At 66.6% G+C, this 57,088-nt stretch carries 51 protein-coding genes and 1 tRNA gene (1 of these 52 cut by a window edge); 8 read left to right on the forward strand and 44 right to left on the reverse strand.

What is annotated here, in order from left to right; translation table 11 throughout:
• Positions 1 to 82: 82 nt before the first annotated feature.
• Both D3654_RS07665 and D3654_RS07670 read right to left on the reverse strand, forming a co-directional pair.
• Entirely contained in the window at positions 83 to 2,638 is a 2,556-nt protein-coding gene (locus tag D3654_RS07665) for a hypothetical protein (protein WP_162943675.1), read from the reverse strand.
• A gap of 177 nt (positions 2,639 to 2,815) precedes the next feature.
• Positions 2,816 to 2,898 (reverse strand) — tRNA-Leu (locus tag D3654_RS07670).
• Between the two features lie 299 nt (positions 2,899 to 3,197).
• Here D3654_RS07670 and D3654_RS07675 point away from each other — a divergent pair.
• Complete coding sequence (locus tag D3654_RS07675; protein WP_120520920.1) at positions 3,198 to 3,821, forward strand: DUF1345 domain-containing protein; 624 nt, start codon at positions 3,198 to 3,200, stop codon at positions 3,819 to 3,821.
• On the opposite strand, the gene D3654_RS07680 is transcribed toward D3654_RS07675, so the two are convergent.
• The 13 genes from D3654_RS07680 to D3654_RS07740 all read right to left on the reverse strand — a co-directional run bounded on the left by D3654_RS07680 (position 3,822) and on the right by D3654_RS07740 (position 17,954).
• Positions 3,822 to 5,900, reverse strand: coding sequence for a CBM96 family carbohydrate-binding protein (locus tag D3654_RS07680; protein ID WP_245413137.1), 2,079 nt, complete (start codon positions 5,898 to 5,900; stop codon positions 3,822 to 3,824).
• A gap of 253 nt (positions 5,901 to 6,153) precedes the next feature.
• Positions 6,154 to 7,203 (reverse strand): metallophosphoesterase family protein, encoded by a 1,050-nt coding sequence (locus D3654_RS07685; protein WP_120520922.1) that lies wholly within the window; start codon positions 7,201 to 7,203, stop codon positions 6,154 to 6,156.
• Positions 7,200 to 7,406 carry a hypothetical protein gene (locus D3654_RS07690; protein ID WP_120520923.1) on the reverse strand — a complete coding sequence of 69 codons (207 nt, stop codon included), beginning with the start codon at positions 7,404 to 7,406 and terminating at the stop codon, positions 7,200 to 7,202. Before D3654_RS07690 ends, D3654_RS07685 begins: the two co-directional genes overlap by 4 nt.
• Complete coding sequence (locus tag D3654_RS07695; RefSeq protein WP_120520924.1) at positions 7,403 to 7,738, reverse strand: hypothetical protein; 336 nt, start codon at positions 7,736 to 7,738, stop codon at positions 7,403 to 7,405. The genes D3654_RS07690 and D3654_RS07695 overlap by 4 nt, the downstream gene beginning before the upstream one ends.
• A complete protein-coding gene (locus D3654_RS07700) occupies positions 7,735 to 9,579 on the reverse strand; it encodes a glycosyltransferase (protein WP_120520925.1) in 1,845 nt (614 codons plus the stop codon). Before D3654_RS07700 ends, D3654_RS07695 begins: the two co-directional genes overlap by 4 nt.
• Complete coding sequence (locus tag D3654_RS07705; protein WP_120520926.1) at positions 9,576 to 10,859, reverse strand: lipopolysaccharide biosynthesis protein; 1,284 nt, start codon at positions 10,857 to 10,859, stop codon at positions 9,576 to 9,578. Before D3654_RS07705 ends, D3654_RS07700 begins: the two co-directional genes overlap by 4 nt.
• Positions 10,856 to 11,668, reverse strand: a complete 813-nt coding sequence (locus D3654_RS07710) for a glycosyltransferase (protein ID WP_120520973.1) — start codon at positions 11,666 to 11,668, stop codon at positions 10,856 to 10,858. Before D3654_RS07710 ends, D3654_RS07705 begins: the two co-directional genes overlap by 4 nt.
• Positions 11,669 to 11,681: 13 nt before the next feature.
• Entirely contained in the window at positions 11,682 to 12,764 is a 1,083-nt protein-coding gene (locus D3654_RS07715; protein ID WP_120520927.1) for a hypothetical protein, read from the reverse strand.
• Between the two features lie 54 nt (positions 12,765 to 12,818).
• A complete protein-coding gene (locus D3654_RS07720) occupies positions 12,819 to 13,817 on the reverse strand; it encodes a glycosyltransferase family 2 protein (RefSeq protein ID WP_120520928.1) in 999 nt (332 codons plus the stop codon).
• Position 13,818: 1 nt separating this feature from the next.
• Positions 13,819 to 14,604 (reverse strand): glycosyltransferase family 2 protein, encoded by a 786-nt coding sequence (locus D3654_RS07725; RefSeq protein WP_245413138.1) that lies wholly within the window; start codon positions 14,602 to 14,604, stop codon positions 13,819 to 13,821.
• Between the two features lie 322 nt (positions 14,605 to 14,926).
• Positions 14,927 to 16,231 (reverse strand): M18 family aminopeptidase, encoded by a 1,305-nt coding sequence (locus D3654_RS07730; RefSeq protein ID WP_120520930.1) that lies wholly within the window; start codon positions 16,229 to 16,231, stop codon positions 14,927 to 14,929.
• 10 nt (positions 16,232 to 16,241) lie between these two features.
• Complete coding sequence (locus D3654_RS07735; protein ID WP_120520931.1) at positions 16,242 to 17,159, reverse strand: intradiol ring-cleavage dioxygenase; 918 nt, start codon at positions 17,157 to 17,159, stop codon at positions 16,242 to 16,244.
• Between the two features lie 96 nt (positions 17,160 to 17,255).
• Entirely contained in the window at positions 17,256 to 17,954 is a 699-nt protein-coding gene (locus tag D3654_RS07740) for a TetR/AcrR family transcriptional regulator C-terminal domain-containing protein (RefSeq protein WP_120520932.1), read from the reverse strand.
• Between the two features lie 291 nt (positions 17,955 to 18,245).
• Here D3654_RS07740 and D3654_RS07745 point away from each other — a divergent pair, with 291 nt between their 5' ends.
• Together D3654_RS07745 and D3654_RS07750 are read left to right on the forward strand one after the other, a co-directional pair.
• Positions 18,246 to 18,503 (forward strand): hypothetical protein, encoded by a 258-nt coding sequence (locus tag D3654_RS07745; protein WP_120520933.1) that lies wholly within the window; start codon positions 18,246 to 18,248, stop codon positions 18,501 to 18,503.
• Between the two features lie 42 nt (positions 18,504 to 18,545).
• Positions 18,546 to 18,761: a hypothetical protein gene (locus D3654_RS07750; protein WP_120520934.1), complete on the forward strand. Its 216-nt coding sequence runs from the start codon at positions 18,546 to 18,548 to the stop codon at positions 18,759 to 18,761.
• A gap of 62 nt (positions 18,762 to 18,823) precedes the next feature.
• Here the strand turns inward: D3654_RS07750 and D3654_RS07755 are convergent, their stop codons facing one another.
• The 22 genes from D3654_RS07755 to D3654_RS07855 form a co-directional block, all read right to left on the reverse strand.
• Positions 18,824 to 19,522 carry a response regulator gene (locus D3654_RS07755; protein ID WP_120520935.1) on the reverse strand — a complete coding sequence of 233 codons (699 nt, stop codon included), beginning with the start codon at positions 19,520 to 19,522 and terminating at the stop codon, positions 18,824 to 18,826.
• Positions 19,519 to 20,859: a sensor histidine kinase gene (locus D3654_RS07760; RefSeq protein ID WP_120520936.1), complete on the reverse strand. Its 1,341-nt coding sequence runs from the start codon at positions 20,857 to 20,859 to the stop codon at positions 19,519 to 19,521. The genes D3654_RS07755 and D3654_RS07760 overlap by 4 nt, the downstream gene beginning before the upstream one ends.
• 141 nt (positions 20,860 to 21,000) lie before the next feature.
• A complete protein-coding gene (locus D3654_RS07765; RefSeq protein ID WP_120520937.1) occupies positions 21,001 to 21,894 on the reverse strand; it encodes an ABC transporter permease in 894 nt (297 codons plus the stop codon).
• Positions 21,891 to 22,901: an ABC transporter ATP-binding protein gene (locus D3654_RS07770; protein ID WP_120520938.1), complete on the reverse strand. Its 1,011-nt coding sequence runs from the start codon at positions 22,899 to 22,901 to the stop codon at positions 21,891 to 21,893. The genes D3654_RS07765 and D3654_RS07770 overlap by 4 nt, the downstream gene beginning before the upstream one ends.
• Positions 22,902 to 23,037: 136 nt before the next feature.
• Positions 23,038 to 24,555, reverse strand: a complete 1,518-nt coding sequence (locus D3654_RS07775) for a bifunctional phosphatase PAP2/diacylglycerol kinase family protein (RefSeq protein WP_120520939.1) — start codon at positions 24,553 to 24,555, stop codon at positions 23,038 to 23,040.
• A gap of 133 nt (positions 24,556 to 24,688) precedes the next feature.
• Positions 24,689 to 25,732 (reverse strand): esterase/lipase family protein, encoded by a 1,044-nt coding sequence (locus D3654_RS07780; protein ID WP_205571756.1) that lies wholly within the window; start codon positions 25,730 to 25,732, stop codon positions 24,689 to 24,691.
• A 10-nt stretch (positions 25,733 to 25,742) separates the two neighbouring features.
• A complete protein-coding gene (locus tag D3654_RS20440; protein ID WP_162943676.1) occupies positions 25,743 to 26,015 on the reverse strand; it encodes a hypothetical protein in 273 nt (90 codons plus the stop codon).
• A gap of 51 nt (positions 26,016 to 26,066) precedes the next feature.
• Positions 26,067 to 28,769, reverse strand: coding sequence for an aminotransferase class I/II-fold pyridoxal phosphate-dependent enzyme (locus D3654_RS07785; RefSeq protein ID WP_120520940.1), 2,703 nt, complete (start codon positions 28,767 to 28,769; stop codon positions 26,067 to 26,069).
• A 64-nt stretch (positions 28,770 to 28,833) separates the two neighbouring features.
• Positions 28,834 to 29,922 carry a serine hydrolase domain-containing protein gene (locus tag D3654_RS07790; protein ID WP_245413139.1) on the reverse strand — a complete coding sequence of 363 codons (1,089 nt, stop codon included), beginning with the start codon at positions 29,920 to 29,922 and terminating at the stop codon, positions 28,834 to 28,836.
• A gap of 179 nt (positions 29,923 to 30,101) precedes the next feature.
• A complete protein-coding gene (locus D3654_RS07795) occupies positions 30,102 to 31,739 on the reverse strand; it encodes a biotin carboxylase (protein ID WP_205571757.1) in 1,638 nt (545 codons plus the stop codon).
• A gap of 69 nt (positions 31,740 to 31,808) precedes the next feature.
• A complete protein-coding gene (locus tag D3654_RS07800; RefSeq protein WP_120520941.1) occupies positions 31,809 to 33,323 on the reverse strand; it encodes an amino acid permease in 1,515 nt (504 codons plus the stop codon).
• A gap of 66 nt (positions 33,324 to 33,389) precedes the next feature.
• Positions 33,390 to 34,334, reverse strand: a complete 945-nt coding sequence (locus D3654_RS07805; protein WP_120520942.1) for a glutaminase — start codon at positions 34,332 to 34,334, stop codon at positions 33,390 to 33,392.
• A complete protein-coding gene (locus D3654_RS07810; RefSeq protein ID WP_120520943.1) occupies positions 34,331 to 35,929 on the reverse strand; it encodes a PucR family transcriptional regulator in 1,599 nt (532 codons plus the stop codon). Before D3654_RS07810 ends, D3654_RS07805 begins: the two co-directional genes overlap by 4 nt.
• Before the next feature lie 499 nt (positions 35,930 to 36,428).
• Positions 36,429 to 37,181, reverse strand: a complete 753-nt coding sequence (locus tag D3654_RS07815) for an SDR family oxidoreductase (RefSeq protein ID WP_120520944.1) — start codon at positions 37,179 to 37,181, stop codon at positions 36,429 to 36,431.
• Between the two features lie 72 nt (positions 37,182 to 37,253).
• A complete protein-coding gene (locus D3654_RS07820) occupies positions 37,254 to 38,594 on the reverse strand; it encodes an MFS transporter (protein WP_120520945.1) in 1,341 nt (446 codons plus the stop codon).
• 56 nt (positions 38,595 to 38,650) lie between these two features.
• Positions 38,651 to 39,664 (reverse strand): 5-oxoprolinase subunit C family protein, encoded by a 1,014-nt coding sequence (locus D3654_RS07825; protein WP_120520946.1) that lies wholly within the window; start codon positions 39,662 to 39,664, stop codon positions 38,651 to 38,653.
• On the reverse strand, positions 39,661 to 40,428 hold the full coding sequence (locus tag D3654_RS07830) for a 5-oxoprolinase subunit B family protein (RefSeq protein ID WP_120520947.1): 768 nt from the start codon (positions 40,426 to 40,428) through the stop codon (positions 39,661 to 39,663). Before D3654_RS07830 ends, D3654_RS07825 begins: the two co-directional genes overlap by 4 nt.
• Position 40,429: 1 nt before the next feature.
• On the reverse strand, positions 40,430 to 41,233 hold the full coding sequence (locus D3654_RS07835) for a LamB/YcsF family protein (protein WP_120520948.1): 804 nt from the start codon (positions 41,231 to 41,233) through the stop codon (positions 40,430 to 40,432).
• Between the two features lie 199 nt (positions 41,234 to 41,432).
• The gene (locus D3654_RS07840; protein WP_120520949.1) at positions 41,433 to 42,287 is read right to left on the reverse strand and encodes an ABC transporter permease; all 855 of its coding nucleotides are present in this window, start codon (positions 42,285 to 42,287) and stop codon (positions 41,433 to 41,435) included.
• Position 42,288: 1 nt separating this feature from the next.
• Positions 42,289 to 43,209: an ABC transporter permease gene (locus tag D3654_RS07845; protein ID WP_120520950.1), complete on the reverse strand. Its 921-nt coding sequence runs from the start codon at positions 43,207 to 43,209 to the stop codon at positions 42,289 to 42,291.
• Entirely contained in the window at positions 43,209 to 44,369 is a 1,161-nt protein-coding gene (locus tag D3654_RS07850) for an ABC transporter ATP-binding protein (RefSeq protein ID WP_245413140.1), read from the reverse strand. The genes D3654_RS07845 and D3654_RS07850 overlap by 1 nt, the downstream gene beginning before the upstream one ends.
• Before the next feature lie 41 nt (positions 44,370 to 44,410).
• Entirely contained in the window at positions 44,411 to 45,493 is a 1,083-nt protein-coding gene (locus D3654_RS07855; protein ID WP_120520952.1) for an ABC transporter substrate-binding protein, read from the reverse strand.
• A 225-nt stretch (positions 45,494 to 45,718) separates the two neighbouring features.
• Here D3654_RS07855 and nac point away from each other — a divergent pair, with 225 nt between their 5' ends.
• Both nac and D3654_RS07865 read left to right on the forward strand, forming a co-directional pair.
• On the forward strand, positions 45,719 to 46,660 hold the full coding sequence (gene nac / locus D3654_RS07860; protein ID WP_120520953.1) for a nitrogen assimilation transcriptional regulator NAC: 942 nt from the start codon (positions 45,719 to 45,721) through the stop codon (positions 46,658 to 46,660).
• Positions 46,661 to 46,786: 126 nt separating this feature from the next.
• Entirely contained in the window at positions 46,787 to 46,990 is a 204-nt protein-coding gene (locus D3654_RS07865) for a hypothetical protein (RefSeq protein ID WP_120520954.1), read from the forward strand.
• A gap of 451 nt (positions 46,991 to 47,441) precedes the next feature.
• Here the strand turns inward: D3654_RS07865 and D3654_RS07870 are convergent, their stop codons facing one another.
• Both D3654_RS07870 and D3654_RS07875 read right to left on the reverse strand, forming a co-directional pair.
• Positions 47,442 to 48,116 (reverse strand): 4-carboxy-4-hydroxy-2-oxoadipate aldolase/oxaloacetate decarboxylase, encoded by a 675-nt coding sequence (locus D3654_RS07870; RefSeq protein ID WP_074588473.1) that lies wholly within the window; start codon positions 48,114 to 48,116, stop codon positions 47,442 to 47,444.
• Positions 48,117 to 48,164: 48 nt separating this feature from the next.
• The gene (locus D3654_RS07875; RefSeq protein WP_120520955.1) at positions 48,165 to 49,388 is read right to left on the reverse strand and encodes an aspartate transaminase; all 1,224 of its coding nucleotides are present in this window, start codon (positions 49,386 to 49,388) and stop codon (positions 48,165 to 48,167) included.
• A gap of 195 nt (positions 49,389 to 49,583) precedes the next feature.
• Here D3654_RS07875 and D3654_RS07880 point away from each other — a divergent pair, with 195 nt between their 5' ends.
• Positions 49,584 to 50,168 carry a hypothetical protein gene (locus D3654_RS07880; RefSeq protein WP_120520956.1) on the forward strand — a complete coding sequence of 195 codons (585 nt, stop codon included), beginning with the start codon at positions 49,584 to 49,586 and terminating at the stop codon, positions 50,166 to 50,168.
• Positions 50,168 to 50,881 carry a phosphatase PAP2 family protein gene (locus D3654_RS07885; RefSeq protein ID WP_120520957.1) on the forward strand — a complete coding sequence of 238 codons (714 nt, stop codon included), beginning with the start codon at positions 50,168 to 50,170 and terminating at the stop codon, positions 50,879 to 50,881. The genes D3654_RS07880 and D3654_RS07885 overlap by 1 nt, the downstream gene beginning before the upstream one ends.
• Here the strand turns inward: D3654_RS07885 and D3654_RS07890 are convergent.
• From D3654_RS07890 to D3654_RS07905, 4 genes are read right to left on the reverse strand one after another with little or no spacing between them, the layout of a single operon-like run.
• Entirely contained in the window at positions 50,814 to 51,998 is a 1,185-nt protein-coding gene (locus D3654_RS07890) for an MFS transporter (protein ID WP_120520958.1), read from the reverse strand. The genes D3654_RS07885 and D3654_RS07890 overlap by 68 nt on opposite strands.
• A complete protein-coding gene (locus D3654_RS07895) occupies positions 51,995 to 52,633 on the reverse strand; it encodes a TetR/AcrR family transcriptional regulator (RefSeq protein ID WP_120520959.1) in 639 nt (212 codons plus the stop codon). The genes D3654_RS07890 and D3654_RS07895 overlap by 4 nt, the downstream gene beginning before the upstream one ends.
• A gap of 2 nt (positions 52,634 to 52,635) precedes the next feature.
• Positions 52,636 to 53,214, reverse strand: coding sequence for a sugar O-acetyltransferase (locus D3654_RS07900; RefSeq protein ID WP_120520960.1), 579 nt, complete (start codon positions 53,212 to 53,214; stop codon positions 52,636 to 52,638).
• 50 nt (positions 53,215 to 53,264) lie between these two features.
• Positions 53,265 to 54,158, reverse strand: a complete 894-nt coding sequence (locus D3654_RS07905) for an AraC family transcriptional regulator (protein WP_162943677.1) — start codon at positions 54,156 to 54,158, stop codon at positions 53,265 to 53,267.
• 197 nt (positions 54,159 to 54,355) lie between these two features.
• Between D3654_RS07905 and D3654_RS07910 the strand changes: the two genes are divergently transcribed.
• The gene (locus D3654_RS07910; protein ID WP_120520962.1) at positions 54,356 to 55,375 is read left to right on the forward strand and encodes an NAD(P)-dependent alcohol dehydrogenase; all 1,020 of its coding nucleotides are present in this window, start codon (positions 54,356 to 54,358) and stop codon (positions 55,373 to 55,375) included.
• 219 nt (positions 55,376 to 55,594) lie between these two features.
• Here the strand turns inward: D3654_RS07910 and D3654_RS07915 are convergent, their stop codons facing one another.
• A protein-coding gene (locus tag D3654_RS07915; RefSeq protein ID WP_120520963.1) for an ATP-binding cassette domain-containing protein crosses the window boundary here: on the reverse strand, positions 55,595 to 57,088 show its 3' portion. Its footprint extends 189 nt past the window's final position; the window shows 1,494 of its 1,683 coding nt (coding positions 190-1,683); its start codon lies off the right edge, out of view; the stop codon is at positions 55,595 to 55,597.

Genomic DNA, 57,088 nt, shown 5'->3' on the forward strand with positions numbered 1-57,088 from the left:
ACGACAAACTCGCCCAAACCTACCGGGCCGGCGTCGCACTCTACGCAGTCCTGATCTGGCTACGCCAATAAAGAGACACGCCCTAGTACCGGGACAGCTCGACGGCGGGCTCGCCGGATTCGAAGGTCACCTTGCCGTAGATACGGAAGGACATGGTGTCCGTCTCCGCTTTCCAGTCGGGATCGCTGCTGTAGAACGAGGCGTTCCGCTCATACTTGGCCGTAGCGCTCCCCTCGGATTCCGTGTTGATCCGCCACGTGCCGTCATAACTCGGGCTCAGGGAGACTTTCGGGTTCGCCGTAACACTCCATTTCACCTTCCGAACGTCGCCGAACTCGTAGCTGTAGAACGGGCAGCCTTCGACCTGGAGTTTCGCCGATGACGCGCACTTGCTTGTCAGGGCTGCCACTTCGCGGTTGACCTGCGCCAGGAGTTCCTCGCCCGCCCTCACCTTGAGCCTGGTATCTCCGGAAGCCCGGAGGCTCGTGCCGATGGCCACCGTGACGCGTTCCTCGTCGGCGGTGAGGTACTTCTCGCTCGACGGGACCGCGAGGGTGTATTCGCCCGGGAACGCCGGAAGCTCGACGGCCGTGCCGTAGCCGCCGTACGCGGCGCCGGTCGCGACGCTGACCCCGTTCACGGAGAAGGTCTCCAGGTCCAGGTCTGATGAAAACCGGACAATGTTGGTGCCGTTCGACTTCAACTTCCAGTGGTCGTCGAGCAGTTCGGGACGAACTTTGTTGAGGGCGAAAGGCACTTCCGAGCGGCGACCGTCCTGGCGCACTTCCACCAGCACGGTGGCTGTGTCCCCGGAAGTTTCGGTGGAAAGGACCGTGTAGCCGTCAATCCGCTTGGTGGCTGCGCCGTAGACAGCGTTGCTCAGCAGGGCGCGCTGATCGTTCGCGACACCCACGTCGGAGATCCGGAGCGCCTTCTCGGCGTCCCCGTCCATGAGGGCCTGGAGGTACTCCCCCACCAGTTTGTCCGGGCCGTTGGTGCCCTTGATGACGTTTGTGGTCACCAGGCTCCCCGCGACCAGCACAGCCAGGACACCCACGACCGAGGCGGCCAGGAGTGCTTTCTTCCTTCCTGCCGGGGACAGGCGTTTCCCTGCGGGCATGGCCTGCGGCCCGGTTGCCGGGCCTTCCACAGGGCCTGCGACAGGGCCGTCAGCAGAACGGGGCATGGCAGGCGCCGCGGGCTGGGTTTCCGGCTGGGGTTCCGCGACGCCGGATCCTTGGACGGGCCGCCGCTCCGCGATGCCTGCTCTGACCAACTTCTTGAGCCTGTCCGGAATGAACGGAAGGAGGTAGGGCGCTGCATAACGGGCGATGACTTCAGCCAGGATGCCCCAGAGCAGGAACACCACGGGTGACCACCAGGCCGGGAACAGGCTGTAACTCCCCTGGCCTAGCCCTGCCAAGCTGAAACCCGCCGTCATTCCGACCAGCGGGAAGAGCCCCAGGCCAAGCAGGAAGTACGCAAGCGGAACCGCGCACCACGAAGAGATGCGGCTGTTGTCGGTGTATCCGCGGCGAAGGAGTACCAGCACACCGACCGCGACGGTGCAGAGGACCGCCAAAAGGACAGCCACCAGCATGACGGCGAGGTTGGCACCCGCGGCATTGCCGGCGTCGAACCCGTAGGACAGCCGGTCCATGTTTCCTGCCGTGGAAGCGCCGGGCAAACTCGTCCCTGCGTGAAACCACAACCCGCCGAAGTGGCCCACGACGAACAGGAGGCCGGCCGCGTTGAGTGCCACAAGCGGCGCCGAGAAGGTTCCCGCCCAGCCGTTGCTCACGCCGGTGATGACCCAAAACACCGGCGTGGCGATGCACAGGAAGGCCAGGAAATGGCTCGACACCGCCACCAGGGGCAGTCCTGCAGACCTGGACCACGCCGCGGAGAAACCCAGCCGCGGGGTGGTCGGGGAGGTACGGCTCCTGGCGACTACCGAAACGGCCACACCGAGGAACAGCGCGAAGACCGTGGACCAGAAGCCCGCCGCGGTGATCGGCCGGGCCGTAAAGCCAACGCCCTCCGGAAGGCGCACGGCAGCCAGGGCTGCCACGGCGTTGACCAGGAGGGTGAAGACGACCCCCGACACCAGGGACTGTGCAAGAAGCTGCCCGCGCGAGGCTGAGGGAAGCTTCCGTTCGGCGATCCGGCTGGCGGAATAGAGGCTGAGGATGCTGACGGCAAGAACGCCGATCGGCACGAAATAGCCGTTGAAATCTCCCCGGATGGCTCCGAGGAAGGGAATGACGCCCTCAATGCTCGTTGACAGTGCACCAAGATGCGCCATCGCCACAAGTTGGGCTGCGAGCTGCCCGACAACCTCGGCAAGGTTCAGGGAACCGGGATCCGGGAGCCCGGGCGTCGTGACAGGCGCCGGCGTCAGGCGGCCGTTCGACATCCCGACGCCCACAAGGGCAACGACCAGCAGGACCGCTGACATGAGGAAGACGGCCGCGTAGCTCGCGGCCGCTGCCGCGGCCCCGGTCCACAGCGCCTTCGGCTCGATCAGGGCGGACCATTGCGGTGACCGCGGCCCGGCCTGTTGAGGATGGGCGGGCTGGGCCGGAACAAGAGGTGGTTCGGGCGCGTCGGACCTGGGCGTAGAAGGCAGCTGTGACATTTCCCCAATTTTTCTGTCGAGTGGCTACGTACGCGATGAATCTATGCGACGCCTATGTGGCTTTCCAGTGGTGCGCCGTCGGTTGTGGATAAGTGCCGCCGGGGCCTGGCTGGTGTGGCAATCGCGCACCGCGTTAAACAAAGAACACCCCGGTCCGAAGACCGGGGTGTTCCGTTGTGCGCGGAGGGGGACTTGAACCCCCACCCCCTTTCGAGGACTAGCACCTCAAGCTAGCGCGTCTGCCATTCCGCCACCCGCGCAGGTGAACCGGAGAAGCGTTTTTCTCCGAAGCAGCAGCAATGACCGTAGCACGGNAACCGGAGAAGCGTTTTTCTCCGAAGCAGCAGCAATGACCGTAGCACGGGAACCCCGCCGCCGCCGATTCGGACGCGCGCCGGGTGACACGTTTTCGTCCGAGGGCCTCGGTAGGGTGGCCCCATGGATGCTTCCCTGCTGAGCGCGATCATCGTTCCCGAAGCCAAGGACGAGCACGTTGCCGGCGCCTAGCAGGCGTCCCCCCACCCGACGCGCCCGGCGGAAGCGGCTCCGCCTCGCCGCCATGTTCGCCGCCGGCGCCGCGGCCGCGGTGGCCACCGGCACCTCCGGGAACTGGCTGGCCGCCCCGGTGGTGGGCTGGGTGGTCGCGTCCTTCACCTACGTGCTGTGGGTGTGGCTCGTCGTCGGACGGCTCGACCCGGACGCCACCCGCCGGCACGCAACGGAAGAGGACCCTTCACGCGGGGCGAGCGAACTGCTCATCCTCGGCGCGAACGTGGCGAGCCTGGCGGCGGTGGCCGCCGTCGTCGTCGGATCGCACCAGAACGACGGCGGCGGGCTGGCCGGGCGGCTCGCTGCGGGAGCGCTGGCGCTGCTGAGCGTCGCGCTGTCCTGGACGCTGGTCCAGACCCTGTTCACCCTCCGCTATGCCGAGCTGTACTACGGGACCGGCGAGGACACCGGCGGCGAGGTGGGCGGCATCAGCTTCAACCAGGACAGGCCGCCGCAGTACACGGACTTCGCCTACCTGGCCACGAGCCTGGGCATGACCTACCAGGTGTCGGACACCAGCCTCGAAAACCACCGGATCCGGGCCGAAGCCCTCAAGCACAGCCTGCTCTCCTACCTGTTCGGCACCGTGATCCTGGCGGCGACCATCAACCTGGTGATCGGCCTGGCCGGGTAACTACTGCAGCGTGAGCACCAGCTTGGGGGCCAGTGTGCTGCCCGCCTCCTTCGAGTTGAGGTCCACGGCGTCGGTGCTGCCGGAGTTCACAGCCAGCGAGAGCTGTTGGCCGAGTTCACCGGTCAGGCCGCTGACCGTCAGGGGGATGCTGTAGCCGGTGTTGATCGTTGTGGGGCCGAGCGTGCCGATGACGGTCCCCGGCGCCGGACGGTTGTTGTACGTGATCCCGGATTCAGTCCAACTGTCATCAGCGACCGGCCTGACGTTCTGCTTGCCCGTAGACGCATTCGCGGCGACGCTCAGGTACAAGGTCGCACTCTCCAGCGTCCTGCCCGCATATGGGGACAGGTCGAACTTCAGGTACGTGACTTCCACCGGACTGTTGTCGACACCAAGAACGGCGCTCGTGCCATAGTTCGTTCCCGCCTTCGTGTTCGCCACGTAGCTGTCAGCGGTGGGCGCGAGCGTCACGGTCTCCGGTGGCCCTCCGCCGGCGGAAGCCGTGGTGAAGGTCCAGGTCTTGTCCGTCGCCAGCGCGTTACCGGCAACATCTTCGACCCCACCGGGCCCGCCCCTGATCGTCGCCTCGTAGGTCGTGCCCGCAGCCAGGTCCGCACCCGGCGTCAACGTCGCAACGGTCCCGTTGTACGTCACGGCGGCCGGCACTGTCGTGGTTCCCGCGGTCAGGGTGAACGTGTTCGTGGTGACCGTCGAGGCATCCATCGCCTCCGAGAACGACCCCGTCACACCCGCCGTCACCGCTATACCGGTGGCACCGTCAGCCGGAGACGTACCCGTCACTGTCGGAGCCGTCGTATCACCACCGCCACCGCCACCGCTGGGGTCGTAATAGTGCCAGTACCGGCTTGTGGCGTTCACATCGGCGAGCACCAGCAGCCCGCTGTTGGCCGTGCCCCGCGCCGCGCTGTTGAGGTTCTGCTTCGTTGACGTGACGTTGTGGACATACTGGTCGGCGTCGACGATACGGGCCGTTTTCTCGGTGGTGAAGGCGATGTTGTCCAGCGGCGAGGACTTCTCGTAGATCGCACCTCCCGAGGCGGTGCAGTTGCCGGCGTTCGTCGTCCCGCCCGGCTTCGGATAGGTAGCGAAGGTACGCAGCATCTGCGTGCTCTCATCAATCAGCACCATGACCCGGTTGGGGCACTCCGACACAGTCGCGATCGTATGTGCCGACCACGTAGTGCCACTCAATGCCAACAGCTGGATCAACGGTTGAGAGTCGGAATTGAATGACGTCTTGGTAGCTGCGAAAACCCTGCCACCCGAGGAGTCCAGCCACTTCAGGTTCATGTGGTCATCACTGCTTTCCCGTCCCGACACCGCCGCGACAGGCGTGCTCCAGTCGGTGTTCGACGCTCCATCGACGTGGTAGCTCCAGTACATGCCGTCCGTGGAGTCAGTGGCCTCGCGGCTCCACATCAGACCCATCTTGCCGGGTCCAAATGCGATCACGGCCGACGTGTCGTCTACGGTCACGTTGCTCAGGGCCGAGGGATGCTGGAACGGGGCTCCCCACGTCTGGCCATCCTCGGCGGTGACGTTCAGGTAGATCTTGTTCCCCTGCTGCCATGTGGCCCACACCCGGCCCTTCGAGTCCTTATCGATGGTCAGGGTCTCGACTTTGTAGTTATTGATGTCTGTGGCACTCAGGAACGAGTACGTCTTGGCGATCGGGTCGTAACTGTAACGCCGCATCGTCGACGGGAAGTTCGGCTCGGCAGGGAGGGTATCGGCGACGAAGCGATAGCTCGCCACATACAACGTTGTCCCGTCCCACAAAACATCATGATGGGTGCTTGGCCGCGGCTCCGTCGCCACGCCCGTGTCCGTCCAGGAGCTCGTTGCGGCATTGAACCGGAAGATATGGAAGTCCGCGCTGGCCGTGTCCCAGAGGTTCCCCCACCAGAAGCCGTCATTGAACCACAACGAACTCGTCGCCCGCTTCGAACCCGTCGGCGTCCCCGTTCCCGAATGCGACGGACCTTCCACCCCGACATCACCTGCAGCAGCTGACGCCGGAACAGGCGCCACCAGGGCACCCAGGGCGAGCAGCAGCACTGATAGAAGTGCATTGAGCCCCGGGTTCCGCGACCGGCGTCGACGAGTAGCAGGCGGGCGGGCACGTCCCCGGCTCACGCCGGGCCGGAAAGCGCTGCGACCGCTTCTATGAGTATCTGCTTGGCTTTTCAATGTTGCTCCTCGGTGAACATGATCCCCAAGCTCTTTCAGTGTCAATGGTTGAAGCATCAATTTCAACCCCTCGTATCGACTTGTTGAACAGGCGTTTAGACAGGCACTGGACCGGCACGGCTCAACCACCGCCCGGACGCCAGTACCGCAGCCCGCCGCTGGCCGCGCCGTCGCCGGAGACGTCGATTACGGCGTAAGGAAAGGCTTGACGGTCCGACTGGTCAGGCCCGCGACCGCGGACGTCTGAACTCCACGTGCCGGTATTGATGTACCGGGTGGAGCACGCCTCGAGCGCCGACTCGAGGGCCCGGTGGGTGTGGCCGGACACGTACCAAGCCACCGCGGAACCGTGCGCCTCCAGGGTCCGTGCAAACCGGCCCGCTGCAGCAGCCTCGTGGCCGGCGACGCTGCGCCCGGCGGCCGCGAGCACCATGCGTGTTGCAGCGACCGGGATTGCCGATACCGTGCGGAACCGGGACAGGCCCGCCAACTCCCTCACGGTCATCCCGTCGAGCGCGAGCCGCAGCGACTCACTCTGCAGCAGCTGGCCGTACTCGGGTTCCCTGACGCGGCGTTCCCCCCGCTCCGACGCCAGGCAGGCCCGGGCAACAGCCCCGGCACGGCTGAGGCGGGACCTCGCCGGATGGGCGTGCCACGCGGCGAGCGGCGGCAGGTCCAGCTCGTCGGTCCCGTTGACCGCCGCGCGGAGCACCTCGGGGATCCGGTGCAGCGCGTGGTGCTGATGTCCATGCTCGGCCACGAGCACGTGGGGCACGTGCAGGAACCACGGGTGCACCCGGACCTGCGCAGGCTCGGAGGGGGACAGCAGCTCAGACAGGCGGGCCGCGACCGAGGGCCTGGCCAGCTCCACATCGTGGTTGCCGCAGACGAAGTGCAGTTGCACCCCGTGCGCCGCACACTGCTCCAGGACCCGGAACGTGCCGGAGTGGCGGGCGAGGATGGACTCGAGCCGGGCCAGGCTCTCTTCCTCGGCGGAACGGGGCAGTTCGAACGTGTCTCCGACGAAAACGACGTGCTGCTGGGGGCCCGGGGCCGGGAGCACCTCGTGCTGCAGGAACCCGGACAACACCTTGCCGGGCCCCCGGGGGTCGTCGTCCGTCACACCCAGATGGAGGTCACTGAGGAACCACCACCGCGCAGCCCGGTTCATGCGAGCAGTCCCAGCACGCGTGGAAGGAAGAGCAGGAGGTACACGATCCATATGGCGGCGACGGCGCTGCGGCTCACGGTCCGGCCGAGGAACTTCGGTCGTGTGGGCTGCGCGGTGTCTGAGCCGGCGCGCCGGACTTCGAATGCGATGAGGGTAACGAGCAGGACGGCGGCCGCGAGCAGTCCCGCGATGTCGATTATCATGCCGCCTCCTGCCGTCCGCGTGCGATGCAGGCAAGGACGGTGACGACGCCCATCGTCACGACGCACGCCTGCCACGACCACACAGCGAAGTAGAACATCGCCGTGGAAACCGCCGTGAGCGCGGCGAGACCGAGTGCCAGGACGAGCAATGCGTGAAGCGCGACGTCGTCCACGTGCAGGAGCCGGGTCATCGCCTCCCCCGGGAGGAGAACGAGAACGGATGCCGCGGCGGCCGCCTGCAGCGGTGTCGGCAGCCCGACAAGCGTTACCAACGACAGCCCGACGGCCGCGAGACCCAATGCCAGGGTGGGCCTGCTGATACGGCGGCTCATGGCGTCACCCGGTACACTCGCGCGTCAGCGTTGCTGAAGACAAGAGCCACGTTGTCCTGGGCGCTCAGCCATTCCTCCAGCTTTTCGAAGTCGCCCGGCCTGGTGGAGCCTTGGAGAAGGAGACTCGCCTCGGACGAGCGCGTGAGCAGCACGATGGCACCTGCGGGGTTGTGCCGGGCGTAGCCGTAAACGAATGGGCCGCACGCCGGCGTTGACAAGGACCCGCATAGGTCCTCGATGGTCCGGTAGCGGTGCTCAAGGTAGGCCTCGCTGCGCCACGGGGTCGGGTGCGTAGCCGAGATGATGGCAGAGCCGGGGGGTGCCAGGCGCTGCACGGCGGCGACGGCGGCGATCTCACCGTCTGTGAAGACGTCAAACCTGGCGTTCCCGAACCGCCCAGTCACGTTCAGCACGGCCAGCAGGAAACAGAGGAGGGCAATGCCCCCCGCCCTGCGGGGGCTGGGACGGGCAATGCCCCCCGCCCTGCGGGGGCTGGGACGGGTGCTGCCATCCGCCCTGCGGGGGCTGCGACGGGTGCTGCCGTCCGAGGGAAGCAGGACCGAACAAGCCAACATGGCGATGAAGGGCAGTGCGAAGAGCGAGACGCGGATGAGCATCTCCCCTCCATACGACTGCGCGGGGAAAAGCAGCAACGGAGTGACAGCGAGAAGGAGCACCCTGATGTCGAGGCGCCCTCGGCGCCAGTCGCGCAACGCCCCTGCCGCTGCCAACGCCCACAGCACGAAGGTGAGAACGATCCGGAGCTGTACTACGAGCACGTGCCCGGGGGTCCCGCTTGTGCGGTCGACGACGTTCGCCCCGATCACGCCCTCCAGTCCCCCGCCGCCCGCCAGGGGTGGGTGCCCGGTCAGGTAGGCACTAGCGGGGTAGACGAGCCATAGCGCCAGCACGACCGCAGTGATCAGGGGAAGTCGGCTGGGCCAGACCCGTCCGCTCAGAGTGAGGGCGGTAATGGCGATGAGCACCATGAACGGCGTCAGCTGATGGCTCGCGCAGATGACTGTGACCAGCAAGAGGGTCACCGCGAGGGCGCTCACCCGGCGCCCGGGGCGGAGCTCCTCGGGCGCCCGCCCCCGCCACCAGGCCGCCAGGTCGGCCGGTCTGATCCCGCGGATCTTCGGGGCCCGTGCGGCCAATGGGCCGATGACCAGCGCGAGCACGACAAGGTACAGGAAGAAGCCGAAGGCCTGGGGAGAGAGGTAGTCCTGATCCTGCCAGTTGCCGAGGCAGAAGACCCAAAGCACGAGCCAGCGCCGTCGCGGATCGCGCGTCAGGTAGCCCGTCAACACACCCAAGGCAGCAAGCCACAAACCCATGTTGAATACCGGCGCCCAGAGGGCAACAGCGATTGGATCGAGACCGGTCGCCCGGACCATCGTGGCCAGCAGGGCGAAGAAACCCGGCCAGTTGAAGTACGCGTCGATGTCCGGGTTGATCCCCTGGGTGCGCGAAAGGGCGTCAGCGATGCCGAGATGACGGAACGCGACCTCACCCCGCGGTACGTCCGTGACGAACGCCGCGGTCCCGAAGAGCACAAGAACGAGCACCACGACGAGCCACATCATGACCGCGCGGCGGGCCGGACCCGTGGCATCCCCCCGCAGCGCCACGACGAAGGCGACGTTCAAAAGCAGGACCCCCACCCAGAACGGGTATGGCAGGACGGCGACCAGCCCCAGGTCATCGTTGACGGGCACGGCCACCGTGGAGGCGGCCCCCACGGCAAGCGCCAGCGACACCGCGCCGGCCAGGGCGCAGGCCACGTCACGGGTCTTCCAGTGTCCCCGGGTGCGGTTGGTCGCTTCGAGCGTCCTGGTCATCGTGCCTCCCGCGTGACGCGCCTGAGCACGGCGATGAGCCTGAGGCCGACAGCGGCGGCCCCGATGGAGAGCACCACCAGCCACGCAACAGCCATGGCACCGGCGCCTCTTTCGGCGGCCGACAGCGCTGACGCACAGAGTGCGGTTCCCAGCACCATTCCGACCACGATCGCCTCCGCGTAGCGACCCCGGGCCCGGCACACGGCGTTGTAGGCCTGCAGCACGGCATACGCCACCAGGCCGGCCGCCAACCACCGCAAAGCGTCACTGGACGAATCGGCGTACTGCTCGCCCATCAGGCCGAGCAGCGGGCGGGCAAGGAGGATGAGGACGGCGGCAGCCAGACCTCCCACGGCGAGCGACCAGCGCAGACTCGCCCAGGTGGTCGACGCCAAGCGGTCCGGGTCGCGGACACCCTCGGAGAACTGGACGATGCCCATCAGCACCGGGGCGGTGTAGGCCGCCCAAGCCATCATCCATGCGGGATACCAGTAGGCAGCGGCCTCCGGCGACACCGTATGCGCGAGCAGGAGCGGCAGGACAAGCCCCGGGGCGCGCTCGGTGAGGGTGAGGAGCTGGTGCGGAAGGCCCATGGCCAGCAGTGGACGGCCTCGTGCCGTGCGCAGGGACGGCCGCGGCCAGTAGCCGACCAGTCTTCGCAGCTGGACCGCGCCGACGACGCACGCCACGGCGGTCCCGAGGGCCCAGCAGGCCATCAGCACGTCCGCGGAGGCGCCGTGCGCCTGCCAGGCCACGAGCGCTGCAGCCCCGAGTGAAACTCCGCCGCCCAGCGCGTACCTCAAGGTCGCGCTGGCACCGCGTCCCAACGCCACGAGGGCCTGGTCCAGCACGATGACCATGGTGCCGGTGACGGCCCCCACCAGGAACGTGAGCCAGAAGAGCACTGATGTTGAGGCCGTGTCCGGCGCCACGGCCGACTGCAGCACAAGGTAGCCGAGGGCCAGGACGGTGCCGGCGACCCCCACGATGGCGAACGCCGTATCCAGCACCCGCCGGGGCGGCTCCCCTCGCCCCACCGCGACGATCACGGCCGACCCGGTGCCCAGCACGGCGAGCTGTGTGCAGAGCATCACCGCCGAGACCGCAGCCGAGGTGAGGCCGACTTCACGCTCGGACGTGGCACGCGCGGCCACGATCCAGAAGGCAAAGCCCGCGCCCGTCTGGGCGGCCTTGGCCAGGACGAGGCCGAGGGAGCTGCGCAGGGGTGAGTGCCGGACGGCCGAGGCGCCCGGGACAGCAGCCCCCCGCACAGCCCTCACGGCGCCAGGCCCCTGACCAGGCCCACGTAGTTGTACCAGCAGAAGGCCAGGTAGTAGCGCAACCACCGGGGCTGGCCCGCAGCGAGGCTCAAGGCGCTGCCACGGACTGCCGCGGCGGCCGGCAGCAGGGCCAACCTCGCACCGTGCCAGCCGTTCTTGCGGATCATCCGTCCCAGGCCCGTTCCGTCCATGAGGAACTGGTCGAGTGCAAAACCGAAGTCGTCCGCGGCGAAGCGATGTTCGACGACGACCCGGCGTGACACCGCAGTACGCAGCCCCAACTCCCGCATCCGCCAACGCAGCTCAATGTCCTCCCCCGACCTGAACGAGTCGTCGAAACCCACGTCCAGCATCAGCTTGCGGTCGATGACCGTCGAAACGAGGCCGAACCAGTTGCGGCTTCGGCCGGTGCGATGGTGATGTGCCAGCGCCTGCCCCCAGTAGCCAGGTCCGGCGACACTTTCCAGGCCGGCCTGCAGGGCGTCATAACCGCCCTCCACAAGCTCCTCAAGCAGGTCGGCAACCCCCGTGGGCCCGAATACGACGTCGGCGTCGACGAGCAGGACCCAACGCGTCCTGCTGTTCCGCACACCGAGCGTCCGAGCCCATGGCAGGCCGCGGCCCTCGTCACTGAGGACCCGGGCTCCGGCCGCGAGGGAGAGCTCGACGGTGCGGTCGGTGGATAATCCGTCCACCACGATGATCTCGGCGACACCGGACTGGCGCAGGGCCTCGAGGCAGCGCGGCAGCAGGGCCTCCGCGTTCCGGGCCGGAACGACGGCGGTGACCTCGGCAGGGCTGTGACCCACCGCGTCCACCCCCTCAGGCGCGCTCGTCGAGGATGGACGGCAACAACTGTTCAAGGTGCCCGACGATGTCATCGGACGCCTCGTCCGCCGAATACGCAGAGGGCACCTGCAGCAGGTGGCAGGGACGTCCGTCAAGCGCTTTGCTCAGCACGACCCCCTTGGCCGCGAAGTGCTCGCGCCACGGGACGACGGACGTGGCCGCCAGGCCCGTCACGACCCGCTGCGAGAAGCCCGCCATCTCGATGTGGAAGTTGCCGATCATGCGGTCCACCATCCAATCACGCGTCCGCTCGACGAGCCGGGACTGTGTGCCCTCGAAGCGCTCGATGTAAATGGCGGCCGCGAGCGGGGCCGAGGTGGTCACTTCCCGACCCGGGAACGCGGTCCCCGGATCGACCATGCGGTGCTCCGGCGACCAGCGCCGGGAGAAGTCCGCAAGGCGCGGATAACGGATGACGTACGGATGGACCAAGGTGGTGAGACGGCCGACGCTCCCCGAGAGCCGTGAGGGGACCAGGGGCTTCCGGACACCTTCGAACAGGTGCGGGTAGATGGACCGGTGGTGCGGCTTGATGAACATCGGCTTCGCGTAGCCCAATAGCGTGGCGTCCTCGGCAAGGAAGGCCCAGTCGTCACCCATGAACGACCACCCCTCACGCCGCATGAGCTTGGCCGCGGTGCTCGTCTTACCCGTCCCGCCAGCGGCGGGAAGCGCGATCGCGTGCCCCCGGTATGCCATCGTAGCCGCGTGGATCATGCCCGCTCCCCGACTGACCATGGCAGCATCGAGGACAGGGACCACAGAGGTCAACAGTTCGCCCGGCCCGTGGATGCGCCACTGGTCTTCGTCCCTCACGATCTGGACCCGCTCGGCCTGGAAACGTACGCTGTTCCCCGTGTACGCGAGCTCGTGCTCGACCAGGCCGGCATCCGGCATCGGCTCCGGCCTGTCATCGACGACGATGGTGGCCGGCCGTTCGGTGTCGGTGGCGTAACACGCCAACATGCTCCGGAGCTGGGCTGCCGCCGGCGCCTCTGCGTCGACGCGGATCGTGACGCGCCCGTGGATGTCGAAGTGCAGTGCCTTGGTGTGCATGGTGGCCCCCTGTCCAGTGGTGTTACGCGGATGGTGTTGCTGGTGCGGACGATCTCATTGGACGTGCGTCCACGGTGCGCCTACAAGGCCAGCCTTGTCCGACGAGCGCCTCGCTGCGTACGCGATCCCGCGCCCGCGGATGTAACCCGCGGCGGAGCAGGCGAGAACCGCAACAACGGCTCCGGCGCGCCCGAGTCCTTGCGGATTGTTCCCGCGCCCCCAATCGCGTACGCCGGCGAAAACAGCCCGCGGCAAGACACTGCGCACGTATCTCCGTTCCGGGGTGAGCGTCCGGTTGTGGCCCACGAGCTCGCTGACCTGGGCCTTCGATAGACCTTCCGACCATGAACGCGACAAGATGTAGCGGACCTTCCCGCGCTCGGCCGGCACATGGTGGCGCACCAGGGCTGCCGGTTCATAGACGATCCGCCCGCCAGGGGAACCCATCCTGGACCGGATGCAGATTTCGGTCTCCTCGCACCCCAGGGGCAACGTCCCCTTGCGGCCCAAGGAAAGGTTGAAGCCGCCGACCCGCCTGAGAACGGAGCGCCGGAAGGACATGTTTGCACCAATGACATTCCGGACCTCGGAAGCGACCCTGGGCATTCCGGTGTAACTGCACCCCACGATCCAGTCGAGTTCCTCGCCGAAGTAGCCAGGGCGGGCGGCGTCCCACAATGGCTCAACGCGTCCGCCCACCGCAAGCACGTCAGGATCGTCGTAGTAGGCCAGCAGCCGTTCAAGCCAGTCCGGGGCAGCTTTGGCGTCGTCGTCCAGGAAGGCAATGACCTCCGAAGCCGCCAAATCCACCCCTGTATTGCGGGCCCCGGAAAGCCCGCGGGGGCCACGGCTCCTCACCACGGTGACATCATCGACAATTTCGACGAGCCTCCTGTACAGGTCCTCGTTGTGGTCTGTCACCACCAGGACTTCCTCGGCTGGAACCGTCTGGGTACGGACGGACTCAATGACATCCAGAAGTTGGTCCCAGCGCCTCGTGGTGTAGGTGCAGATGACCACCGAAACCGTCGGAGGGGCAACATAGCGCGGCATGCTAGGCGCTCCGGACCACGGACAGGACGGTCTGGGGGTCGGTGGGAGTGTGCGGGACCCGCACGTTCGCGTACGCATACGCCACGCGGCGGAGAGCTTCAGGCCGTGCCCCGGCGGTCGGCGCCTCCCAGAGCAGGCATTCCCGCGCGAGCGTCGTCAGGACCCGCCACCCATCATGGAAAGTCTGCAGATGCGAGGCCCCCGAGATCCGGCCCAGCTCGTTGCTGGGCACCTCTGCGATCCGCAGGCCGCCCCTGGCTGCCCGCACAATCAATTCGGTCTCGATCTCGAAACCGTCCGATTCAGGCTCGAGGATGCCCAGGCACTCCCTCCGGAATGCCAGGTAGCCGTAGCAAAGGTCGGAATAGTTGCTGTGAAGGACGGCGTTGGCCAGGCCGGTCAAGGCCCGGTTGCCGGCGCTCCGCAGATGGGTCAGGTCCTCGGACCCGCCCCCGGTGACGTAGCGGGAGCCCTTGACGAAGTCGTAGTCGTGCTGGAGCGGGGAGACGAACCAGCCTATTTCCTGGGGGTCCATGCTTCCGTCCGCATCCAGCATCACGATGATGTCACCGGAGGATGCGGCGAATCCAGCCCGCACCGCGACACCTTTACCTCTTCTCTGTTCGTCCACGACGACCACGTCGGGACGCAGTGCCCGGGCAACCTCCACGGTATTGTCCCGGGAGTGCCCGTCGACGATTACCACCTCGTCCACATACGACGGCATGCGGCGAAGGACCCACGGAAGGTTCATTGCTTCGTTCAGCGTGGGAATGATGACGCTCACTGATGCGTTCGAGGACTCCACGGCAGGCCTCGTGAACGAAATTGGGGGCTGGGTGGAAATAGACATGGGGCCTCACCACTTCACGACATTGCGGACGGAACCGCTGCGCCTAGCCGGGGAGTTGAGCGCAGCCGTATCTTCTTATCCGGTCATGTCAAGTCTCTGGCCTCCAGCTTTCAATGCCTGTGACGCTGGCCGTGACGCCTAGTTTAGGGTTGACCGTAACCGCTCGCACGAGTAGCGGGTACTCGTTTTTTGCCGTGAAGTTCCGTTCCCTTCCAAGTAAGGGGTAAGTACTTGGTTTGCCCCGAAACCGGCCGCCCTATGCGGCCGTCCGGAAGAACAGCTCCGAGACGGCGGCGAGCGAGTGCGGGTCCTCGGTGCCGCACAGCTCGCGGGCCGAGTGCATGGACAGCAGGGGGATGCCGACGTCGACCGTCCGGATGCCAAGGCGGGTCGCCGTGAGGGGGCCGATGGTTGAGCCGCAGGGGATGTCGTTGTTGGAGACGAATTCCTGGTACGGCACGCCGGCCTCGCCGCAGAGCCGCGCCCAGAACGCGGCGCCTGTGGCGTCCGTGGCGTAGCGCTGGTTGGCGTTGATCTTCAGCAGCGGCCCGCCGTTGAGGACCGGACGGTTGGCGGGGTCGTGCCGTTCCGGGTAGTTCGGGTGCACCGCGTGGCCGGCGTCCGCGGAAACACAGAACGACGCCGCGAAGGCCTGCCGCCGTTCGCTCACCGAGGCGCCCAGGCCGTCGGAGATCCGGGTCAGGATGTCCTCCAGGATCGGCCCGCATGCGCCGGAGCGCGAAGCGGAGCCGATTTCCTCGTGGTCGAAGGCGGCCAGCACCGCGATGGGGCCGCCCGCCTGGACGCCCGCGGAAGCGTGCACAATCAAAGCCGCCAGGCCTGCGTGCGTGGAGGAGAGGTTGTCCAGGCGGCCGGAGGCGAAGAATTCGCCCTTCGCGCCGAACACAGCCGGCTCCTGGGTGTCGGCGACCACGATGTCGTAGCCGCCGATCCGTGCCGGATCCACGTCCGCGTCTGCGGCGAGCAGCGCCAGCAGGTCTTCCGAACCCGGATCGCCCAGCCCGAAGACCGGGTTCATGTGCTGCTGCTTGCCCAGGGCCAGGCCGTCGTTGACGGCGCGGTCCAGGTGGATGGCCAGCTGCGGGAAGCGCAGCAGCGGGCCGGTGGCGGTGAGGTGCTCGGTGCCGTCGAGCATCACGAGGCGGCCGGCCAGGCGCAGTTCGCGGTCCAGCCAGGAGTTCAGCAGCGGGCCGCCGTAGACCTCCACGCCGGCCTGCAGCCAGCCGAACTTGCCCGTGGTGGGCTTGGGCTTGAGCTTGAAGGACGGTGAATCCGTGTGGGTGCCCAGGATGTTGAAGGGCGTGGCGGAGCCGGCGCCGCCGGGAACCACCCAGGCGATGAGGGCGCCGTCGCGGACCACGTAGAACGCACCGCCGCCCTTAAGCGGGACCGGCCAGGCCTGCGCCTCATCCAGCCGGGTGAACCCGGCGGTGTTGAGCCGGCGGGCTGCTTCGTGGACGGCGTGGAAGCTCGACGGCGACGCGGTGACGTACGCGCCGAGGTCCTGGATGTGCTCTTGTGCGGTGGCAGTTGACGGCATGGCTCCGAGTCTAGATGGTCACATTCAGTGCCGCCGTGTAGCCCGCCTTCGCCGAGCCGGTCATGGTGGCCAGCTGGTAGACGCCGCCGTCGTCGCCGAAGACGTTGTCCGATTTCAAGGTGGTGTTGGGGAAGTTCGCGGCGCTGGTTTCGTAGCCGCTGGTGGCGTAGACATCCCGGCAGGCCGCGTCCGTCAGGGCGATCTGCGAGACCGCCAGGAGCTGGCCCGCGCTGTTGGCGTTGCCCAGCGATTCGAAGACCTCGAAGTGGATGTGCGGCCAGCGGCCGTTGTACGCGCCGGGGAAGATCGTGGTGAAGCTCAGCTGGCCGTTCGCGTCCGCTTCCTGGACGCCGCGCAGGTAGTTCTCCTTCTCCAGGCCGGAATCGTACAGCGAGTACTTCCCGTCGCGGTCGCAGTGCCAGGCGTAGACGGCTGCCCCGGCGAGCGGAACACAGCCGTTCGCGTTGTCGAGGAGGGTCAGGGTGACAGTCAGCGGGACGCCGTCGACCTTGGTGCCGGAGGTGCCGAAGCTGGTGGTGATGTCCTTGCGGACCACGCCGGAGGCTTCCAGGACGTTCGGCCCGTTGGAGCCGTCGCCCGGGTAGGGCCCGGCGGTTTCCTGCGGGATCTCCACGCCGCATTCAGCGAAGGCGCGGGTCACCGTGGAGGACGCGGACGCCGACGGCGAGGCGGCCGCCGTCGTGCCGCTGCTTGCGGTGCTGCCCGCGCTGCCCGACGCCGCGGCGCTGCTGGCGCTGTCCGTTGCAGTTCCGCTGCCGGTTCCGTTAGTCGGGGTGCAGGCGGCCAAAGCCGCGGTGGCGGCACCGCCGAACAGCACGCCGAGCGTGCGCCGGCGGCTCAGGAGGGTGGAGAGGTCGAACTCGAGTCCGCGGTCGTGGTCAGGATGGGGGCCGTTGGAAGGTGTCATGGGTCCATGGAAGCCCGGCGGCCTGTGCCTTGTACATGGGGTTTCTGTGCCGCGGCTGTGAGTGGACTTGACGCCGCAGGAGTGCCCACCCCGGCTTCAGTTTGCCGCGCTGGAGGCGAATTGCTGGCCGAAACCTGACAGGAGGATGTTCATTCCTCGGTCCAGTTCCTGCTCCCCGTCGTACTCCAGGAGCTCGGGGGCCATGCGTCGAAGGTGGGGGAAATCCCGCAGCGGGAGGCGCAGGAGCCCCAGCCTGAGGAGTGCTTCGTTTTCGTCCGGATCGGCGATGAGTTCCTGCAGTTCGTTCAGGAGGTGCCCGTAGAGGAAACCGTAGAACGCGCGGTAGACGTGCAGCGCGTCCCCCGGGGTGAAACCCGCATCGATCAGGAGCCTCAAAACCTGCTCCAGGGGCTTCAGCGCTCCCGCGGGACGCAGGCCCAGCGGCGTCGACAACGGCCCGCTCACGATCACCGGCACGACGTTCGGGTGCAGCATGCACACGCGGCGCAGTTCGTGCGCCATGCGGCGCAACTGCTTCTCCCACGATGTGTCGTCGTCCGGGAAGACCTCCACTTCCTCCAGAACCAGCTCGACGACGCCGGCCAGCAGTTCCTTCCGGCCGGCCGCATGCCTGTACAGGGCCATCGGGTCGCGGCCAAGTGCCTGCCCGAGCCGCCGCATGCTTAGGGCCTCAAGACCGTCCGCATCCACCAGGTCCAGGGCCGCGCGCAGGACGATCCTGCGGTTGAGCCGGCCAGGCCGCGGGTCATTCCCGGGAGCTGCACTACTATCCATCGCCGTCTCCGCCCCTCCTTGCCTGGACACCCGGGAACATTCCCGGAAACCTGCCTTGCAAATGCTTGCTTTAAAAGAGGCGTAGATCTACAGTGTAGACAATGAGTTACGTGTACGCCTTATGCCTACAGTGTAGGCGCCGTTCGCGGTAAAAACCATGGCCGTGCCGCCATCCTCCGGCACGAAAAACACCGAAAGCACCCCGCCGTCGCACCATCCCCGCGGCGTCCCGGTGCCGCTGTCCCGGCCACCGTGGCTGGCAGCCGCAGTAACCAGACCGAAAGGCCTCCGATGGCCGTTTCACACTTTGACCGATTCCTCGCCGAGGCCACCGTTCCCGACCCTGACCCCACACGCTGCGTTGACATCGACCAACTCTTCGGCCTCTACATCAGCTGGTGCAACGTGCAGCAGCAGATCCCCGATTCGGAGCACGTTTTCCGGGCAGCCATGAAACGGCACGGCATCAACACATCGGCCCCGGGTCTGCGGAAAACCGGCCCCGCAGCGATGGACTACATCCTGGCGAGCTACCCGGCCCTGCCCTGACCCGTCCCGCGCCAAGGCATACACGAAGGCAAGGAGAACATCATGACCAGACCAGCCGACGTCTCGCCGTCCTACGGACCGGACGGCACCGCGTATCTCGTCCAGTGCGGGGCCTCGTCAAGGGGCCGCCTCTTCTACGAACTCAAGTCCGCACTGCGCTACGCCCAGAAACACAACACCAAGCACCACCGCGGCGCCGTTGCGCATGTCCGCGAACGGGGCGATCAACAGACCGAATTCGGCGAGAAGGACAATTGATCCTGCCCACCCGATGAGCAGCGTCAGCCCGCATGCGCAACCCGTCCGCGGACTCGGGTTCCTCAGTAGTCCGGGTTGTTGCTGGGGACCACCAGTCCGCTTTCGTACGCGTACACCACCACCTGGACCCTGTCCCGCAGGTGCAGCTTGGTGAGGATCCGGCGCACGTGGGTTTTCACCGTGGCTTCGGACAGGAAGAACTTATGCGCGATCTCCGCGTTGGACAGGCCCTCGGCGATGGCCTGGAGCATCTCGGTCTCGCGCGGGGTGAGCTCGTCCAGCAGCGGGTCCCGGGGCTGGGGAGCGGATTGCCCGTGCGGGCGGGCGCCCCGCACGTACGTTTCGAGCAGCCGCTGCGTGACCCGCGGCGCCACCACGGCATCCCCGCTGGCCACGAGCCGCACGGCGTGCACCAGTTCCTCCGGGGCCACGTCCTTGAGCAGGAACGCCGAGGCACCGGCCTGCAGTCCCGCGAAGGCGTACTCGTCCAGGTCGAAGGTGGTGAGGATGATGACCCGGGCGGCGGAGTCCAGGGCGCTGAGCCGGCGGGTGGCCTCGATGCCGTCCATGCCGGGCATGCGGACGTCCATCAGGATGACATCCGGGTGCAGGGCCGCGGCCTTGGTCAGGGCTTCGTTGCCGTCGGACGCCTCGCCCACCACTTCCAGGTCCGTTTCGCCCTCCAGGATGAGCCGGAAGCCCATGCGCAGCAACGGCTGGTCGTCCGCCAGCAGCACCTTGATCGTTCCGTCTCCGGTCATGACTTCCCCTTGTCGCCGTTCCAGTTCAATTCCGCGTGGACCTGCCAGCCGCCGCCAGGCCCCGGGCCGGCTTCCACGGTGCCGGCGTAGATCCGTGCCCGCTCCCGCATGCCGTTGATGCCCTGGCCGGTCCCGATTCCGGGGACGCCGGCTCCGGGTCCGCCCGCTCCGGTGCCGTCTTCGCGGGTGCTGCGGCCGTCGTCGTGCACGTCAATGGCCACCCGGTCCCCGTCCCGCTGCACGCGGACCTCCACCAGGCCCAGCGAGCGGCCGTACCGCAGCACGTTGGTGAGGGACTCCTGCACGATCCGGAACACGGTGAGCCGGAAGGCGGGGTCGTCCGGCAGTGCCGGCCCGGTGTGCGAAAAATGCAGGGGAAGGCCCGCTGTGCGGAAGCCCTCCAGCAGGGTGGCGAGGTCCGCCGAGTCCGCGGGTGCGAGCGGGGCGGGGCGGCCTGAATCGTCCCGCAGCACCCCCAGCACGCGGCGCATGTCCGCGAGTGCGGTGCGGCCGGTGCGCGACAGTTCGCCGAGGACTTCCGCGGCGCGTTCGGGATCCTTCCGGACCACGACGGCGGCCCCGTCCGAGAGGCTGACCATCACCGTGAGCGAGTGCGCGACGACGTCGTGCATCTCCCGGGCGATCCGGTTCCGTTCCGTCACGGACCCCAGGCGGGCGGTGCGGGCGGCCCAGGCGCGGATCTCGGACTCGTGTTCGCGGCGCTGCCGCACCGAGATGCCGATCCCGGTGGCGATCAGGTTGGACAGCAGGATGCTGACGGCCGCGGTGATGTTGCTGATGAGGTGGTAGTTCTCGGGCAGGTCCGGGTCCGCGGCTCCGCCCGGCCCGCCGGGGCTGGTCCACATGAACAGGTAGAGCAGGGTGAGCGGCAGGCTCGCCGCGGCGAACACTGCGAGGGCGCTGCGCCGCGGCCGCACCACGGCCACGGCGTACAGCGCGAACCATAGGCCCGCGGACACATTCGTCCCCCACGGCTGCAGCAACGTCACCGCTAGTTCCAGGAGCGCGACGACGGCCGTCACCGCCAGCGGGAAGGCCCGGCGCAGGAAGAGCGCCGCGGCGATGGCCACAAGCAGCAGCCCGGCCGGCCACTTGCCGTCGCCCACGCTGCTGATCATGGTGGACAGCGCCAGCAGCAGGTAGCAGAGCACCACCACGGCATCCATGGCGCGCGGATGTTCGTAGAAGTACCGGCGCACCCTGCCGCGGCGGCGCGCCGTGATCTCGGCGAAGGACGCGTCGGCCGCCGGAGCCGCGGCCACGGGTCCGTCCTTTGCCGGCGGAACCGCGTCCCTTGCCGGCGCTTCGTCACTCATGGAACGAGCCTAGACCGGTGCTGATGCTCCCGGCCTTCATGCCGATTTCGCGGGAGAGCTGCGGGGTCGCCGGGACGTCGTTCCAGCGACCCCGCAGCGTTCCCGCGACCCCGAAGGGCGACGGAGCGGTTACGGTGCGGATCAGACGTCGCGCTTCTTGAGGGCGAACATCGCCGGAACCAGGAAGAGGATGACGTAGCCAAGGAAAATCAGGCCGCCCTGCCACGGGTCCAGGATGCCGTCCGCGTGCCCGATCGAGAGGAAACGGCCGCCGGCTTCGCTGGGCAGGTACTGGGGAACGTACTTCCAGAAGTCGCCCGGAACGAAGGCCAGGAAACTCCCGGCGAACGGCAGGACGAACATGATCGCAACCAGGATGGTGATTCCGCCCGCGGAGTTCTTGAGCAAGGTGCCCAGGGACAAGCCGATCAGGGCGACCCCGGAAACGTAAAGCCCGCCGGTCAGCAGGCTGTAGAGGACCCCGTCCGTGCCCCAGTCCAGGTCCAGGCCCATTCCGGTGAACATCGGCGCGGCCAGCAGGAAGCTGAGCGCACCGCCGGCGATGGAGAGGACGTAGGAAACCACCACCAACACCACGGCCTTCGCGGCGAAGGTGGACAGGCGGTCCGGGGCGGCGTTGAACGTGGAGCGGATCATGCCGGTGGCGAACTCCGAGGCAATGAAGAGCACAGCCAGGGAGCCGAGGACCAGGATGCCGATGTTCAGGCCGGCGTTGGGCAGGTTGTAGAGCTCGAAGGCCTGGCCGGCCGGGATGGATTCGGCGGCCTGCTGCGGGGTCATTTTCTGTCCCCCGGGCCCTTCCGTGCTCGTCATCTGGTTGATGATGCTCCACCGGGCGAGGGCTGCCAGCATGGCGACGCCGACGATCGCCACGAAGGTGCCCAGCACCAGGATCTTGGTGCTGAGGAGGGTCCGGAACTTGATGAATTCCGAGTCGAGGACCCGGAAGAAGTTCACTCCGTGGCCGGCGGTTGCCGGAGGCGTGGATTTGGCGGAGACGGTGGCGGTGCTCATCGCTGGGATCCTTCCATGGCGGCGGCTTCGGCGTCGGACATCCGGTAGGCCCCGGTTCCGGAGCCTCCGTTCAGGGGGCCGGGCGCCTGTCCCGCGTGTGACTCGAGGTGCGAGTGGTACTCCACCTCGTCCCGGGTCAGCTGGAAGTACGCCTCTTCCAGGGATGACGTGAGCGGCGTCAGTTCATAGACGAGCACGCGGTTTTCGAGCGCCAGTTCGGCGATCCTACGCGGGTCGATGCCCGAGACTTCGAGGGTTTCCGGCTCGTTCTGGTCCACGCGGACGCCCTCGCCTGCCAGCAGCACGCCCAGGCGCGACGTGTCCGGGGTCCGGACCAGGGTGCGCTTGCGGGTCTGGCTTTCGATCAGCGCCTCCACCGTGGTGTCGGCGATGATCCGGCCGCGGCCGATAACGATCAACTGGTCCGCGGTCTGCGCCATCTCGGACATCAGGTGGCTGGAGATGAAGACCGTCTTGCCTTCGCGGGCAAGGTACCGTGCGAGGTTGCGGACCCACAGCACGCCTTCGGGGTCCAGGCCGTTGACCGGTTCGTCGAGGATCAGGGTCTGGGGATCGCCGAGGAGCGCGTTGGCGATGCCCAGCCGCTGGCCCATGCCGAGGGAGAACCCGCCGGCCTTCTTCTTCGCGACGGCGCTGAGGCCGGTCATGTCGATGACCTCGTCGATGCGCTTTTTCGGGATGCCGTGGGTGGCTGCCATGGCCCGGAGGTGGTTGTAGGCGCTGCGGCTGGTGTGCACTGCCTTGGCGTCGAGCAGGGCGCCCACCTGGTGAAGCGGTGCCTTGTGCCTGGCATACGGCAGGCCGTTCACGGTGACGCTGCCGGCGGTGGGTCGGTCCAGGCCCATGATCATGCGCATAGTGGTGGATTTGCCGGCGCCGTTGGGGCCCAGGAAGCCCGTGACCTTTCCGGGTTGGACGGTGAAGCTGACCCCGTCGACGGCGGTCTTCTCGCCGTAGACCTTTCGCAGCCCGTGTGCCTCAATCATGGAGTGCCCCGATCATGGAAGTGTCCCTTCCCTTTCGCTGAAGCTGAGTGTTGTTGACGGTATTAACAACGCTAGCCACGAAGATCCCGGGTTTCGCCTGTCCCAGGGATGATTCAGGGTCGGATCAGGGTAGTCCTCATGGATGATCCGGGCCTGCCTCGGCCGGCGAGTACACCCGGAGGTGGCCCGGCGCGACGCTGAACCCGGCGCTGCGCACCCCGGGGAGGGGTTCGCCGTCGACCGCCAGCACCAGCGGCGAGTCCAGCGCGTCTACGCTGATCCGCGACGCCTCACGCAAGTGGGTCACCTTCGAACTGCCGGCGGTTCCGGTGGCCACCGCCCAGAGCAGCCGGAGCCGGGCAAAGGGCTCGTCCGCGGTGACCATGCGGATGTCCAGGACGCCGTCGTCCATCACGGGGCGGGCCAGCGGCGCGAGGTCCCGCGGATAGTACCGGCCGCGGCCGAGGTAAAGGATCCAGATCCGGTGCCGGACGCCGTCGATCAGCAGGCTGGTGGGCGAGGACGCGCCGAAGGTGCGCAGCCCCGCGATCAGGCCGGCCAGCGGTTTGCCGAGGGCGCCTTGGAGGCGTTCGCGCCGGCGCACCAGGTTCGGATAGACGCCGATGCTGGCGGTGTTGAGCATGGCGAGCTCACGGATCTCGTCCGTCCCGTCCTGGCCGCGGCCAGCCGTCACATGCCCCAGGTCCACGCTCATCCCGCTTCCGGCCTCCGCGGCGGCTACGGCGTCCTCGAGGGTGGCGATGCCGGTGTCGCGGGCGAAGTGGTTGAGCGTCCCGCCTGGCAGCACCAGCAGCGGCAGTCCGTGTTCGACGGCGGCGGCCGCCGCGGTGCCGACCGTTCCGTCGCCGCCCCACACGCCCAGGGCCTTGGTGCCCGGCCGCGCGGCGGTTTCCTCGATGACGGCGGTGACGTCATCGTCGTCGCCGGCCTCGCGGATGTGCGCCTGGGGGAAGGCTTCCTGCAGGAGTTGGCCGGTCTCCGGCGAGTAGGAGCCGCCCTTGGCGTTGACGACGATCGCCAACCCGGCGCCGTCGGCGATCCGCGGGAGGTCTTCGTCGGTGCGGCGCTGCTCCGGCTGCTCGGCCCGCTCCGGCCACCAGCGGCGGGTGAGCAAGGCAGCGCCCACGCCGATCGCGGAACCAAACACGACGTCGGAGGGCCAATGAGCGCCGGTGTGGACGCGGGAATAGGCGACGCCGGCGGCCACCGGGGCGAGGAGCGCGCCGGCCGCCGGGTGGACGAAGGAAACGCCCAGGGTAAAGGCCACTGCCGAGGCCGAGTGGCCCGAGGGCATCGAGGAACTGGTGGGCTGCGGATGGACGAAACGGAAGACCGGGAGGTGCTCGGGCAGGGGCCGGGCGCGCGGGAGCAGGGTCTTGAAGCCGAGGTTGGTCACGGCGGACGCAACACCGAGGGCAAGGAGGCCGTGCACTGCCGCCCGGCGGGGTTTCCCCGGAACTGCGGCAAGGGCGCCGGCGACGGCGAACCACAGCTTGCCCTTGGTGGCAGAGGCCGAGAGGTTGCGGAAGAAGGCGTCGTGGTTCCCGTGCGGCCAGCGGGAAATCGTGCGGACCACGGCGCGGTCGAAATCGGCGATCCGGCCCGGGCCCTGGCGGAGGAGTGCGGGAGGCATTGCGAGCCCTCGGCGTAACCCAAGGCTCCGGCGCGGCAATGTCAGCATGGGGCCAGCGTACTCCTGCGCGCCGCGCGGGTGCCGGGGTGCGGGGCGGGCCGTCGTCGGGAGCTTGGACAGGCACCAGGTGCGGTCAGGGTTGGGCGTAGACGTAGGGCTTGAGGGCCGGTTCGGTTCCGACGTGCGGGTACGCGACGAGTTGGGCGAGGACGGTGTTCCAGAGGTCCACGTATTTGCCGGGGAACGTCAGCGGGTTGACGCCGGGCATGAGCAGTTTGGTGCAGGTGGAGGCCGGGGTCCTCGCAGGGTTTGCGGGTCCGTCGTGGCTGAGGGCGTCGACGGCGAGGGCGTAGGCGACCGGGTCGTAGGTGCCGGTGGCCAGGTGGTCGGCGGCGTTGAGCGGGCAGACATCCTGGAGGGCGACGTTGGTGATGGTGCCTGTGCCGCCGTGCAGTGACGTGGTCCCGGAGTCGTTGAGGTTGGGGGTGACGAACTGGTCGGTGTGGGAGTAGATGTCCGTGTAGGAAATCCCGGCGAAGGTTTCCTGGAAGGAATTCGTTGCCTGGGTGAAGGCGGAGTTGAACCGCTGCTGCTGCAGTGCCGGCGCGCACCCGGCGGCGCACATGCCGTCCACGGTCAGGCTGCCGTGGTTGGTGGCGCCGAGGGCCACGTAGTCATCGACCATGGCGCGGGTGTCAGGCCAGAACCGCAGCGCGAAGCGGGGAGCGAGGCCGCCTTGGCTGAACCCGAGGAGATCCACCTTCCGGCCGCTGATCGCGCGGACTTCCCGGATCGCGTTGACGATGTACTCGGCCGAGACCTGGATGTCGTTCATCGCGTCTTCGGGCAGGGCGACGGAGCAGTAGGGCCAGTTCAGCTTGTCCAGTGCCTGGAACCAGTTCCCGTCGTAATTCGATTCCGGGGTCAGTGTGGTTCCGGGAATCAGGAGCACCACGTCCCGTGTTGCGTTGCCGGCATTGGCCGTGCACTCGAGGCTGGCGTCCAGCAGATTCTGCGGCACCGAAAGCGCCGGGCCTGGCTGGTCGACCGGAGCGTACACGGGGTCGGCCGATGCGGGCGCGACCGATGAGACAGCCAGCATCGCAGCCGACATCCCGGCCACAACAATGCCCCGCATGGCCTTGCCCATGATTGATCCCTTTTCACTTCTCTTCATTCGAAATTCCTTACTCATTGCTGCCGAACACCCCTCTTACGGGTCGTTTTTCCTTGGGCTCCGCCACCGGCTGGTTCTGTGCCTCGTACTCGACCCATATTTCGAAGCCGTGGGCCGCTTCGAAGAGTGCCCTGCGATAGACCCCTTCGGGTGCGAGCCAGATAACGGAGGAGTCGGGCATGGCGTTGTCGACAAGTCCCGTTTGGACCTGTTCGCCCGAATGCCGGACCTCAACCCGTTTTCCTATCAGCTTTGTCCAATCCGATACGCGACGTTTTTTCACTGTCGAAGCCCCTGCGCTACGAGAGAGGTCATGCCTGATGAACCCCTTCTTCTAGTCTTTGAACACGAGATAGCCCTGATCCGGGTTGAAGCCATGGATCTCGCGGGTATCCAAGGCAGCCATGAAGTCCAGGGTCTGGGTGGTGATGACCTGGCCGGGGACCAGGATGGGAAATCCTGGCGGGTAGGGCGTGACGAAGCCCGCCGACACCACCTCGGTCCCGCTCCCGATCTGCGCCGAAAGCTCGTCGGGGGTGAGGTAGGCGGTTGCACCCGGACGATAGCTTTCAAAGAATGCCGACCGGATATCCCCGTCCGGCGTGGAAGCCCCTTTCCGGAACCGGGCCGCGAAATGGCTGAAGTCCGGCAACGGCGGCGTGGCTGCCTCCGGAGCGTGCGTCACCGCCGTCGGTCCGTTTCCGTTCAGCACACCGGGAGCCTCATTCTCGAATGTCTCTGCCAGTTTCACGAGAACCTCAATCAGATACGCCACGGCGCTGCGGCTGGTCCCGATGTTGGTCATGAAAAGCACGCTGTTGCGGGAGGTCTTGTTGACCTGGATGCCGTGTTTGTCCGCGAGGAACTGATGCCGGAAGGTATCGCCGTCGACGCCGGTGCGGCTGATGTCCAACGTCAGCCGGCTCGGGTCGACAACGAATTCATCGTGTTGCCAGGCGCGTTCGAAGGTTGAGTAGCCGTCCCGCAACGGCATGGGGCTGGTAGAGGCCCGGTACCGGGCCGGCACCAGGTCATGGGTTGTGAGGACCCGGAAGTATTTCTTCAGGAGGGCGTTCCGCGCCACTGCCTCAGCCAGGCTCGTGGCGAGGTCGGCCTGCCTTTGCACCAGGCCAAAACCTTCGAGCTCCACCTGGCGGCGTCCGATGTCCAGGGAGGCCAGAATCTGGTAATTCGGTGAGGTCGAGGTGTGCGTCATGTACGCTTCGCGGAACGATTCCTGATTCATCTCCCTGAAGTCCTGGTCGTGAACATGGATCATCGAGCCTTGGCGGAGCGATGTCAGGGTCTTGTGGGTGGATTGGGTGGCGTACACCCGAAGCCTGGCCTTCTTGGGATCCGGTATCAGCCGGGTGTTCAGCCAGAGCTCGTCGTCTGCATATTCGTTGGTCCCGGGATTCCGGAGAAGCGCTTCCTGTTTGGCGTGCCGGGCGCCGTAGGACGGATCACTGAAGGAGGACGCGAGCTTCCTCGCCGCTGCCATCGCGGTTCTCCGCCGGTAAACCGGATGGAATCCGGCGAAGGCGAACCATGCTTCATCCCAGAGGAAGACGAGATCCGGTTTGATGGCGAGGCATTCCTCCATGACCCGTTCGACGTCGTAGACGATGCCGTCGAACGTGCAGTTGGTCAGGGTGATCATCTTGACTTCGTCCAAACGACCTTCGCGGCGATAGTCCAGCAGCCGCTGTTTGATGCTTGCCAGCGGGACTGCCCCGTAAAAGGCATATTTATCCAGCGGGTACGCATCCAGGTAAGAAACCTGGGCACCGGCGAGGGCAAAGGCGTAGTGGTGGGACTTATGGCAGTTTCGATCGACCAGGACGATATCTCCGGGAGCAAGGATCGACTGATGCACGATCTTGTTCGCCGTCGATGTTCCGTTCGTAACGAAGTAGGTCCTCTCGGCCCCGAACGCACGTGCCGCCAAATCCTGCGCATGTTTGATGGACCCATGCGGATCCAACAGTGAGTCCAGACCGCCCGATGTTGCGGAGGTCTCGGCCAGCAGGAGGTTGAGTCCGTAGAAGTCGGCCATGTCGCGGATCCACGGGGAGCTGCCTACTGATCCTCCGCGGGAAATCGGCAAAGCATGGAACACGCTGGAGGGACGGCGGCTGTAGTTCTGGATAGCCGTAAAGAACGGTGTCTCGTAGCGTTCAGCGATGCCCGAGAGCAGCGACAAATGCAGGTCAAGGTGATCCTGCCTCCGGAAGATCCTCCTGAACCGGCGGGTGAGGGATCCGGCCAGCGTTTCAATGGAGACGCCTGCCACCAAATACACGTCAAGCTCCGGACGAAGTTCGGAGATTCGTTCGGACAGATTGAGGATGCGTTCGATCGGACGCATCCCCTCAAGCCGCTCACTGACGTGGTCCGCAAGGAAATTGCGCAGGTCCCGGCCCAGGGGCTGCTTGCTGGCGACCTGGAAGCCGGGCCTGAGGATGCAGGCCTGAATGTCGCGGTTGAGCAGCAAGGCCACAAGCGCGTCCTCATAGCTCGGGACCACCGTTACTTCATAGTGAAATGAGTCGGTCGGCCGCCGCTGGGCGTACATGTCGGACTTGAGCGCCTCCGCCTCCTGGTCCGTGATGTCATCCACAAGAAGAACCTCAAACCGGGGCCTGGAGACGCTCTCGCGTCCGTCCGCGGTTTCCGGCTCATACCCCTCCTGCGTCGCTCGGCTGTTCCTCTGGGCTTCAGCCTGGGACCCGGAAGACGGCAGGTGTTGTGCCACCGATGCCAGCAAATCCACGGCAGCCTGGAATTCACCGGACGTCACGGCCTCGTCAAGCCTCGCCACTGTAACCACCCCGGGAGCTGCCCAGTACGGTTCAACCGCCTTCAGCAGGCCCAGCGCCCTCCGAACCTGGTCCTGCAAGCTGGCTTGGGAAGGTTTGGCAGAACTTCCCATGTTCAGCTGCTTCAGGGCATACCCAAGGAATTCCCAGGCGTCGGCCCGGACGCGCCAGGCCCGGCTGGGGGTCTTCGTTTCCTTGCCGGATGTTTCGTTTGTCATATCTGTTTCCGTGTTTCTGGTTCTCGAAATGGCTGTCCGTCTCCCGGGCAGCAGGAACGGTGGGCTAATGGGCTTGTTCCCGAAGCCCGGCGGTGTCCGCGGCCAGGGCGGCCGACATGGCATCGAAAGCGCCCAAAGTTGAGAAGAGCTTCAGTGCGTCCTGGGGCAGCGGCCAGCTGGACAGCTTCGCCGCGACAACCCGCGCGGGGCGGTTGATGTAGATCATTTGGCCGTGGATGCCCAGGCACAGCAACACATCGTTGCCCGGGTAGGGGAACCAGATCTGGTTACGGTACATGCCCCCGGGCATCCGGTTGTCTCCCGGACTGTAGAGGAAGGCTTCCCTGGAGTCGGCTGCGCCGTCGAGCGTCTCTGCGATCCAGCCCGGCGACAGGATCCGCTCATTCGTCAGCGAAACGCCGTCGTTAAGGAAGACCGAACCAAACCGGAGCATGTCCCGCAGTCCCGCGTTGATCCCTCCGTCAAACATGCCGGTGCCCACGGGGTCCGTGCCTATCGTTGCGTCGAACTCGGCGCCGATCCGGCTCCAGAGGAGCCGGGACATCAGCTGGGGCATCGGCTCCCCCGCAGCCGCTTCACAAACCCAGCCAAGGACGTCGGTTTCACAGGAGCGGTATTCGAAGACTCCTCCGTGGAAGGTCTTTTGCCGCAGGGTCTGGAGATACCCGTAGAGCGTGGAAGGCAGCCCCGGGTCCATTCGTGGTGCCCAGCTAATGGCTTCCTCGAGGAGCCGGACTTCCGCAAAAGGATCGAGGTAGTTCTCCGAGAACGCAATGCCGGATCGCATATCCAACAGATTCCGGACCGTGGCACCGGCGTATCCCGACCCCGCCAAAGCCGGAACGTAGGCAGTCACCAGGGCGTCGACGTCGAGGACTCCGCCCCCTGACAAAGCACCGGCAACAGCCCCGACCAGTGTCTTACTGACCGACATCAGAAGGTGCGACGAACCAGCGGTCATGCCCCCTGAATATTCTTCCGCTACGAGGTTCCCTTCATGCAGGACCGCCCAACCGTCCGTATTGGTGGCATCCATGATTTCGCGGACTGTTGCCGGCACCCCGCCGTGCGACGGCGCCACGCGGATGCCGTCCAGGGCGGCACCCCGGGGCTGTGCCTGGAGAACCGCCACCGGCCCACTTCCACGGGATATGACAGCCGTGGGCAGGAAATCGGCCATGTGCTGGAAACTCCAATGCAAATACTGGGCTGACTGCCAGTTTTCCAGATTCATGCCTGCCGGGAATCCGGTTTCAGCTTCGTCGGCCATCCGTCCTGCTGACTCCATCGATCCTGTACCTGAAAGAGCTATCACCGGGACTTCACGCCCTGGGACGGCTTCGGCTCGGCGGCATCGGCAAGCGCAACTCCGAGGTAGCGCGAACGTATCGAGTCGATGAGGTGGCGTGCGCGGATGGTCAACGATGATTGGCCGTTGTTGTCGCGTTGCAGGCGTCCCTTCGTGACCAGAACGCCCAGGTCCGCGCCTTTCCACCGGTAGTCCCCCGGGCCGTAAATGCGCAGGAAGAAGGCCTCCGATTCGTCCTTGAGCTGGTGCCAGTCAAGTGCCGCTCGCCTGAAAACCAGCGCGCCGGTGGCGTCCAGGAAGTACTGGCCGGTGGGCGGGGTTTCCAGGAGTTGCTCCACGATCGGAGACGTTTCCTTGATGATCATTTGGCTCCACGTGTCTCCGCCGGCCAGGTCTTCCCAACGCTGGTTGATCTCATCGACGTCCAGGACGAAATCGACGTCCATGTATTCGAGCAGGTGGAAGAGGAACAGCGGGATGTCAGCATAAGCACCGGCGGTGACGTTGGTGATCGCGGAGGCACCGCTGATCCGGGGATTCAGTTCACCCAGGTAGACCTCGTCTTCGTCGGTGTCGATGAGTACGTCGACTTCAAAGAATCCGCGGTAGCCCTCTTCGCCTAGCCGGTCGCCGAGCCGCCGTACAAGCTCGGTTGCTTTGGCCCTTTGGCCGGGGGTCAGGACTGCGGAGTGCATTTCGTTCCCGCACCAACCACCCCGGTACGGGGTGAGCTCTGCATACCCGGTCAGCTCGGTCAGGAACGGTCCGACGACGGTGCCGCACCGCGTGATGACGGCCTCGACGGCGACGGGCAGGTTATTGATCCTGCGCATCACCTTCAGCTCCTGGCCGACGATGTCCTCCTTGTTCCTGTCCCAGTCCGCTTCGGAGGAGATGAAGAACGTTGTCTTTCCGGAATCCCCGTACGGTGTCTGGACCACGAGGTCCCCACCCAGGCCGGCAGCCCCGGCCGCCTCGACAAGTTCGTCCCAGCTGTCGGCGGTGGTCAGGACGTTGGGGACACTTGGCGCCCCAGCCTCGTTGCCCAGTTGTGTGGTGACGATCTTCGAGTCGAGGCGTTCCCGCAAGCTCGCAGGGGGCAGGATAAGGTCGTAGCCGAGTTCGGCGCAGATCGCTTCGGTTTCTTCGTTGAAGAACACCATCGCCACCTTGGGCCGGACGCCTGGGAGAAGGCCTCGCGCCATGTGCGCGCGGACTTCGGGGTTGTTCAAGAGCCAGTTGTTGATCGCCTCGCCGTCTTCGAATTCGTGGTACGGCTTGTATGAGGGCGAGAAGACCTTGGGGTGGGCCCCGTCCCATGCGTCGTAGTAGGTCACGTATGAGAAATTCCGCACCCAGCGGTCCAGGCCGAGCAGGTTGAAGGGCGTTGCCCCGATGAAGAACACCGGCACATCATTGGTCCGGAAGAAATGCCGGACTTCGGAGATGTTCTTCAGACCGCGCCCGGATGCCGGCCTCGGGACGGCTGCAGCAAACGCGGCATCCGTGCCGACGCTGATTGCCGGCGTTTCGTCTGCGGCGACCTGCTGGGAAATCGCCGCTGCAGGAGCGGCGGCCCTCGCAGCAATTGTCGCCGGGGTGGGAGTCTTGCTTCCTGCGCCGATGGGCGTGTGCTTCATGGTGTTACCTCTTGTGGGTTGGGAGTGGGATTTGGGACGAGGACCGGCTGTTCTTTGGGAGTCCGTTTGCTACCTGACGCTTTGCCGGTTGGCTATCACCGGGGCTTCGCCTGTGTAGCCATCCCTGGCTGCCGCAATCTCATGGATCTGCTTGCGGCACAGGTACCAGCCGAGGACCATCAGGGCGCAGGCGATAACGGTGACCACCATGGTGAGCGGGGAATCAATGAAGACGATGACGAGGATGCCCGCCAGGAAGAGCAAGGCAAGGTAGCCGGTGTACGGGGCACCGAACATCCGGAAGGCCGGACGCTGGAGCCAGCCCCTGTCCGCCCAGCGCTTGAGCTGAATCTGGCACAGGACGATGGAGGCCCACATCACGATGATTCCCACAGCCGCCACGTGGAGGACGATTTCGAAAGCTTCGTGCGGGACGAGGTAGTTCAACGGAACACCGAGCAGGGAGACTCCGGCGGTGATGGCGATGCCGCCGTACGGAACGCCGGCTTTGTTCATGCGCTGGGCGAACTTCGGCGCCGACCCAGCCATGGACATGGAACGCAGGATCCGGCCCGTGGAGTAGAGGCCCGCGTTCAGTGAAGACAGTGCCGCGGTGAGGACCACGAGGTTCATGATCACGTCCACCCCTTGGACGCCGATGGAACCGAAGAACGTCACGAACGGACTGACACCCTTTTCATACGAGGTGTACGGGAGGAGGAGCACCAGCAGCAGGACCGAACCGACGTAGAACAGGCCGATCCGGTAGACGACGGAGTTGATGGCCTTGGGCATGATCTTTTCGGGGGCCTCCGTCTCGCCCGCAGCGGTGCCCACGAGCTCGATTCCGGCGTAGGCGAACAGCACACCCTGCATGACGAGGATCATGGCGAGCAGGCCGTTGGGCAACATTCCGCCGTTGTCCGCGATGAGGCTGAAACCGACCTCCTGGCCATTGACGGGGGTACCGAAAATGACGAAGTAGGTGCCAACGAGCAGGAACGCCACAAGCGCAGCGACTTTGACCAAGGAGAACCAGAACTCAAGTTCGCCGAACACCTTCACGGAAACAAGGTTCAGGCTGAGGACCACAATCAGTGCGATGAGGGCCCACGCCCACTGCGGGACCGCGCCCATCCAAGGGACGTATTTGCCGAAGAAATTCATGTACAGCGCCGCGGCGGTGGTATCCACGATGGTGGCCATGGCCCAGTTGATCCAGTAGAACCAGCCCACGACGTAGGCGGTCTTCTCGCCGAAGAACTCCCGGGCGTAGGAGACGAAGGACCCCGACGACGGGCGGTGCAGAACGAGTTCGCCGAGAGCGCGGAGGATCAGGAAAGCGAAGAAACCGCACACTGCATACGCCACGACCAATGAAGGCCCCGCTATATGAAGGCGGCCGCCGGCGCCCAGGAACAGTCCCGTGCCGATGGCGCCGCCGATGGCGATCATCTGGATCTGGCGGGCTTTAAGGCCCTTGTGGTAGCCCGCTTCCTCAGCGTGGATAAGCGAGTCCGAGGCGTGTGCGTGACCGCCGTCGGTCACGTGACCGTCTCTCTGGTCACTTGTGTCGATGGACATGTGATTCCTTTCGTTTGTTTCAACATTTGGGCGCGGCTGAACCGCGTGAAACCACGGCAGGCGCGATCAGAACACCGACCAACCGGTGCGGTCCGTGAGGTCCGCGAGCGCCGCCATTCCGGCCAGCGAGTTGCCCTTGGAATCCAGCCTTGGACTCCAAACGCAGATGGAGCATTCTCCGGGGACGATGATCAGGATTCCGCCGCCGACCCCGCTCTTTCCCGGAAGCCCGACCCGATAGGCGAACTCGCCGGCGGCGTCGTACATGCCGCAGGTCAGCATGATGGAGCAGATACGTTTCGCTTGGTCCCTGGAGACAACAGAACCGGAGACTCCTTGTCCGCCGCGCGCCAGGAAGAGCCCGGCCTTCGCCGTTTGTTCGCAGGTCATCATCACGGAGCACTGCCTGGTGTAGGACTCGACCACCGCCTGGGCCGGGTGGCGCAAGTTGCCGAAGTCCTTCAGGAAATGCGCGAGGGCAAGATTGCGGTTGCCGTTGGCGAACTCATTTTGTGCCGCCGCTTCGTCGATATAGGGCCCGGACCCGGCAGCGGACTCCCCCACCTGTTCGGCGAGGAAACGCACGAAGTGATCCGCCCCGTCGGGGAAGCTTTCCATCAGGTGGTCCGTCACCACCAGAGCACCGGGATTGATGAAGGGGTTGCGGGGAATCCCGTGTTCGACTTCAAGCTGGACCAAGGAATTGAAAGCAGTTCCCGAAGGCTCGCGAAGGACCCGGGACCAAAGCGAGTCTTGCTCGTCGGCGCCCAGTGCCATGGCCAGGGTGAAGACCTTGGAAATGCTCTGTATCGAGAACGGGATGCCGGCATCGCCGGCGCTGAACATCTCACCCTCGGTGGTGGCGACGGCGATCCCGAACCGGTCGAACGGCGGCGCGGCCAGATGCGGAATGCTGGCTGGGACGGAGCCACGCTCAGTCCGCGGCCGGTGCGTCCGGACAATGTCGTCAAGCACGGGTCCGAGCGGAGGAGAATCGATTACTGTTGTCATTTCTTTTCCGCTTGCTCCTTGTACCTGTTCGCCCACTCCTGGACATGAAGCAGGGCGACCAAAGAATGGCGCGGATCAGTGAAGTCCAGGCCGGTAATCCGCCCGGCCTTGCTGATCCGGTAGTAGACGGTGTTCTTGTGCAGGTTCATGCGGTGCGCGCATGCAGCCACGTCCAGTGAGACGTCGAAGTACACGCGAAGCGTCTCGGCCAGATCACTGTCGTCACGAAGGAGGGTCCAGAGCGCACGGTGGCGAAAGGTGGAGGCGGTGAAGCACGCCACTGCATCGTGGAGGAGGATCTCTGCCTCGAAATCGTCTTCGGTGGCCACCAAGGAGTCCCCTTCGCGGCGCAGGCAGCCCAGTAAGGCCTCAGCCTTTGCCGTCGTCGAGTGAACCGACAACAGGTCGGTGGCAACTGGCCCGACTGCTGCAAACGGGGCGACCCCCAGGTGTTTGCTCGCATCATTGACGATGGCTTCTGCCAGGCTTCGGAGGCCGGCCTTTGCGTTCTTCGGCTGCAGTCCGGGGACAATGACAGCGGTATCTCCCTTGAATTGCCCGACGATGGCTGAGGCTTTGTAGGCTGCCGCATGGATGGAAGCCAGGTTGGCAAGTTCGCCGTGCTTCAGTGCCGCATCGTCGGCCTGGGCGGCCTCTGCGGACATTCCTATGAGGATCAGGGCCGCGGGAAGATCCGCGGGCAGCTTCTCGCTGTGGGCAGTGGCCGCGGCCTCCGCCGGGCCGGACAGGATACGGACGATCCGGTCCTCCCGCATCGGTACCGCCTGGTGGTTGCGGTACCGGATCAGTTCGGCAGCCGCCCGCGTTGCCGAGCCGGTCAGAACATACTCAACGTCCTCACCAAAGCCCTCGCCGGTTTCCTGAAGCCAGATGTAGCCCATGATGCGGTGGCCTGCGAACAATGCAATCGCAACGCGTTCCCGCAAGCCGTCCTGCGGCCTGGCAGGCACGCGAACGGTCGCGCGGGTTCGATGCAGCTCACGGTAGGCGCCGAGGTCCTTCAGCAGCAGTTCGTATTTGCGCGGACCCCGCCGCGCCAGGATCGATGCCTTGCGGAGTTCATCGATGTCATTGCACACCGTGGAGTAGGCGAGCACCTTGTTGGCGGCGTCCTCAATGACCACATGGCTGGACGTCAGGCGGGCGGTCGTTTGGGCTATCGCAAAAAGATCCTCCTCGAGCAGCGTCAGAACTTCGCTCTGGTAGCTGCGCGGCCGGATCCTGGCATTGGCAATGGAAACAAACCGGTCCCAGTCCGTCTCCGGATCAACCAGCAGGAGCCCGGCACCCGTATCCCTCAGGAGTTCTTCTGCTTCCGCCACGTCCTCGGGCCGGCCTTTGACGGCGAGGACCAACGGCGGGTTGGCAAGAAGCCTGCGAACAGCGGGCAAGACCGAGCGTCCGCGCACTCCGACCAGTAGAACCAATGCTGCCCGGACATCCCGCATCTCGTCATCCGCGTCAACGATCAGCAACCGCTCAACCCGATGGCTGGCGCAGGTCGGGTGAAGAATGAGTCTGGCGCAACCCGGCGGGAGATCCGACAGGATGTCGTCCACAGTAGCTGTCACCATGGGCTTCCTTCTGACAGTGCAGTCCGGACGGCACTGTCCGGACTCACAACGTTACTTAGAACACATTCCGTGTTTTTGTGTCCCGGATCTAAACTTTTTGGCTCATTTTCGGTCCGCGTACCAAAGCGCCCCAGACGGTCGAGGCGCGACGATGTGACGAGGACCTTGGTCCCGCACGATCACCCACAAGCCTGTCCGGCTGTCCGGCTGTCTGACAGGTTGGCATGCATTGAGAATCGCAGCCCCATTTGTGGGGGTCAAGATATTTCTGAAGATGTCTCGCCCGCGGCTCGTCACAAAGGAGAACGCCATCGCCTTGCTGCGCCAGACCGCCGTCGCGCATTGAAAGCGCCGCTTAAACGGGCGCCGCCGGCCACGAAACGGGAGTGTGGCCGGCGGCTTGTATGTCCGGTGGAGGAAGTGCGGTATCCACCGGAATTTATGGACCCGGACAAAGATCCGGGTGGGAACGGGGGTCAGGGCGATGCTGCCCCGGCGCTTAGGCGCGCCGGTCGAACACCAGGCCACCCGGAACCTGGAAGGTGGGCATGATCTCCAGCATGCCCACGTTCACGTGCCGGGGAGTGTCCACGGCGTAGTCGAGGGCATCCACGATGTCGCCGGTGGTCAGCGACTCGTAGCCTTCGTAGTACGTCTTCCACGCCTCTTCCATGGCCTCCGGGGTACCGCCCATGTTCCGGCCGAAGATCTCGGTCTCCACCCGGCCTGGGCAGATTTCCGTGACCCGGATGCGCTTGCCCACGGTGTCGTTGCGGAGCTGGCGCGAGATCTGGTGAACGGCTGCCTTGGTGGCGTGGTACACCGTGTGTCCGTAGAAGTTGTAGGTGCCGGCGATCGAGCTGATGTTGACGATGTGGCCGAGGTCCCGCTCCACCATGCCCGGAAGCACCAACCGGGTCAGTTGGAGGAGGCCGCGGAGGTTCACGTCAATCAGTTCGTCGATGTCCGACTCGGACGAATCCAGGATGTTCCCGGGGCGGGAGACACCGGCGCAGTTCACCAGGACGTCCACCTCCAGGCCTTCCAGTTCCGCAGCGACGGCGGCCGTGTCGGTCAGGTCCACTGCATGCGGGATGGCCCCGGTGCGGTCGGCCAGTTCCTTGAGCCGGTCGTCGTTGCGGGCAAAGGCGTGGACCGTCAGGCCGCGCTTGGCGAGGCGTTCGGCGATGGCCGCGCCCATGCCGGTGGACGCGCCGGTCACCACTGCGGTGGTGTAGTCAGAGAAGGACATGGTTACTCCGGATGTCTTGGAAGGCGGCGCCGGACCCTCCCCGACGGGAGGACGGCACCGGATGGATTGGACTCAGGCGTCGCGCAGCGGCTCGTGGGCGCGGTCCTTGACCGTGCTGACCGCGGCGAGGGTGCCCAGGGCGGTGATGACGGCGTAGAAGGCCGGCATGTAGATGTTGCCCGTGCTGGAAATCAGCCAGGTCATGAGCAGCGGGGCGGTGCCGCCGAAGAGCGCGGAGGAGATGTTGTAGCCCAGGCCGTACGCCGAGTAGCGGACACGGGTGGGGAACAGTTCCACGATCAGGATGTGGATGACGGCGGTGTGGCCGGCGAACACCACTGCCATGAGGGAGGCGCCGAGGATGGCCAGCCCCATGTTGCCGGTGGCGATCAGCGCGTAGGCCGGGATGCCGACGATTGCCATGGCGATTGCTGCACCGGCGATGACCTTCTTACGTCCAACGCGGTCGGACAGGGCACCCATGAACGGGATGGCGATGCAGATGACCACGAGGCTGCAGGCGGTGACGATGAGGGCCTCGCCGATGGTGAAGTTGATCTGCTTGCCCTTGAGGAACGTGGGCATGTAGGAGAACAGAACGTAGTAGCCGGAGCCGTTCATCAGTGGGATGAACAGGGCCAGCAGCATGGCGCGGCGGTGCTCGGCGGACTTGAAGGCTTCCTTCAAGGGGTTCTTGGACAGGCCGCCCTCTTCCTTCAGCTTGGTGAAGTTCGGGGTGTCGGCGATCGCCTTGCGGATGTAGAAGCCGATGATGCCCATGGGGATGGCGACCAGGAACGGAACGCGCCAGGCGAAGGAACCGAAGCCGCCGCCGTCGATGGCTGCCTGGGTGAGCCACGGCGACATGGAGTAGGCAACCAGAGTGCCGGTCAGCAGGGCAGCGAAGGAGGCGATCTGGGCGTAGGAGGTGATGACGCCGCGCTTGCCTTCGGGAGCGTGCTCGGCCAGGAAGGTCATGGCGCCGGCGGCTTCGCCGCCCACGGAGAAGCCCTGGAGCATGCGCAGCAGGACCAGCAGGATGGGTGCCGCGATGCCGATCGCCGCGTAGGGCGGCAGCAGGCCGATGCCGGCGGTGGCCACGCTGATCAGCATGATCACGAAGACCAGGAGCTTTTGCCTGCCGATCCGGTCACCCAGGTAGCCACAGACCACGGCGCCCAGCGGACGCACGAAGAAGGACACCGCGTAGCCGGCGAACACGAACAGCAGGGCGTTGTCCGGGTTGCCGGGAGCGAGGAACACCAGGGCCAGGGTCCCTGCCATGAAGGCGAAGATGCCGTTGTCGTAGAGTTCCACGAAGATGCCGACACAGCCGGCAGTGACGACCTTGCGGGTCTGCCGGCCGGTCAGGTGTCCGGGCTGCGTGGACGCAGCGTTGGTGCTTGTTGACATGTGTTTTCCCTTGTTCTTTGGAGCGTAGCAAGGCCCCGTGACGGTGGCGAGGGGTTTCAGATGGCGAGGGCCGGTGGCAGTTCACGCCAACCGGGTTCGTCTCCGACGCCGAGAAGTTTGAAAACGGTGTTGACGGTTGTTCGGAGGGATTCGAGCTGCCGCATGGAGGCCCGGTAGGCCAGGGTCGCCTCGGCGACGGTGGTCTTCCGGAAACGGACAACATCCCCGGGCCGGGCCTGGGCCAGGACATGGAGTCCAAGGCTGGTGGCGACGGCCAGGACCGGGTACCCGGCAGTGACGCCGCGCCCCCGGTGCAGGACCAGGAGTTCCTCCCTGTTGGGGACTTCCACGGCGCCCACCGGGACACCGCGGGAGAGGACCTCCGCGTTGGACAACCGTTCCGGCAGTTCGCCGCCGAGCCGGAGTCCAATATGGTTGCTGCGTCCGCTCACCGTGTAGCCGGAGGCGAACAGCAGGTCTGCCGAGTCACCGAATTCGGCCACATCCGGGCCGTCGGTGACATCCACCACGAGTTCCGAACCCATCACGGGACGCTCAAGGCCCAGGCGGAACAGCGGGATGTCGAAGTAGGGCTGACGGAGCGGTGCGACACTGCGCTGGATGCCCAGCACGGTCCCTTCGCCCAGTTTCAAGCCGAAGCCGATCACGGTGTCCGGAGCGCAGCTGCCCATGAGCAGCGGCGCGTCGACGGAACCGTGGATGGCCAGGTAGGCCCGCAGCCCGGTGTGGATGCCGCGAATGGCCACGGCCTCCCCGGCGCGGACCGAAACAGGTTCCCACTGCGGCTGTTCCCGGCCACCGACCGTGAGGGTCAGCGGGGCTCCGGTGACGGCGATCAGGAAGTCCTGGTCCGCGCGCATCCGGAAGTCCAGCGCGGTCACCTCCAGCAGCGGAGCATTGTCCTCATTGCCGGCGAGGATGTTCGCGGCGCGGGCCGAGAACTGGTCCAGGGCGCCGTTGACCGGCAGGCCGAAGCGCGGTCCGCGGAAGCGGCCGAGGTCCGTGACCACGGAGTTTCCGGGCTGCTCGACAACGATGCGGCCGTTCACAGCGCCACCTCCGGATGGAGATCAGCCGGGTTGAGGGCCTCCAGGTGGCTGCCGACGTAATCGTTGAACTCTTCGTGGCTGATCGGGCGGAAGCGCAGGGTATCTCCGGGACGGTAAGGGACCAGCGGGTCCCGGCCGAGGTCGAGGACGGTGAGCGGGGTCTGGCCGATCACGCACCAGCCGCCGGGCGCCACCGCGGGGGCGATGACGGCCTGCCGGCCGGCCACGGCGATCGCGCCGGCGGGGACGCTGAGGCGCGGGTCCTTCAGGCGCGGCACGGGAAGCGGGAAGTCGGGGCCGTCCATCATGGGCGAACCGGCGGGGGCGCCCATGCAGCGGATCGTGTAGCTCTTGGCCGAGTGCAGGGCGATGACTTCGGCCACCGTGATTCCCTGCTGTTCGGCCACCTTTTCCAGGTCCGGGCCGAAGTCGCCGCCGTAGGCGACGGGCACTTCGAACTCGAGCGGCCCGCGGGCGGAGCTCCCGGCGAGGTCCAGCTGGCGCAGGCCGAGCTGGCGCAGGCCGAGCAGAACGTAGGCGCGCAGCTGCTTCGCGGAGACCACGGCGGGGTCGAACTCGACCAGCACGGAATCGTAGGTGGGGACGGCGCCGTGGAGGCCTTCGGCGTCGCAGGTGTCCAGCCAGCCGGCCAGCCGGTGCACGGTGTCCCAGTTGCGCTCGGGGTCCGCGGAGACGGCCACGACGCGGACGGCGGAATCGCCGGACTCGTGGATCTCGACGGCGGGGGTGGCGTTGGTGCTCATGTCAGGCTGCGTTCTGCGGGTTCCGCTTGGACCGGGCGGCGAGGACCTCGGCGAGCGGGGCGATGCGGACGCCGGCGGCGGTGAGTTCCTTGCGGATGAGCCGGGCGAGGGCGACGGCGCCGGGGTTGTCGCCGTGCAGCAGCACGGTGTCCGCCTGGATGGCGACGTCGGTGCCGGCCACTGTTTCGATGACTCCTTCGCAGACCATGCGGACGGTCCGTTCGACGATGACGGCGGGATCGTGCAGCACCGCGCCGGGCTGGCTGCGGGGAACGAGGGTGCCATCCGGCTGGTAGGCGCGATCCGCGATGCCGACGATCGCTACGCCGAGGCCGCGCTGTTCGGCGGCTCGGGCCAGTTCGCCGTCCTGCGCGAGGACAATCAGGGAGGGGTCGGCGCGGAAGGCGGCGTCAGCAACGGCGTCGGCGTAGTCGGCGCGGGTGGCGACGAGGTTGCCGAGGCGGCCGTGCGGGGCGATGTGGGAAACGCGGGTGCCGTGGTAGGCGGCGAAGGCGGAGAGGGCGCCGAGCTGGTAGAGGGTGTCGGTGCGGACTTCCTCCGCGGTGAGGTCCATGGCGCGCCGGCCGAAGCCGCGCAGGTCCGGGAAGCTGGGGTGGGCACCGATGCCGACGCCGCGGCGGACGCATTCGGCCACGGTGCGGTCCATGATGTCAGGGTCCCCGGCGTGGAAGCCGCAGGCGATATTCGCGCTGGAAACGATGTCCAGGAGCTCCTGGTCCTCGCCCAGGGTATATGCGCCGAATCCTTCTCCCAGATCCGCCACGAGATCGATCACGGCAGTCACGTTGTCCTCTTTCCTCGTGAATGTTGCAGGTATCACTTCCCCACACTTCGAGGGTTCCACCGTGACCACCCTCACGACAAAGACCTATTGGGCGTCCCATCATAAGGAATCCTTATGAAAAGGCCTGTGGAAAAACGGAATGGCCGCGCCGGCGGTGAACCGGGCGCGGCCATTCTGCGGGCCAGGGATGTGCTGGGTGCTACAGGGCCTTCCGCAGGCCCATCACGCGTTCCACGATGACCACTACGGCCATGGAGAACAGGATCAGGAGCACAGAGAGTGCGGCCACTGCGGCGTCGGCGGAGTTCTCCACGTAGCGCAGCACCTGGACCGGGAGGGTGGGCAGGCCGGATTCGGCGACGAAGAGGGAAATCACGGCCTCGTCGAAGGACACGATGAACGCGATCACGCCGCCGGCGATGACGCCGGGCCGGATGAGCGGCAGGGTGATGCGCCGGAACACGGTCCAGGAATCACCGCCCAGGATCCGGGCCGCCTCCTCGCAGGAAGTGTCCGTGGTGGCCAGGCTCATGAGCGTGGTGCGGACCACGAACGGGAAGGTCACCGCGATGTGGCCGATGATGATGCCGGCATAGGTGTTGTTGAGCTTCAGGGGCCCGAACAGCAGCACCAGGCCAAGCGCCAGGACGATGCTGGGAATCATGAGCGGCGAGAGGAAGAAAGCCTGGATGGCGGCCTTCCCCTTGAAGCGGAACCTTGCCAGGGCCAGGGCAGCCGGGACGCCGAGGATCAGGACCAGCACGGTAACCGCCGAGGCGGTGATCAGGCTGATCCGCAGGCCGCTCATGAACGTCTCCTGGCCCGGCAGGGCCGCATACCAGTCCAGCGTGAAGCCTTCCGGCGGGAAGGACAGGTACTGGTTGGAGGCGAAGGAGATGACCACCACGATCAGCAGTGGCGCCAGCAGGAACAGGTACAGCAGGAAGACCAGGGCGTTGAAGACGAAGGTCCCGGTCTTGCGGCGCGGCTTGAAGACCGGTGCCGCGGTCCGGGCTGCGGCGGGAGGGTGCGCCGCCAGGGTGTTCTGGCTCATCTCAGGCTCCGATCTTCTTGGTCAGGCGCTGGTACACGCTGATGATGATGCCGAAGAGCACCAGGAGGATGACGGACAGGGCCGCCGCGAAGGGCCAGTTGAGCAGGCCCGTGGTCTGGTCGTAGATCTCCGTGGCGAGCACCTGCACGGCGCCGCCGCCAAGCAGGCGCGGGGTGATGAAGGTGCTGACGGAGAGCACGAACACCATGAGGAAGGCCGTCAGGACGCCGGGCAGGGTCAGGGGCAGCGTCACGCGGGTGAACACCTTGAACTTGCTGGCGCCGAGCGATCCGGCCGCCTCCTCGAGTTGGGGGCTGAGCCGGCCGAAGCCGGAGATCATGGCCAGGATGGCGTAGGGCATGAAGATCTCCACCAGGCCGATCGTCACGCCGGTCATGTTGTTGGTCAGCTTCAGCGGATCGGTGATGAAGCCCATGCTCTTCAGGGACGAGTTGACCAGTCCCGTGTCGCCCAGGATGACCATCCAGCCATAGGTCCGGACGACGGCGGATGTCAGCAGCGGCGCGATGGCCAGGGCCGTCAGGAGTCCTTTGAACTTGCTGGTGGAGCGGGCCAGGAACATCGCCACCGGGTAGGAGACCAGGACGCACAGGACGCCGACCACCAGGCCCATCTGGAACGTGTCCAGGGTGACCTTCCAGAAGTAGGAGTCGCCCAGCGGTTCGATGTAGTGCCGGAGGGTGAAGCCCTCCTCCACCACGCCGTCGGGACCGCCTTCGTTGAAGGACATCCTGACCATGTAGGCCAGCGGCAGGACGAAACTGGCAACCAGGCCCAGGATGGCGGGTGCCAGGAGGGCGAGGAAAGTCCGGCGGTCGCGCCGGGACTTGGCCTTCTCCAGCACCCCCGGAGCCAGGCCCGGCCCGGGTGCGCTGTTCCCGGCCGCGGTGATGATGCTCATCAGGCCACGTCCTGCGCTGCAAGGGCATCCGCGGTTGCCGGACGCTCCGTGCCGTGGGGGATGCCGGCAGTGCCCGGAATGATGAAGGCGTCGGCCGGATCCCAGGAAAGGTAGGCGGTCTGGCCGAGCCGCGGGATGCCGCTGCTGGCGGTGGGCATCTGGGAAAGGAGTTCCTTGCCCCCGGCGCGCAAACCCAGGGAGAGCGAGTCGCCGGTGTAGCTGACGCGCTCGATGACCCCTTCGATGAACGGGCCGGCCGGCTGCTGCAGGGACGTCTTGAGGCGGTGCGGGCGGACCACGATTTCATGGGTGCTGCCGGCAAGCCCGGCCGCCCCGACGGCGCCGAAACGGCCAAAGCCGTCCACGTCCACAACGTAGCTGCGCTCACCGTCGGCGGCAGCGCCGTCGTCGGCCACCACCGCGGAGGCGAAGAAGTTCGCCTGCCCGATGAAGTCGGCCACGAAATGGGTCTGCGGCCGCTCGTAGACCTCGGCGGGAGCGCCGTACTGTTCGATGATGCCGCCGTTCATGACGGCGATGCGGTCAGCCATGTCCAGGGCTTCGTCCTGGTCGTGCGTGACGAAGAGGGTGGTGGCCCCGGTGCGCTGCTGGATCGAGCGGATTTCGGTGCGCATGTTCTCGCGCAGCTTGGCATCGAGGTTGGAAAGCGGCTCGTCCAGGAGCAGCAGGGTGGGTTCCACCACCAGGGCGCGGGCAATTGCGATTCGCTGCTGCTGGCCGCCGGAGAGCTCCTTCACCTGGCGCCCGGCAAGGTGGCCGAGCTTGACCAGGTCCAGTGCCTCGACGACGCGGCGGTTCTGCTCCTTGCTCCCTACCTTCCGCATCTGCAGGCCGAAGGCCACATTCTGGGCCACGTCCATGTGGGGGAAGAGCGCGTAGGACTGGAAGACCATGCCCATGCCGCGCTTGTGCACGGGGGTCTGGGTGATGTCCTTGCCGTCCACCATGATGGAGCCGGAGGTGGGGTCCATCAGGCCGGCAACCATCCGGAGGGTGGTGGTCTTTCCGCAGCCCGACGGGCCGAGGAGGGCCACGAGGTGGCCCTCCTCGACGCTCATGCTGAGGCAGTCCACTGCCGGGTCGAGCCCGGGGGCGTATCGCTTGGTCAGGTCGACAATCGAGAGCTTCGGATTGTTCAAGGTGCTTGCTCCTGGTTCCGGCAGTGTCTGTCTTGCGGGGACTACTTGGTGATGATCTGGCGCTTCCATTCCTGGGTCCACTTGTCGCGGGCCTTGGAAAGGAAGTCGATGTCCAGTGCGGTGATGTCCGGGTTGTCGGTGGCGACCACGCGGGCCTTGACCTCGGCCGGGAGCTCCGCGTTGGTGACGGAGGGGGCGTAGAAGAGCGCCTTGGCGAAGGCCGACTGCGCCTCGGCGGAGAGCGCGTAGTTGATGAACGTCTTCGCGGCTGCCGAGTGCGGGGCGCCCTTGACCAGGTTGATGGTGTTGATCTGGTAGACGGAGCCCTCCTTGGGGACCGCCACGCCGATCTTCTTCTTGCTCTGGTCGCTGTAGTACTGGGCGCGGGCGTTCTGGCCCAGGCCGATGACGGTCTGGCCGGTGATGACGCTCTGGTACTCGTCAGGGTTCGGGGCGAAGGACTGGACCGACGGCGCCAGTTCCTTCAGCTTCGCGGTCGCCTTCTCGATGGACTGGGTGTAGTCCTCGCCTTCCATCTTGGCGGTGATGGCCGTCAGGGAGATGCCCAGGAGGGACGGCGGGGCCACGATGTTGACCTTGCCCTTGTTGGCCGGGTCCCAGAGGACCTTCCAGCTGTCCGGGGCTGTGGGGAAGGTGGCGGTGTCGTAGACCAGGCCGACGGCGTCCAGCATGGCCACGGGACCGTAGCCGTCCTTGTTGCGGAACTTCTCCGGAACGTTCGCCATGTTGGGCACCGCGGAGGTGTCCAGCTTTTCGAAGAGTCCCTGGCGGTTGCCGGTGGTGGACACCGAGTTGTCCATGATCGCGACGTCGGTTCCGGGGCTGCCCTTCTGGCCCTGCAGGGCGCTGAGCATTTCGGCCGAAGAGCGCTTGGAGACGAAGTTGATCTTGATGTCCGGGTACTTGGCCTTGAACGGCTCGATGACCGCCTTGGTGTACTGCTCTTCCCAGATGCCGGAGTAGGCGATCAGGTTGACTTCGCCGGAGGTGGGCGAGCCGGCTTCCTTGCCGGCTTCCGCCCCGCCACCGCAGGCGGAAAGCGCCAAGGCCGAGGCAGCGGTGAGTGCCAGGGCTGCGAATCCGCGGCGCGTGTAGGATTTCATCGGGTTTCCTCCTGAAGAGATGTGGGGGACGTGAAGCAGGGGGTGTCCGGAGATCCGGACCGGTGGCCAAGGCCGGCCACGCCATGCGAACGGAGTGCTTGGGGTGTCGTCCCGCACTCAAAGTAGCCAGTGAGACTCGGCTCACACAAAGACTTGTTCTGCGTCACCACATAAGCTTTTGCTATGACGCGGGGCCGTCGACGACCCTCCAGAAAGGCGCACACCATGGACACGCGGAAGCTCGAATACTTCGTGCGGATCGTGGATTCGGGAAGCATCACCAAGGCCGCGGCAAGCCTCCATGTCGCCCAGCCCGCGCTCAGCCAGCAGGTCTCCTCGCTGGAAAAGGAGCTCAAGCAGCGGCTGCTCATCCGCAGCAAGCAAGGCGTGGAGCCCACCTCTGCCGGGCACGCCCTGTACCGCCACGCGCAGACCATCCTCCGGCTCGTGGATCAGGCGAGGACCGACGTCGAGGCCTCCGGGGCAGCCCCGGCGGGCCGGGTGTCGATCGCGATCGCCCCGTACAGCATGGTCTCGAAGCTGGCGCCGGAGATCGTGCGGGCCGTGGGCGAGCGGTACCCGGACATCGTGCTCCACCTGACGGAAACTTTCGGCGGCGTGCTGAGCGAAGCGATCAAGAACGGCAAGCTGGACATGGCCCTGATCTATGAACCGGGGCCGATCCGCGGCGTCCAGTTCACCACCATGGTGGTGGAGGATCTGCACCTGGTGGCGAACGCGGGGCTGGAAATCGGCGACGGCGAGACGGTCACCTTGGCCGAGGTTTCCCGGCAGAGGCTCTTCCTGCCGGAGCGGATCCACACCCTGCGCCAGGTGGTGGACAAGGGCCTGGAGGAGCTGGGGTTGCCGCTGAACCTGGCCGGCGAAGTGGAGTCGGTCCCCGTCCTGGGCCGCTTGATCGCCTCGGACCTGGGCTCCACGATCCTGCCCCGTTCGGCCGCGGATGCCTTGTTCCATTACGAGGACTTCCAGGTGCTGCGGATCGTGGAACCGGCGCTGCAGTGCAAGATCGCGCTGTGCACGGCCGAGCACGAACCGTTGTCCGAATCCGCCTCGGCCGTGCTGATCATCATCCGCGAAATGATCCGCAGCAGGCTCATGGAAGACTACGGGCCCGGCCTCACCCCGCACCCCCACCGTCCATAGAAGCTGCTTATCGGACCACAGCTTTTAGGTCTTATCCAGCCTGTGGGGCCCGTTCCTACGATGGTTCCAACCACCGCGTCCGGCGGCCGGAAATCCGGCCGCCGCCAAGCACAGGAGAGAACCGCCGTGAAGAAGATCGGCCTCACCGCCCGGACCCGCCACGATGCCGGCCCGCTGTCCGTCAATACCGGCAGCCATTGCCCGGCCAACGGGCTCTGGCGCCCGGAGGACGGCGCGGCGGAACCCGTGTTCATCTTCGAGGGAAGCCTCATGCCGGCGTCGGGCGGTGTCAGCACTGTCTGGCACCTGGTCCGGGAGCCGCTGCGGTAGGACGCGCCGATGGGCGCTCTCGCGAACCCGCGCCCGCGGGTGAGTCCTGCAGATCCGGCGATGTCGGAGGCGTGAAACTCCCGTGATCTGCGGAATCAATGCCGCAAGCGCCACTGACCGCCCTCACGGATAGCTCCTTAGAAACACTTTCTGCAGAAACTGTTACTAAGGGCTTGGGCTATTCACACTTTCACACCGCACAGGCCGACCCGACGTTGGGTGCCGTCAACTGTCGGAGTGTCGTCGTAGTCCCTCTCCGGTCCAAGACCGGCCGTCGCGGCCAGGGCTCCGTCAGGGCATGGCAGAGATCGACGGCGGCCGGTCATGCGGGTGCGCATGCCACCACCAAGCTACACCAGCTCGCGGGAGCGCTGCGGGGTCGCTGGAACGTTCCAGCGACCCCGCAGCATTCCCGCGACCTCGGCGCGAAAGCGGCCATGCAACAGCAGGCTTATTCCTCGACCAGCAGGCCCTTGGCCTTCAGCTTGTCGGTGAGTTCGCACAGCTCGATGGTGGTTCCGCCGTCGTGGTACAGCTTGATCAGCTCGCGCTCGTGGTCGTCACGGGCCTGCGAGAGGGCGATGACCTCTTCGGCTTCTTCACGGCGGACCACCACCACGCCGTCGGCGTCACCGACCAGGATGTCGCCGGGGTAGATGATCTCGTCGCCGATCACCAGCGGGTGGTTGATCGGGCCCAGGGTTTCCTTGACGGTTCCCTTGATGCAGACGTTGCCGGAGAACACGGGCAGGCCGAGCTCGATCAGGTCGGCGGTGTCGCGCACGCCGGATTCGGTGACCATCGCGGCAATGCCCTTGGCCTTCATGGCGTTGCCCAGCACGTCGCCGAAGATGCCGGCTTCCTCGTATTCGCCGGTGCCCACCAGCACCACGTCGCCGCTCTGGGCGTAGTGGATGGCCACTTGGAGCATCAGGTTGTCCTGCGGGGCGCAGCGCACGGTGACGGCGGGGCCGCAGAAGGACATGTCGCGGTCGATCGGCTTGATCTTCGAGTTCAGCGCGCCCTTGCGGCCCTGCGCCTCGTGGATGGTGGCGGAGGAGAACTTCGAGAGGCGTTCGACGACGTCCGCCGCCGGGCGTTCGAACTTGGTCTTGACGTGGATCATGGCTGTGTCTTTCTGCTGGGTGTTCGGGGCGTGCTCAGCTGAGCGTGCTCAGCTGAGCGTGCGGACTGCTTTGTCGATGGCGACGACGGCGGACTGGATGGTGTCCAGGTCCGTGGCGAAGGAGATGCGGAAGTACGGTTCCAGGCCGTAGGCGGAGCCCTGGATCACGGCCACCGAGGCGGCGTCGAGGAGGTACAGGGTGAAGTCCTCGTCGTTTCGGATGGTGGCGCCTGCCGGCGTCGTCTTACCGATCACGCCGGAGCAGTTCACCCAGGTGTAGAACGCGCCGTCGGCGGCAGTGCAGGAGAGCCCGTCAATGGCGCTCAGGCCGGCGACGGCGGTGTCGCGGCGGCCGCGGTAGACCTCCACGCTCTCGCTGACGAAGGACTGGTCGCCGGAGAGCGCTGCGGCCGCCGCGGCCTGGCTGACCGAGGACGGGCAGGAGGACATCTGGGACTGCAGCTTGTTGATGGCGGCCACCACAGGGGCGGGGCCGGCCGCGTAGCCGATGCGCCAGCCGGTCATGGCGTAGGCCTTGGAGACGCCGTTGACCAGGAGGATACGGTCCTTCAACGCAGGGGCCACCTCCACCAGGCTGGCGATGCGTCCGCTGCCGAAGTTGATCTCGTCGTAGATCTCGTCGGTGAGGACCAGCAGTTGCGGGAATTCTTCGAGCACCCCGGCGAGGGCGGCGAGCTCGTCCCGGCTGTAGACGGCGCCGGTGGGGTTGGACGGGGTGTTGAGGATGAGCCATTTGCTCTGCGGGGTGATGGCGCCGCGGAGGGCCTCCGGGGACAGCTTGAAGCCGGTGTCTCCGCCGCAGCGGACGATCACGGGGGTGCCCTCGTTGGCGAGCACCATGTCCGGGTAGGACACCCAGTAGGGGGCCGGGATGATGACTTCGTCGCCGGCGTCGAGGGTGGCCATGAGGGCCAGGAAGATGACCTGCTTGGCGCCGCCGCCCACGGTGATTTCGTTCTTGCCGTAGCTGATGCCGGCGTGGCGTTCCAGGCGGCCGAGGATGGCGGACTGCAGGGCGGGGGTTCCGGTGACGGAGGTGTACTTGGTTTCGCCGGCCTCGATTGCGGCGACGGCGGCGGCCTTGATGTGCTCCGGGGTGTCGAAGTCCGGTTCGCCGACGGTGAGGTCGATGATCGTGCGGCCCTCGGCCTTCAGTTCGCGCACACGTGCGGCTGCCGCGACGCTGGGGGACGACTTGATGCGGCTGACGCGGGAAGCCGGTTCGTACGACGCCGATGAATAGTCGGGCATGATCTCCTCCGAAGCATTATGGGTGTAGGGCTCCTTTCGAGCGTAGGTATGCAAATGCCGCATGGATAAGACCAATAGTGAGTGGGTTGATAAGGCTTCCTTATGGCTTCCGGCGCCGCCGATATCACCTTTGCTTATGGATTCACGCTGTTTTGGTATTTCCCGGGCCGCCTCCGCCGGGGCTAGTTTTCTTGCATGGACGGACAGCTGACGCGTGGCACCTCCCTGCCCGCCGGCGGGTACCGCTACGGCGCCTCGCAGCGCGCCGCGCGCCCCCGCCGGGCCCTTTCCCGCGTTGCGGCGGCCGGCCCCGCTTCCGGCGCCGAAGGAGGAGCGGACGACGGCGACCCCTTCCGTTCCGGCCTCACGCAGCAGAGGCAGTGCCTCGCCCGGGCGGACAGCAGCTTCCGCGCGCTGATCGCCCGCCGCAACGAACTCATCGCCCAGTGCGTGCAGGACCGCGTGCCCGTCACGAAGATCGCCGCCGCACTGGGCGTCTCCGCCTGGGTGGTGCGGACCGCAGCCGGCGACGCAGCCGGCCTGCCGCCGTCGGGCATCAGCGGGCAGAGCCGGTTCGCGCAGCTGGAGGACGCCGCCCGGGAACTCGCGGAGGCGGACACCGAGCGGCTCGGATACGAAGCGGACCGGCAGGCACTAGTGGCCGAGGCACACCGCACCGGCGCGCTGGACGTCTTCGAACTAGCCTCGCTCACCGGGCTTACCCCGGAGCACATCCGCAAGATGACCCGGGGATCAGGAAGGCCTCCTAGGATGGGCTGATGGGGAGCCTCCAGCCACGCAGACTCAGCCCGGGCGGAACCGTCGCCGCGGCCACCGTCCTGCTCACTATTGCCGCGGTGTTTGGAGGCACGCTCCTCGCCGACCCGCTCCGGCCGCCTTTCCAGGCCGCAGACAGCGCCTGGCACGACTCCATGCTGGGCATGCGCAACCCGTTCTGGGACTTCGTGAACCTGGTGCTCAACTGGGCAGGCTACACGGGGATGTTCGTGTTCCACGCCCTGCTCGCGGCGGCACTGATTGCGCGGCGGCGCCCGCGGATGGCCCTTTTCACTGTGGTGTCCGGGCTGGTGGTCACGCTCCTGGTCCAGCTCCTCAAATGGCTCATCCAGCGGCCGCGGCCCGGCGACGCCGGCGTGTTCACGGAGACCTTTTCATACCCCTCGGGGCATGCTTCCAGCACGGCGGCCTTTGTAGTGGCCGCCGCGCTGCTCATCGGCCGGGCCTGGGCCTGGGTGCTGGCAGCACTCGGGACCGTGTCCATGATGATCAGCCGCACCTACCTGGCGGCCCACTGGCTGACCGACGTGGTGGGCGGAGCCTGCCTGGCTGCCGCGGTTGTGCTGCTGCTCTGGCTCCCGGCCCAGAAAATATACCTTGAGGAGAATACTGGAGCGCGCAGGATCCTTACTTGGACCGCAAGGGTTTCGCGGCGCCGGCGAGAAGCAGGGCAAGAAGGATCGGAGCCCCGATAGCCAGCAACGCCAGGCGGATGCCGGTGTGGTCGCCGAGGTATCCCAGCAGCGGCGGGCCGGCGAGGAACGCAATGTAGCCAATCGTGGACACCACGGAAACGCGCGCGGCAGCATGCTTCGGATCGTCAGCCGCGGCGGACATGCCCATCGGGAACGCGAGGGCAGCACCGATGCCCCACAGGCCCGCGCCAATCGCGGCCAGGACGATGTTTCCGGAGAACACGAACAGGGCCAGGCCCAGGGCGGCGGCTCCCATGCTGGCGCGCAGGACGGGCACCCGGCCGAAGCGGTCGATCGCGCGCCCGCCAAGGAAACGCATCAGGGTCATCGCCGCCACGAACAGAGCGAAAAGCAGGGCACCGGTGGACTCGCTGGCATGCAGGCCGTCCACTGCTGCCTTCGCGATCCAGTCGTTGCCGGCACCTTCGGTCAGGGTTGCGCCGAGCACGACGACGCCGATCAGCAGCGTGCGTCCATCCCGCCAGGCGGAAGCACCCTTGGGGGCGGCAGCACCGCCGTCGGGCTCTGCATGGGCGGCGGCGTGCGGGATGAAGTAGCGCGGCGCCGTCAGGGCCAGGGCGACGGCGACGGCCGCGATGACCAGCAGGTGCTCGGGCAGGCCGACGCCGAGCTGCGAGAGCCCGGCCCCGATGAGCGCACCGACGAAGGCGCCGCCGCTGAAGGCGGCGTGGAACTGCGGCATGATGGTCCGGCCGAGGCGGTGTTCGACGTCGGCGCCCTCGATGTTCTGTGCCACGTCCCAGACGCCGATGCCGATGCCGAGGAAGAAGAGGCAGATCGCTGTCGGGACTACGGCGGCCGCCATCAGCGAGAGGGCCACACCGGCACCGGCGGCCCCGAGCAGCAGGCCGGCGAAGCGGACGGCATTCGCCGTGCCGATCCGGCTGATCAGCCAGCCGCTGGACGGCAGCGCCACGAGGGAGCCGACGGCGATGCAGAGCAGCAGCGTGCCGATCTGTCCGGAGCCGAGGTTCAGGAGTTCCGCCACGGCGGGAATGCGCGCGGCCCAGCTGGCGAAGACCAGGCCGTTCATGCCGAAGACCAGGAAGGTGGCTGTGGCGGCGGCCCGGACGTTGGTGCTGGTGGTGAGGGTCATTCGTGCGCGGCTTTCCTGGTGGTGTCGGGTGTGGTGCTGTCTAGTGCTGGAGTCGTGATGCGGGCGACCGCTTCGGCGGTGCGGGCCCGGCTGTGCGGTTCGGAGTCGCTTGGTTCAGAATCGCTGTGCGGTTCGGTGTTGCCTGGTTCTGCGTCCAGGGCGGCGTGGATGGAGAGGCCTTCGATCAGGGCATCGAGCATCCGGCAGGTGACGGGGTCGAAATGCAGGCCCAGGGCCCGCCGGCTCCGGGCCATCCAGTCCCGGGTGATGGCGCGGAATTCCGGTTTCCGTGCCGCCAGCGTGTAGAGCTCGTGGGTCAGGACCAGTTCCCGCTGCGAGTCCAGGAGGTCCTCGTGGATCAAGTCCACCACGGCCTGCCGGGCGGCGTCGATCCCAACGGCGCGGCCCAGCCGCTCGTCGAAACGGTCCGAGATGGAGGTGCCGAACCGGGTAAACGCCTCGGCGAGCAGCTCGTCCATGCCGCTGAAGTGATAGCTCATGGAGCCCAGTGGCACCCCGGCGTGTGCGGCGATCTTGCGGTGCGAGGCCCCGGCGACACCTTCCGCGGCGATCACGTCCAGGGCGGCGTCGATGATCCGTTCCCGGCGGTCCGGGTCAAAACGGCGGGTGGCCACGCCTAGATCTCGCGGATGACGCGGGCCGGGTTGCCCACTGCGACGCGGTTGGCCGGGACGTCCTTGGTGACCACGGCGCCGGCACCGATGACCGAGTTGTCCCCGATGGTGACGCCGGCCAGCACGATCGCGCCGCCGCCCAGCCAGACGTTGTCCCCGATGGTGATGGGCTTGGCCGCTTCCAGGCGGTCGCGGCGGGGCTGCGGTTCCACCGGGTGGGTGGGGGTGAGAAGCTGCACGTTCGGGCCGATCTGGCAGTCTTCGCCGATCGTGATGGGGGCGACGTCCAGTGCGGTCAGGTTGTAGTTGATGAACGTGCGCGCACCCACCGAAATATATGTGCCGTAATCGACATATATCGGCGCCTTGATGTGCACCTCGTCGCCCACATTGCCCAGGAACTCCGCCAGGATGGCCTGCGAACCGAGCGGATCACCTGGGTAGGCCGCGGCGAAATTCGCCTGCAGGGCCATGGCCCGCTGGGCCTCCTTCTCGCTTTCGGGGTCGTCGGCGATGTAGAGGTCCCCGGCGAGCATGCGTTCGCGGTTGGTGCGCGGGTCCCCGGCGAAGTAGTCAGTCATGTGTACGATCGTACACATAGGACTGCGTGCGGCGGAAGCCCCGGTGGCTTTCACCCCGCGGCGCTGCGCCGGTACGCCAGGGGAGTGCAGCCGTATTCCTCGCGGAACTGGCGGTTGAAGTTGGACAGGTTCCGGTACCCGGAGGCCTGGGCCACGGACGCCACGCTCAGCTCCGTGGTGTCCAGCAGGGTGCAGGCGTGGGCCAGCCGGAGCCGCCGCACCATGTCGCTGAAGGTCTGGCCGCTGGCGGTCTTGAAGTAGCGGGAGAAGGCGGAGTCGGACATGCCGGCAGTGCGCGCGGCCACGGAGAGCCGCACCTCGCCCAAGAGGTTCGCGAAGATGTAGTCCAGCGCGCCGCCCACCACCTCCTGCGCCCGCGCATCGCGGGTTGACGGATTCCACGGCGCGGACAGGCTCCGGCACTCGGCTGCCGGGGCGTCGGCCAGCAGGTGCAGCAGTTCGAAGACCTTCGCCACCCGCCCGGCGCCGTCGGCCGTTCCGACATCGGTGAGCAAACGGGCACCCTCGACGGCGGTGTCCCCCAGGAACTCGATCCCGCGCACCGAGGCGGCCAGGAGCGGATCCAGGGAACGCAGTTCGGGCAGCAGGCCCTGGCAGGCGCGGATCCAGCGGTCGTGGAACTGCAGGACGACGTCGCGCCCGGCGGCCACCGTTCCGGCGTCGAAGTCGCTGATCCAGTCGTGTGGCACCTCGGGACCCACCAGCACCAGCTGCCCGGGGGCGAAGCGGCCCACGGAATCGCCCACGATGTAGCGGCCGGAGGTGCTGGTGATCAGGTGCAGTTCGTATTCGGGGTGGAAGTTCCAGCGCGCCAGCGGGCTGGGGTAATCATGCCGGTGCCAGCGCGTGGAGTAACGGGGGTCCTGGGGGACCACCTCCAGCACTGCCGCCTCCCTGCGAGGCGGCGACATGGTGCTGCTCATGGACCCTCCTTCACGCTGTGGCGCCAACCGCTTTTCGGAAAAATAGTATCGGAATCGTCCCTTCAGGGCGCTAGTCGGCGCCATTGCGGCAGCCATACCGTGGATACCACTCCCCTTGAGTGCTCACTTGTGGTGCTTATTTCCGCGAAATGCCCGCCATAAGTGAGCGCTCAACCCACGCCCTGAAAGGAAATCCCATGGAAAACCCCTCAGCCGTGCTGCACGCCGCCGGTGAGCTGCGCATCGAGGAACGGCCCGTACCCGTTGCCGGCCCCGGCCAGGTGCTGGTGCGCGTCGAGGCCACCGGCATCTGCGGCTCCGACGTCCACTACTACGAGCACGGCCGGATCGGCGACTTCGTGGTGGACACCCCGATGGTGGTGGGCCACGAATCGGCAGGCACCGTGGTGGCGGTCGGTGACGGCGTGGATCCCGCCCGGATCGGCCAGCCCGTGGCGCTGGAACCGGGAGTTCCCTGCCGCCGCTGCCACGAATGCCGGCACGGCCGCTACAACCTCTGCCCCGACGTGCAGTTCTTCGCCACCCCTCCGGTGGACGGTTCGATCGCCGCCTTCGTGGCCATCGACGCCGACTTCGCCCACCCCGTGCCCGACGGCCTGGAACTGGAGCAGGCCGCCATGGCCGAGCCCGTGTCCGTGGGCGTGTGGGCAGCGCGGAAGGCCGGCATCAGCGCGGGGGATCGGGTGCTGGTGACCGGGGCCGGCCCTGTGGGTCTCTTCGCGGCGCAGGTGGCGCGGGCATTCGGTGCCGCCCCGGTGGCCCTGACCGACATGAATGCCTTCCGCCTGACCGCCGCGCGGGATCTGGGCTTCGCCGCGCGCCGTGCCGATGAGCCGCTGGGCGGCGAGTTCGATGTGCTGATCGAGTGCTCCGGCGCCCAGGGCGCACTGACCGCCGGCATGCGGGCGCTGGCTCCCGCCGCGCGGGTGGTGCTGGTGGGCATGGGCGCGGACACCGTGCAGATCAACGTGCCCCTCATGCAAGGCAGGGAACTGAGCATCAGCGGGATTTTCCGCTACGCCAACACTTACCCCACGGCGCTGGCGCTGCTCGCCTCCGGCCAGGTGCGCACGGAGCCGGTGATCACGCACCGCTTCGCGCTTGAGGACACGGAACAAGCCCTGACGTTGGCCCGCCGCGATCCCGAATCGCTCAAGGCCGTGGTGGGCCCGGCTGCTGCTTCCGTTTCCGCCTGAGCGTGGTCGGCGGCCCTCGCCAGGGAGCACAGTTCCCGGCCACGCAGCCCTGATTTCATCAGGCCTGCACCCGCTTTCGGCGCGGCTGGCCAAGCTGAAAGGGTTGCCGTTTGGAGCCGGCCCGCCGGCGACCGTAAGGTCCTCGAAGATCTTCTGCAAAGTAGCCACCGGTACCCCTCACCACGCATTAAACGTGAGGAGGCCGAGCGGCGGTACCCCCTACCGCGCGCGCTCCACCCGGCTTTCGTCCCACACCGGCTCGGCGGATTCGTAGACCTTGCCGTCCGAGCCGAACACGAGGAAGCGGTCGAAGGACTTGGCAAACCAGCGGTCGTGGGTCACGGCCAGCACGGTTCCCTCGAAGGCGTCGATCGCGCGTTCCAGTGCCTCGCCCGAGTGCAGGTCCAGGTTGTCCGTGGGCTCGTCCAGGAGCAGCAGCGTGGCGCCCGAAAGCTGCAGCAGCAGGATCTGGAAGCGGGCCTGCTGGCCGCCGGACAGCGAGTCGTACTTCTGCTCCGCGGAACCCACTAGTCCGTAGGAGTCCAGGGCGCCGGATGCTGCTTCGCGGCCCAGGCCGGAGCGGTGCTCGTCGCCGCGGTGCAGGATGTCCAGCAGGGTGCGGCCCATCAGGTCCGGGCGCGAGTGCGTCTGTGCGAAGAAGCCCGGCCGGATGCGGGCGCCGAGCTTCACGGTCCCTTCGTGCGGCACTTCGGCGATTTCGACGTCGGATACCGGCAGGTGCTCTCGCTCCGGGTCGGTGCCGCCGGCGGCGAGCAGCCGTAGGAAGTGGCTCTTGCCGGAACCGTTGGAGCCCAGCACGCCCACGCGGTCGCCGAACCAGATTTCGGTGGAGAAAGGCTTCATCAGCCCGGTGAGCTCGAGCTTCTCGGCCACCACCGCGCGCTTGCCGGTGCGGCCGCCGCGCAGGCGCATCTGCACGTTCTGCTCCAGCGGCAGGGCCTCGGGCGGGCCGGCCTCCAGGAACTTGGCCAGGCGGGTCTGGGCGGCCTGGTACTTGTTGGCCATGTCGGACCGGAAAGCGGCCTTGGTCTTGTACATATTGACCAGTTCCTTGAGCTTCACGTGCTCCTCGTCCCAGCGCTTGCGCAGCTCCTCGAAGCGTGCGTTGCGGTCCGCCCGGGCCTCCACATAGCTGCCGAATCCGCCGCCGTGGATCCACGCACCCGCGCCGTTGATGCCCGGCTCCAAAGTCACGATCCTGCCGGCGGCGTTGTTGAGGAGTTCACGGTCGTGGCTGATGAAGAACACGGTCTTCTTGGACTCGTTGAGCTTGCCTTCCAGCCAGCGCTTGCCGGGGACGTCCAGGTAGTTGTCCGGTTCGTCGAGGAGAAGCAGATCGTCCGGGCCGGCGAAGAGCGCCTCGAGGACCAGCCGCTTCTGCTCGCCGCCGGACAGGCTCGACGCGCGGCGGTGCTGCGCCTTGTCGAAGGAGACGCCCAGGGCCGCCATGCAGACCTCGTCCCACACGGTTTCGACGTCGTAGCCGCCGGCGTCGCCCCAGTCCACGATCGCCTGGGCATACCGCATCTGGGTGGGCTCGTCGTCGTGCTCCATCATGGCGAGCTCGGCGTCCTCCACGGCCTTCGCCGCGGCGGCGAGTGCGGGCGGCGCGGCCGAGACCAGGAGGTCCCGCACGGTGGATTCGTCGCGGACCTGGCCCACGAACTGGCGCATGATGCCCATGCTGCCGGA

This window comes from Arthrobacter celericrescens (genome assembly GCF_003614925.1).
GTDB classification, from domain to species: domain Bacteria; phylum Actinomycetota; class Actinomycetes; order Actinomycetales; family Micrococcaceae; genus Arthrobacter; species Arthrobacter celericrescens.

What these genes read in the sequence shown, in the direction of transcription:
- D3654_RS07665 (WP_162943675.1), bottom strand. Translation starts at nt 2,638, where the DNA reads ATGTCACAGCTGCCTTCTACGCCCAGGTCCGACGCGCCCGAACCACCT.
- D3654_RS07675 (WP_120520920.1), top strand. Translation starts at nt 3,198, where the DNA reads ATGTTCGCCGCCGGCGCCGCGGCCGCGGTGGCCACCGGCACCTCCGGG.
- D3654_RS07685 (WP_120520922.1), bottom strand. Translation starts at nt 7,203, where the DNA reads ATGAACCGGGCTGCGCGGTGGTGGTTCCTCAGTGACCTCCATCTGGGT.
- D3654_RS07690 (WP_120520923.1), bottom strand. Translation starts at nt 7,406, where the DNA reads ATGATAATCGACATCGCGGGACTGCTCGCGGCCGCCGTCCTGCTCGTT.
- D3654_RS07695 (WP_120520924.1), bottom strand. Translation starts at nt 7,738, where the DNA reads ATGAGCCGCCGTATCAGCAGGCCCACCCTGGCATTGGGTCTCGCGGCC.
- D3654_RS07700 (WP_120520925.1), bottom strand. Translation starts at nt 9,579, where the DNA reads ATGACCAGGACGCTCGAAGCGACCAACCGCACCCGGGGACACTGGAAG.
- D3654_RS07715 (WP_120520927.1), bottom strand. Translation starts at nt 12,764, where the DNA reads ATGCACACCAAGGCACTGCACTTCGACATCCACGGGCGCGTCACGATC.
- D3654_RS07720 (WP_120520928.1), bottom strand. Translation starts at nt 13,817, where the DNA reads ATGCCGCGCTATGTTGCCCCTCCGACGGTTTCGGTGGTCATCTGCACC.
- D3654_RS07730 (WP_120520930.1), bottom strand. Translation starts at nt 16,231, where the DNA reads ATGCCGTCAACTGCCACCGCACAAGAGCACATCCAGGACCTCGGCGCG.
- D3654_RS07735 (WP_120520931.1), bottom strand. Translation starts at nt 17,159, where the DNA reads ATGACACCTTCCAACGGCCCCCATCCTGACCACGACCGCGGACTCGAG.
- D3654_RS07740 (WP_120520932.1), bottom strand. Translation starts at nt 17,954, where the DNA reads ATGGATAGTAGTGCAGCTCCCGGGAATGACCCGCGGCCTGGCCGGCTC.
- D3654_RS07745 (WP_120520933.1), top strand. Translation starts at nt 18,246, where the DNA reads ATGGCCGTTTCACACTTTGACCGATTCCTCGCCGAGGCCACCGTTCCC.
- D3654_RS07750 (WP_120520934.1), top strand. Translation starts at nt 18,546, where the DNA reads ATGACCAGACCAGCCGACGTCTCGCCGTCCTACGGACCGGACGGCACC.
- D3654_RS07755 (WP_120520935.1), bottom strand. Translation starts at nt 19,522, where the DNA reads ATGACCGGAGACGGAACGATCAAGGTGCTGCTGGCGGACGACCAGCCG.
- D3654_RS07760 (WP_120520936.1), bottom strand. Translation starts at nt 20,859, where the DNA reads ATGAGTGACGAAGCGCCGGCAAGGGACGCGGTTCCGCCGGCAAAGGAC.
- D3654_RS07765 (WP_120520937.1), bottom strand. Translation starts at nt 21,894, where the DNA reads ATGAGCACCGCCACCGTCTCCGCCAAATCCACGCCTCCGGCAACCGCC.
- D3654_RS07770 (WP_120520938.1), bottom strand. Translation starts at nt 22,901, where the DNA reads ATGATTGAGGCACACGGGCTGCGAAAGGTCTACGGCGAGAAGACCGCC.
- D3654_RS07775 (WP_120520939.1), bottom strand. Translation starts at nt 24,555, where the DNA reads ATGCCTCCCGCACTCCTCCGCCAGGGCCCGGGCCGGATCGCCGATTTC.
- D3654_RS07780 (WP_205571756.1), bottom strand. Translation starts at nt 25,732, where the DNA reads ATGAAGAGAAGTGAAAAGGGATCAATCATGGGCAAGGCCATGCGGGGC.
- D3654_RS07785 (WP_120520940.1), bottom strand. Translation starts at nt 28,769, where the DNA reads ATGACAAACGAAACATCCGGCAAGGAAACGAAGACCCCCAGCCGGGCC.
- D3654_RS07795 (WP_205571757.1), bottom strand. Translation starts at nt 31,739, where the DNA reads ATGAAGCACACGCCCATCGGCGCAGGAAGCAAGACTCCCACCCCGGCG.
- D3654_RS07800 (WP_120520941.1), bottom strand. Translation starts at nt 33,323, where the DNA reads ATGTCCATCGACACAAGTGACCAGAGAGACGGTCACGTGACCGACGGC.
- D3654_RS07805 (WP_120520942.1), bottom strand. Translation starts at nt 34,334, where the DNA reads ATGACAACAGTAATCGATTCTCCTCCGCTCGGACCCGTGCTTGACGAC.
- D3654_RS07810 (WP_120520943.1), bottom strand. Translation starts at nt 35,929, where the DNA reads ATGGTGACAGCTACTGTGGACGACATCCTGTCGGATCTCCCGCCGGGT.
- D3654_RS07815 (WP_120520944.1), bottom strand. Translation starts at nt 37,181, where the DNA reads ATGTCCTTCTCTGACTACACCACCGCAGTGGTGACCGGCGCGTCCACC.
- D3654_RS07820 (WP_120520945.1), bottom strand. Translation starts at nt 38,594, where the DNA reads ATGTCAACAAGCACCAACGCTGCGTCCACGCAGCCCGGACACCTGACC.
- D3654_RS07830 (WP_120520947.1), bottom strand. Translation starts at nt 40,428, where the DNA reads ATGAGCACCAACGCCACCCCCGCCGTCGAGATCCACGAGTCCGGCGAT.
- D3654_RS07840 (WP_120520949.1), bottom strand. Translation starts at nt 42,287, where the DNA reads ATGAGCCAGAACACCCTGGCGGCGCACCCTCCCGCCGCAGCCCGGACC.
- D3654_RS07845 (WP_120520950.1), bottom strand. Translation starts at nt 43,209, where the DNA reads ATGAGCATCATCACCGCGGCCGGGAACAGCGCACCCGGGCCGGGCCTG.
- D3654_RS07855 (WP_120520952.1), bottom strand. Translation starts at nt 45,493, where the DNA reads ATGAAATCCTACACGCGCCGCGGATTCGCAGCCCTGGCACTCACCGCT.
- nac (WP_120520953.1), top strand. Translation starts at nt 45,719, where the DNA reads ATGGACACGCGGAAGCTCGAATACTTCGTGCGGATCGTGGATTCGGGA.
- D3654_RS07870 (WP_074588473.1), bottom strand. Translation starts at nt 48,116, where the DNA reads ATGATCCACGTCAAGACCAAGTTCGAACGCCCGGCGGCGGACGTCGTC.
- D3654_RS07875 (WP_120520955.1), bottom strand. Translation starts at nt 49,388, where the DNA reads ATGCCCGACTATTCATCGGCGTCGTACGAACCGGCTTCCCGCGTCAGC.
- D3654_RS07880 (WP_120520956.1), top strand. Translation starts at nt 49,584, where the DNA reads ATGGACGGACAGCTGACGCGTGGCACCTCCCTGCCCGCCGGCGGGTAC.
- D3654_RS07885 (WP_120520957.1), top strand. Translation starts at nt 50,168, where the DNA reads ATGGGGAGCCTCCAGCCACGCAGACTCAGCCCGGGCGGAACCGTCGCC.
- D3654_RS07890 (WP_120520958.1), bottom strand. Translation starts at nt 51,998, where the DNA reads ATGACCCTCACCACCAGCACCAACGTCCGGGCCGCCGCCACAGCCACC.
- D3654_RS07900 (WP_120520960.1), bottom strand. Translation starts at nt 53,214, where the DNA reads ATGACTGACTACTTCGCCGGGGACCCGCGCACCAACCGCGAACGCATG.
- D3654_RS07905 (WP_162943677.1), bottom strand. Translation starts at nt 54,158, where the DNA reads ATGAGCAGCACCATGTCGCCGCCTCGCAGGGAGGCGGCAGTGCTGGAG.
- D3654_RS07910 (WP_120520962.1), top strand. Translation starts at nt 54,356, where the DNA reads ATGGAAAACCCCTCAGCCGTGCTGCACGCCGCCGGTGAGCTGCGCATC.